At 58.8% G+C, this 56240-nt stretch carries 58 protein-coding genes (1 of these 58 cut by a window edge); 31 read left to right on the top strand and 27 right to left on the bottom strand.

Annotated features, from left to right (window positions below; translation table 11 throughout):
* Positions 1-297, top strand: partial view of a protein-methionine-sulfoxide reductase heme-binding subunit MsrQ gene (locus BM352_RS07210; protein WP_090214373.1) — the 3' end only. Its footprint begins 318 nt before the window's first position; only the last 297 of its 615 coding nucleotides appear in the window; its start codon lies off the left edge, out of view; its stop codon occupies positions 295-297.
* Here BM352_RS07210 and BM352_RS07205 read toward each other — a convergent pair.
* Positions 294-557 carry an accessory factor UbiK family protein gene (locus tag BM352_RS07205; RefSeq protein WP_090214371.1) on the bottom strand — a complete coding sequence of 88 codons (264 nt, stop codon included), beginning with the start codon at positions 555-557 and terminating at the stop codon, positions 294-296. The two genes, BM352_RS07210 and BM352_RS07205, sit on opposite strands and share 4 nt — an antisense overlap.
* A gap of 92 nt (positions 558-649) precedes the next feature.
* Here BM352_RS07205 and lgt point away from each other — a divergent pair, with 92 nt between their 5' ends.
* The 4 genes from lgt to BM352_RS07180 all read left to right on the top strand — a co-directional run bounded on the left by lgt (position 650) and on the right by BM352_RS07180 (position 3881).
* Positions 650-1534: a prolipoprotein diacylglyceryl transferase gene (gene lgt, locus BM352_RS07200; protein ID WP_090219920.1), complete on the top strand. Its 885-nt coding sequence runs from the start codon at positions 650-652 to the stop codon at positions 1532-1534.
* Positions 1531-2595 (top strand): class I SAM-dependent methyltransferase, encoded by a 1065-nt coding sequence (locus tag BM352_RS07195; RefSeq protein ID WP_090214368.1) that lies wholly within the window; start codon positions 1531-1533, stop codon positions 2593-2595. Before lgt ends, BM352_RS07195 begins: the two co-directional genes overlap by 4 nt.
* Positions 2592-3344: a peptidoglycan editing factor PgeF gene (pgeF, locus tag BM352_RS07190; RefSeq protein WP_090214365.1), complete on the top strand. Its 753-nt coding sequence runs from the start codon at positions 2592-2594 to the stop codon at positions 3342-3344. Before BM352_RS07195 ends, pgeF begins: the two co-directional genes overlap by 4 nt.
* Positions 3345-3671: 327 nt before the next feature.
* On the top strand, positions 3672-3881 hold the full coding sequence (locus BM352_RS07180; RefSeq protein WP_090214360.1) for a hypothetical protein: 210 nt from the start codon (positions 3672-3674) through the stop codon (positions 3879-3881).
* A 69-nt stretch (positions 3882-3950) separates the two neighbouring features.
* On the opposite strand, the gene BM352_RS07175 is transcribed toward BM352_RS07180, so the two are convergent.
* Positions 3951-5624, bottom strand: a complete 1674-nt coding sequence (locus BM352_RS07175) for a tetratricopeptide repeat-containing sulfotransferase family protein (protein WP_090214355.1) — start codon at positions 5622-5624, stop codon at positions 3951-3953.
* 52 nt (positions 5625-5676) lie between these two features.
* Positions 5677-6426 (bottom strand): sulfotransferase family protein, encoded by a 750-nt coding sequence (locus BM352_RS07170; RefSeq protein WP_175500642.1) that lies wholly within the window; start codon positions 6424-6426, stop codon positions 5677-5679.
* A gap of 330 nt (positions 6427-6756) precedes the next feature.
* Here BM352_RS07170 and BM352_RS07165 point away from each other — a divergent pair, with 330 nt between their 5' ends.
* Entirely contained in the window at positions 6757-7545 is a 789-nt protein-coding gene (locus BM352_RS07165; RefSeq protein ID WP_090214351.1) for a Hint domain-containing protein, read from the top strand.
* On the opposite strand, the gene BM352_RS07160 is transcribed toward BM352_RS07165, so the two are convergent.
* Entirely contained in the window at positions 7542-8042 is a 501-nt protein-coding gene (locus BM352_RS07160; protein WP_090214349.1) for an Lrp/AsnC family transcriptional regulator, read from the bottom strand. The two genes, BM352_RS07165 and BM352_RS07160, sit on opposite strands and share 4 nt — an antisense overlap.
* A gap of 172 nt (positions 8043-8214) precedes the next feature.
* Between BM352_RS07160 and trxB the strand changes: the two genes are divergently transcribed.
* Positions 8215-9156, top strand: coding sequence for a thioredoxin-disulfide reductase (gene trxB, locus BM352_RS07155; protein ID WP_090214346.1), 942 nt, complete (start codon positions 8215-8217; stop codon positions 9154-9156).
* 187 nt (positions 9157-9343) lie between these two features.
* Positions 9344-11416: a bifunctional sulfate adenylyltransferase/adenylylsulfate kinase gene (locus tag BM352_RS07150; protein WP_090214343.1), complete on the top strand. Its 2073-nt coding sequence runs from the start codon at positions 9344-9346 to the stop codon at positions 11414-11416.
* A gap of 92 nt (positions 11417-11508) precedes the next feature.
* On the opposite strand, the gene BM352_RS07145 is transcribed toward BM352_RS07150, so the two are convergent.
* Positions 11509-11739, bottom strand: coding sequence for a DUF1150 family protein (locus BM352_RS07145; RefSeq protein WP_090214341.1), 231 nt, complete (start codon positions 11737-11739; stop codon positions 11509-11511).
* A 5-nt stretch (positions 11740-11744) separates the two neighbouring features.
* Positions 11745-12155 carry an Hsp20 family protein gene (locus BM352_RS07140; protein ID WP_090214338.1) on the bottom strand — a complete coding sequence of 137 codons (411 nt, stop codon included), beginning with the start codon at positions 12153-12155 and terminating at the stop codon, positions 11745-11747.
* 191 nt (positions 12156-12346) lie between these two features.
* Here BM352_RS07140 and BM352_RS07135 point away from each other — a divergent pair, with 191 nt between their 5' ends.
* Genes BM352_RS07135 through BM352_RS07125 form a run of 3 tightly spaced genes read left to right on the top strand, consistent with a single transcriptional unit; the run spans position 12347 to position 14165 of the window.
* The gene (locus tag BM352_RS07135; protein ID WP_090214336.1) at positions 12347-12547 is read left to right on the top strand and encodes a YdcH family protein; all 201 of its coding nucleotides are present in this window, start codon (positions 12347-12349) and stop codon (positions 12545-12547) included.
* Positions 12548-12604: 57 nt separating this feature from the next.
* Positions 12605-13099 carry a 5-(carboxyamino)imidazole ribonucleotide mutase gene (purE, locus tag BM352_RS07130; protein ID WP_090214333.1) on the top strand — a complete coding sequence of 165 codons (495 nt, stop codon included), beginning with the start codon at positions 12605-12607 and terminating at the stop codon, positions 13097-13099.
* Positions 13092-14165, top strand: a complete 1074-nt coding sequence (locus BM352_RS07125; RefSeq protein WP_090214330.1) for a 5-(carboxyamino)imidazole ribonucleotide synthase — start codon at positions 13092-13094, stop codon at positions 14163-14165. The genes purE and BM352_RS07125 overlap by 8 nt, the downstream gene beginning before the upstream one ends.
* Here BM352_RS07125 and BM352_RS07120 read toward each other — a convergent pair whose 3' ends face one another.
* Positions 14166-15014, bottom strand: coding sequence for an alpha/beta fold hydrolase (locus BM352_RS07120; RefSeq protein ID WP_090214328.1), 849 nt, complete (start codon positions 15012-15014; stop codon positions 14166-14168).
* A gap of 208 nt (positions 15015-15222) precedes the next feature.
* Between BM352_RS07120 and topA the strand changes: the two genes are divergently transcribed.
* Genes topA through BM352_RS07105 form a run of 4 tightly spaced genes read left to right on the top strand, consistent with a single transcriptional unit; the run spans position 15223 to position 19254 of the window.
* The gene (gene topA, locus BM352_RS07115) at positions 15223-17805 is read left to right on the top strand and encodes a type I DNA topoisomerase (protein ID WP_090214326.1); all 2583 of its coding nucleotides are present in this window, start codon (positions 15223-15225) and stop codon (positions 17803-17805) included.
* On the top strand, positions 17802-17957 hold the full coding sequence (locus tag BM352_RS18935) for a hypothetical protein (RefSeq protein WP_175500641.1): 156 nt from the start codon (positions 17802-17804) through the stop codon (positions 17955-17957). Before topA ends, BM352_RS18935 begins: the two co-directional genes overlap by 4 nt.
* Positions 17958-17992: 35 nt before the next feature.
* Positions 17993-18571 (top strand): nitroreductase family protein, encoded by a 579-nt coding sequence (locus BM352_RS07110; RefSeq protein ID WP_090214323.1) that lies wholly within the window; start codon positions 17993-17995, stop codon positions 18569-18571.
* On the top strand, positions 18568-19254 hold the full coding sequence (locus tag BM352_RS07105) for an EI24 domain-containing protein (protein WP_090214320.1): 687 nt from the start codon (positions 18568-18570) through the stop codon (positions 19252-19254). Before BM352_RS07110 ends, BM352_RS07105 begins: the two co-directional genes overlap by 4 nt.
* Positions 19255-19261: 7 nt before the next feature.
* On the opposite strand, the gene BM352_RS07100 is transcribed toward BM352_RS07105, so the two are convergent.
* Entirely contained in the window at positions 19262-19537 is a 276-nt protein-coding gene (locus BM352_RS07100; RefSeq protein ID WP_090214318.1) for a DUF1467 family protein, read from the bottom strand.
* A complete protein-coding gene (gene mce / locus BM352_RS07095; RefSeq protein WP_090214315.1) occupies positions 19537-19941 on the bottom strand; it encodes a methylmalonyl-CoA epimerase in 405 nt (134 codons plus the stop codon). The genes BM352_RS07100 and mce overlap by 1 nt, the downstream gene beginning before the upstream one ends.
* A 165-nt stretch (positions 19942-20106) precedes the next feature.
* Here mce and BM352_RS07090 point away from each other — a divergent pair, with 165 nt between their 5' ends.
* Positions 20107-20829 carry a response regulator gene (locus tag BM352_RS07090; protein WP_090214313.1) on the top strand — a complete coding sequence of 241 codons (723 nt, stop codon included), beginning with the start codon at positions 20107-20109 and terminating at the stop codon, positions 20827-20829.
* On the opposite strand, the gene BM352_RS07085 is transcribed toward BM352_RS07090, so the two are convergent.
* Complete coding sequence (locus BM352_RS07085) at positions 20826-21539, bottom strand: GNAT family N-acetyltransferase (RefSeq protein ID WP_090214310.1); 714 nt, start codon at positions 21537-21539, stop codon at positions 20826-20828. The genes BM352_RS07090 and BM352_RS07085 overlap by 4 nt on opposite strands.
* 213 nt (positions 21540-21752) lie before the next feature.
* Between BM352_RS07085 and BM352_RS07080 the strand changes: the two genes are divergently transcribed.
* The gene (locus BM352_RS07080) at positions 21753-21941 is read left to right on the top strand and encodes a hypothetical protein (protein ID WP_090214306.1); all 189 of its coding nucleotides are present in this window, start codon (positions 21753-21755) and stop codon (positions 21939-21941) included.
* Between the two features lie 9 nt (positions 21942-21950).
* Here the strand turns inward: BM352_RS07080 and BM352_RS07075 are convergent, their stop codons facing one another.
* From BM352_RS07075 to aspS, 3 genes are all read right to left on the bottom strand, one after another.
* Positions 21951-23180 carry a DUF1501 domain-containing protein gene (locus BM352_RS07075; RefSeq protein WP_090214303.1) on the bottom strand — a complete coding sequence of 410 codons (1230 nt, stop codon included), beginning with the start codon at positions 23178-23180 and terminating at the stop codon, positions 21951-21953.
* Between the two features lie 2 nt (positions 23181-23182).
* On the bottom strand, positions 23183-24559 hold the full coding sequence (locus BM352_RS07070) for a DUF1800 domain-containing protein (RefSeq protein ID WP_090214299.1): 1377 nt from the start codon (positions 24557-24559) through the stop codon (positions 23183-23185).
* Positions 24560-24661: 102 nt separating this feature from the next.
* Positions 24662-26437, bottom strand: coding sequence for an aspartate--tRNA ligase (aspS, locus tag BM352_RS07065; protein WP_090214297.1), 1776 nt, complete (start codon positions 26435-26437; stop codon positions 24662-24664).
* A 187-nt stretch (positions 26438-26624) separates the two neighbouring features.
* Here aspS and BM352_RS07060 point away from each other — a divergent pair, with 187 nt between their 5' ends.
* The 3 genes from BM352_RS07060 (at position 26625) to BM352_RS07050 (ending at position 32444) form a co-directional block, all read left to right on the top strand.
* Complete coding sequence (locus BM352_RS07060; protein WP_090214294.1) at positions 26625-27878, top strand: SAM-dependent methyltransferase; 1254 nt, start codon at positions 26625-26627, stop codon at positions 27876-27878.
* Positions 27879-28241: 363 nt separating this feature from the next.
* Positions 28242-31553 carry a carbamoyl-phosphate synthase large subunit gene (carB, locus tag BM352_RS07055; protein ID WP_090214291.1) on the top strand — a complete coding sequence of 1104 codons (3312 nt, stop codon included), beginning with the start codon at positions 28242-28244 and terminating at the stop codon, positions 31551-31553.
* Between the two features lie 39 nt (positions 31554-31592).
* Positions 31593-32444, top strand: coding sequence for a DUF6615 family protein (locus tag BM352_RS07050; protein ID WP_090214288.1), 852 nt, complete (start codon positions 31593-31595; stop codon positions 32442-32444).
* 381 nt (positions 32445-32825) lie between these two features.
* Here the strand turns inward: BM352_RS07050 and BM352_RS07045 are convergent, their stop codons facing one another.
* Positions 32826-33278, bottom strand: coding sequence for a hypothetical protein (locus BM352_RS07045; protein ID WP_090214286.1), 453 nt, complete (start codon positions 33276-33278; stop codon positions 32826-32828).
* 261 nt (positions 33279-33539) lie between these two features.
* Here BM352_RS07045 and BM352_RS07040 point away from each other — a divergent pair, with 261 nt between their 5' ends.
* A complete protein-coding gene (locus BM352_RS07040) occupies positions 33540-34121 on the top strand; it encodes a thymidine kinase (RefSeq protein WP_090214283.1) in 582 nt (193 codons plus the stop codon).
* Here BM352_RS07040 and BM352_RS07035 read toward each other — a convergent pair.
* The 9 genes from BM352_RS07035 to BM352_RS06995 all read right to left on the bottom strand — a co-directional run bounded on the left by BM352_RS07035 (position 34118) and on the right by BM352_RS06995 (position 41371).
* Positions 34118-35062, bottom strand: coding sequence for a 2-hydroxyacid dehydrogenase (locus BM352_RS07035; protein ID WP_090214280.1), 945 nt, complete (start codon positions 35060-35062; stop codon positions 34118-34120). The two genes, BM352_RS07040 and BM352_RS07035, sit on opposite strands and share 4 nt — an antisense overlap.
* The gene (locus tag BM352_RS07030; RefSeq protein ID WP_090214277.1) at positions 35062-35400 is read right to left on the bottom strand and encodes a tRNA-binding protein; all 339 of its coding nucleotides are present in this window, start codon (positions 35398-35400) and stop codon (positions 35062-35064) included. The genes BM352_RS07035 and BM352_RS07030 overlap by 1 nt, the downstream gene beginning before the upstream one ends.
* Before the next feature lies 1 nt (position 35401).
* Complete coding sequence (gene proC / locus BM352_RS07025) at positions 35402-36214, bottom strand: pyrroline-5-carboxylate reductase (RefSeq protein WP_090214275.1); 813 nt, start codon at positions 36212-36214, stop codon at positions 35402-35404.
* A 30-nt stretch (positions 36215-36244) separates the two neighbouring features.
* Positions 36245-36748, bottom strand: coding sequence for a type III secretion system chaperone family protein (locus BM352_RS07020; RefSeq protein WP_090214273.1), 504 nt, complete (start codon positions 36746-36748; stop codon positions 36245-36247).
* 181 nt (positions 36749-36929) lie between these two features.
* Positions 36930-37970 carry a HesA/MoeB/ThiF family protein gene (locus BM352_RS07015; RefSeq protein ID WP_090214270.1) on the bottom strand — a complete coding sequence of 347 codons (1041 nt, stop codon included), beginning with the start codon at positions 37968-37970 and terminating at the stop codon, positions 36930-36932.
* 1 nt (position 37971) lies between these two features.
* Positions 37972-38439, bottom strand: a complete 468-nt coding sequence (gene dut, locus BM352_RS07010; protein ID WP_090214267.1) for a dUTP diphosphatase — start codon at positions 38437-38439, stop codon at positions 37972-37974.
* On the bottom strand, positions 38436-39632 hold the full coding sequence (gene coaBC / locus BM352_RS07005; protein WP_090214264.1) for a bifunctional phosphopantothenoylcysteine decarboxylase/phosphopantothenate--cysteine ligase CoaBC: 1197 nt from the start codon (positions 39630-39632) through the stop codon (positions 38436-38438). Before coaBC ends, dut begins: the two co-directional genes overlap by 4 nt.
* Positions 39633-39687: 55 nt before the next feature.
* Complete coding sequence (locus BM352_RS07000; protein ID WP_245780930.1) at positions 39688-40551, bottom strand: ChaN family lipoprotein; 864 nt, start codon at positions 40549-40551, stop codon at positions 39688-39690.
* On the bottom strand, positions 40487-41371 hold the full coding sequence (locus tag BM352_RS06995) for an RNA polymerase factor sigma-32 (protein ID WP_090214262.1): 885 nt from the start codon (positions 41369-41371) through the stop codon (positions 40487-40489). Before BM352_RS06995 ends, BM352_RS07000 begins: the two co-directional genes overlap by 65 nt.
* Positions 41372-41477: 106 nt before the next feature.
* Between BM352_RS06995 and cobU the strand changes: the two genes are divergently transcribed.
* The 4 genes from cobU to BM352_RS06975 all read left to right on the top strand — a co-directional run bounded on the left by cobU (position 41478) and on the right by BM352_RS06975 (position 44911).
* Entirely contained in the window at positions 41478-42026 is a 549-nt protein-coding gene (gene cobU, locus BM352_RS06990; protein WP_090214259.1) for a bifunctional adenosylcobinamide kinase/adenosylcobinamide-phosphate guanylyltransferase, read from the top strand.
* Positions 42023-42604, top strand: coding sequence for a histidine phosphatase family protein (locus BM352_RS06985; protein WP_245780929.1), 582 nt, complete (start codon positions 42023-42025; stop codon positions 42602-42604). The genes cobU and BM352_RS06985 overlap by 4 nt, the downstream gene beginning before the upstream one ends.
* Before the next feature lie 60 nt (positions 42605-42664).
* Entirely contained in the window at positions 42665-43345 is a 681-nt protein-coding gene (locus tag BM352_RS06980) for a glutathione S-transferase (protein WP_090214257.1), read from the top strand.
* A gap of 63 nt (positions 43346-43408) precedes the next feature.
* The gene (locus tag BM352_RS06975) at positions 43409-44911 is read left to right on the top strand and encodes a YifB family Mg chelatase-like AAA ATPase (protein ID WP_090214254.1); all 1503 of its coding nucleotides are present in this window, start codon (positions 43409-43411) and stop codon (positions 44909-44911) included.
* On the opposite strand, the gene gshB is transcribed toward BM352_RS06975, so the two are convergent.
* From gshB to rsmI, 3 genes are all read right to left on the bottom strand, one after another.
* On the bottom strand, positions 44912-45853 hold the full coding sequence (gene gshB / locus BM352_RS06970) for a glutathione synthase (RefSeq protein ID WP_090214252.1): 942 nt from the start codon (positions 45851-45853) through the stop codon (positions 44912-44914). It abuts the gene before it with no gap.
* A gap of 116 nt (positions 45854-45969) precedes the next feature.
* Positions 45970-46335 (bottom strand): YraN family protein, encoded by a 366-nt coding sequence (locus tag BM352_RS06965; RefSeq protein WP_090214250.1) that lies wholly within the window; start codon positions 46333-46335, stop codon positions 45970-45972.
* Between the two features lie 2 nt (positions 46336-46337).
* Positions 46338-47204, bottom strand: coding sequence for a 16S rRNA (cytidine(1402)-2'-O)-methyltransferase (rsmI, locus tag BM352_RS06960; protein ID WP_090214248.1), 867 nt, complete (start codon positions 47202-47204; stop codon positions 46338-46340).
* A gap of 112 nt (positions 47205-47316) precedes the next feature.
* On the opposite strand from rsmI, the gene BM352_RS06955 reads away from it, so the two are divergent.
* Genes BM352_RS06955 through murJ form a run of 3 tightly spaced genes read left to right on the top strand, consistent with a single transcriptional unit; the run spans position 47317 to position 52812 of the window.
* A complete protein-coding gene (locus BM352_RS06955) occupies positions 47317-48495 on the top strand; it encodes a penicillin-binding protein activator (RefSeq protein ID WP_090214246.1) in 1179 nt (392 codons plus the stop codon).
* A complete protein-coding gene (locus BM352_RS06950) occupies positions 48455-51274 on the top strand; it encodes a [protein-PII] uridylyltransferase (protein ID WP_425434512.1) in 2820 nt (939 codons plus the stop codon). Before BM352_RS06955 ends, BM352_RS06950 begins: the two co-directional genes overlap by 41 nt.
* On the top strand, positions 51271-52812 hold the full coding sequence (murJ, locus tag BM352_RS06945) for a murein biosynthesis integral membrane protein MurJ (protein ID WP_090214244.1): 1542 nt from the start codon (positions 51271-51273) through the stop codon (positions 52810-52812). Before BM352_RS06950 ends, murJ begins: the two co-directional genes overlap by 4 nt.
* Here murJ and BM352_RS06940 read toward each other — a convergent pair.
* Positions 52809-53498: a rhomboid family intramembrane serine protease gene (locus tag BM352_RS06940; protein WP_090214240.1), complete on the bottom strand. Its 690-nt coding sequence runs from the start codon at positions 53496-53498 to the stop codon at positions 52809-52811. The genes murJ and BM352_RS06940 overlap by 4 nt on opposite strands.
* A 78-nt stretch (positions 53499-53576) precedes the next feature.
* Between BM352_RS06940 and trpS the strand changes: the two genes are divergently transcribed.
* From trpS to BM352_RS06925, 3 genes are all read left to right on the top strand, one after another.
* Positions 53577-54596 (top strand): tryptophan--tRNA ligase, encoded by a 1020-nt coding sequence (gene trpS / locus BM352_RS06935; RefSeq protein ID WP_090214238.1) that lies wholly within the window; start codon positions 53577-53579, stop codon positions 54594-54596.
* Positions 54597-54814: 218 nt separating this feature from the next.
* Positions 54815-55306 (top strand): VOC family protein, encoded by a 492-nt coding sequence (locus tag BM352_RS06930; protein ID WP_090214235.1) that lies wholly within the window; start codon positions 54815-54817, stop codon positions 55304-55306.
* Positions 55307-55349: 43 nt separating this feature from the next.
* Complete coding sequence (locus BM352_RS06925) at positions 55350-56210, top strand: branched-chain amino acid aminotransferase (protein ID WP_090214232.1); 861 nt, start codon at positions 55350-55352, stop codon at positions 56208-56210.
* Positions 56211-56240 lie beyond the last annotated feature (30 nt).

Raw genomic sequence — 56240 nt, 5'->3', positions numbered from 1 at the left:
CTTGACGAGGCGCCGCGCCTTTACATCTGGACGGGATGGCTGGCTTTCGCAATCTTCATTCCGCTCGCGGTAACGTCGATGGATTATTTCGTGCGTCGCATGGGGACGGGCTGGAAACGCCTGCAACGCTGGACATATGCCGCCGCTGTGCTGACGTTGGTCCACTGGGCAGCGCTGCACAATTGGGAATCCCCAATGGGTGCGATCGTGCATTTCGCTCCCTTAGCCCTGCTAGAGGCCTACCGTGTCTGGTTCTGGTACGGCCGCCCCCGCAACAAGCAGGCAGCTGCCGTCTAGGCCTTTTTAGAAGCTGGCTTTTTCTTGGCTTCCAGCGCGTCGAGACGGGCCTTCAAGGCTTCGTTCTCTTCGCGCGCCTTTTGGGCCATGAGGCGAACCGCCTCGAATTCGTCACGCGTTACAAAGTCGCGATCCGCCAGCCAACGGTCCATCATGGACTTCATTGCATTGTCGGCCTCTGTCTTGGCCCCTTGCGCCACGCCCATGGCGTTGGTCATCAGCTGCGACATGTCGTCGAAAAACTTGTTGCGGGTCTGCATTGGGTCACTCCTTCGTCATTGGCCCCTATATGGGTTGGCTCGGGGCTGCGCACAAGGTTGACTTCGTCGCAGCCTCAGCGCACCAAGCGCGCATGACAGTCTTTGCCCTTCCTTTCCCCGATATCAGCCCTGAGATTTTCACGCTCGAGTTAGGCAGCTTCGCCTTCTCGCTACGCTGGTACGCGCTCGCCTATATCGTGGGCCTTATCATTGCGTGGCGCATCGTCGTCGGACTTGTAAAACGCCCTGCGCTTTGGGGGGCAGGTGGCCCGCCGATGACCAAAGAGCAACCCGAGGATTTGCTCACCTGGATCATCCTCGGGGTCGTGCTGGGCGGACGTTTGGGCTTCGTATTTTTCTACCAGCCAAGCTACTACATCTCCCACCCTGTCGAAATCCTGAAGGTCTGGGAGGGCGGGATGTCCTTCCATGGCGGTTTCCTTGGCGTGGTCGTCGCTGCCTTGGCCTATTGCTGGAAATACAAGCTCCCCGCCATGCGCGTGGGGGATGCTGTTGCCGTGTCCGCGGCACCGGGTTTGATGCTCGGACGACTTGCCAATTTCATCAACGCAGAGCTATGGGGCCGTCCCACAGATGTGCCATGGGCATTCGCATTCCCCGGTCAGGCCGCTCAGAACTGCCCAAGCGTTGAAGGCATCTGCGCGCGCCACCCTTCGCAATTGTATGAGGCAGGGCTTGAAGGGCTCCTTTTGGGGGCCGCGATGCTCTGGCTCGCCTACCGCCGCGGGTGGCTCATGCGGCCTGGCGCGATGATTGGTGTGTTCCTTGTTGGCTATGGGCTCGCGCGTAGCTTTGTAGAATTCTTCCGGCAGCCAGATGCGCAATTCGTCAGCGACGGCAATCCGTTGGGGCTGGCATGGCACATAGGCGGTTACGGCCTGACGATGGGGCAAATTCTCTCGATCCCCATGATCCTTTTGGGACTGGCCCTGATCGCAAAGGCCAAGCGGCTTTGACTGCGCTGCGCGACCTGTTGGCGCGCCAGATCGCGACCGAAGGCCCGATGAATCTGGCCGACTACATGCAGACCTGCCTTTTGCATCCCGAGCATGGATATTACGCAACCCGCGATCCTTTTGGCACTGCCGGGGACTTCATCACGAGCCCCGAAATCAGCCAGATGTTTGGTGAACTCCTCGGACTTTGCCTTGCCCAAGCTTGGATGGACCAAGGCCGCCCAGCCGCCTATCTGGCAGAACTTGGCCCCGGCCGAGGAACACTAATGAAAGATGTGTTGCGCGTAACGGCCCAAATCGAAGGGTTCCCACGCAAGGTGGTGCTTGTTGAGGCCAGCGCGCATTTGCGTGACGTTCAGGCGAAGACACTGGTGGGTGCAGACGTGACTTGGGTTGACCATGTCACGGACCTTCCTGATGGGCCGGTTCTTTTGGTCGCTAACGAATTTTTCGACGCACTACCCATACGTCAGTTCATGCGCGGCGCGTCGGGCTGGCGGGAAAGACATATAGGGCTGGACCGTGGGGCGCTTGCCTTTGGACTGACGGGGGAGACGCGCATCGACGCGCTGTCCCATCGATTGGCCGACACGGGAGCAGACGACGTGGTGGAAATCTGCCCGTCCGCCGGCCCCATCGTGGAGGACATTGCAGCGCGCGTGGCCAAAGGCGGGGCCGCCCTGATTATCGACTATGGAGACTGGCGCTCGCTTGGTGACACGTTTCAGGCGTTGGAGAACCACGCATCCGTAGACCCCCTCTCCCGACCCGGGCAAGCGGACCTGACCGCACATGTCGACTTTGAGGCCTTGTCCAAAGCTGCAGGCCTCTGCCAAGCAAGCGAAATGACGCCGCAGGGTGTGTTTCTGGAACGCCTTGGCATTACGCCCCGCGCTCAAGCCTTAGCGCGCAACTTGCAAGCGGCGGCCTTGGACGCGCATATCGCCGCGCATCGGCGCTTGACGCACCCCGAAGAAATGGGGAGCCTGTTCAAAGCGATTGCACTTGCGCCGAAGGGCGCGCCGCTCCCACCCGGTTTTGACCCTGCGAGATCGATATGACACTCGAAATTCTGACAGCCGATGACCTCGCCCCCGTGAGGCATGGCTTTTTCACCAGAAAAGGCGGAGCCTCCTCTGGCGTGTTTGAGGGGCTCAACTGCGGACGAGGCTCATCCGATCAAACCGAAGCCGTGCTGACCAACCGCGCCCGCGTCGCCGACGCTATGCAGGTCGCGCCGGATCATTTGATTTCTGTGAACCAATGCCACTCCGCAGATGTGGTTGTCGTCGATGCTCCGCTGTCCGGGTCTCCGAAGGCAGACGGCATGGTATCTGCTACACAAGGCGTGGCCCTTGGGATATTGACCGCCGATTGCCAGCCGGTTTTGTTCGCCGACGCCGAGGCGGGCGTCATTGGTGCTGCACATGCGGGTTGGGGCGGAGCGATAGGCGGTGTGCTGGAGAATACCGTTGATGCAATGGTTGGTTTGGGTGCCACGCGCGAAAGCATCGTCGCCGTCATCGGGCCGTGCATCAGTCAGGCTGCCTATGAAGTGGGCCCCGAGTTTTTCGACCGTTTTTATGACGATGATACAGAGAACGCTCGTTTCTTCGCAAACGGGCAAGGCGACCGGATGCTATTCGATTTGCCCGCCTACGGGTTGCATCGCTTGCGCTCTGCCGGGGTGCAGGCGGAATGGACGCGGCACTGCACTTATGCCGACCCCGCACGCTTTTATTCTTACCGGCGCAGCGTCCACAAAAAAGAGGCTGACTACGGTCGGCTTATCGCAACAATCAAACTTTAGACACGGAATTGTAGCGTAGAACGTGACGATGACGTGACAGAGAGTCGCCTTAATCCGGCCTTAAACTTCCGTTGCTACGAATTGGGATATGCAGATCATATTCTCTTTCACCCTTGAATTATTGGCCTTCGGGTTACTGACAGCCGCCGTTGTTTTGCGCCACAATTACCTCCAAAGAAATTTAAGAAAGTTTGAAGCAGGACATGCTGATGCCCCATTGACGTGGTGGATTAAAGAGGTCCCCAAAAGGGACACGAATTCATCGAATGGGGCCGAAGAGCAGCAGTAAGCAGCGGCGCCCAAACAATCTGAGACGGAGCAATAACAATGGGCAAAAACAGCCGCTGGATGACTTGGGTGCTAGAAGAAAGCGCCACTACCGATGTGACAATGCCATGGGCCCGTGGCACGCGTCCGAACTGGAAAACGCGTTTGGCCGAAGAAGCCCCGGGCTTGGCCAAAATCTTGCATGACGCGATCTCCGATGGCTCAAGCACGTATCGGCGCAACACTCCGACACGTCGCGCCATTCACTAAACGCTCGGCGTTCAAACAGATACCACGGCACCAGTGGCAAGCGCTTAAAGCTGGCCTGACTGTGCCGTGTTACCGACCTTTCCCCAAGTTGTCATAAGCCTTCACAAACGGTGCCATGTCGCGGTCAAACTTTTTCCAAGCCCCCACCGACGATGAATACATTGGCTGTCGAACCTGCGTTGCGGACAGCGTGCGAACTTCCCGCTTGGTCTCGTAGAACGACAAGCAACTATCTTCCCAATCCAGGCCCACGGCTTTTACCAGCGCCCGCGATTGCGCTTCAGGCTCGGCAATCAAATCTTCATACCGAATTTCGTGGAAGACGCCGGGACATTGCTCTCGCCAGAATTCCACCATGTCCTCGAATTGCCTGAGGAAAAACGCGATATGCTCCAGATTGTTGGCGTATCTGTGCAAACCCTCTCGGAACTGGTTCTTGTAGATGGAAAGCGCATTGTCAAATGGATCGCGGCGCACCACCACAAACCGCGCGTTGGGCATAGCTTTGGCCAAAAACCCCATAATAGCGTAGCTAGAGATCGACTTATCCGTCACAACCTGAGCGTGTGGAAACCGGCGTTTAAGCTCTTCTTCAAATTCAGTCGCGGCAGCGGTGAATTTGGTCAATAGGGCCATCCCATCCCCCCCCCATTCGCTGTCAGGGCCGCTGATCAGGTTTGAGAACTTCGGCTGGACTATGCCTAACTCGCCGCCGCCTTCGACTTTCGAATGCGACGCCAGTATCTGCTCGACCAAGGTCGTGCCGGACCGCGGGGCACCCGTCACGAAGATGGGGGAGGCTGCGCAGATCGGGCCGTCCAACTCCTTGATTTGGTCGTACAAGTCACGAATGCGCTCCGCGCTCGCTTTGACCGCAGGCACATCATACGGATATGTCTTTGCCAGCGCTGTGTTGGCAATATTGAGATAATTGAACACCTTGCCGAACTGACCACTGTCTTCCATTGCCTTGGCAAGCGCATAGGCCACAGATGGGATTTCACCGTCGCCGGCCCGCTTCGACTTCAAAGCAGTCTTCATCACTGCAATGTTTGGGTCATCCGCCCCCATTTTGGTCAAAGAGGCGTATAGAGCGTGGTAGGCACCCGCGTTTGGCACCTGTTTGATCGCGCGCTGAACAGCGGTTCGGGCCTCGTCGATACGCCCCATAGATTGCAGCAAGCTGGCTTTCCGGAACAGCAGCACATCGTTTTCTGGCGACGCAGAAAGCCCCTTATCGAACTGTTCCATCGCGAGATCAAACTGTTTCAGCTCTACCAAAGTGGAGCCATATTCCGCGTACACGCGGGCTTGCCGAAAGCCTGATTCAATCGCGGATTTGAAGAATCCCGCCGCCTCCTTCCACTTTTCATCGCGCCGTGACGCGACGCCTTCGAAGAAAGCAAACGCCGCGGTCGCCCCCAGAACGGGCCTCGCGCGTTCGCGCAGCAGGTCAAAGTTCTTAGGATTGGGGTGCTTGGCTGCCAAATTCAGATAGCTCGCCCAGATGGCAGGTTCGTTTGGACGCAGCTTCAAAGCGACTTCAAAACGGTCGGCAGCTTCAGCAAATTTGCCGCGGAGTGCGAAGATTTCCCCAAGATTGAAGTTCACCTCCGGTAAGTTCGGAGCGCTTTTCAAAAGCCGTTTGTAGCCGCGTTCGGCATCGTCAAGCTGGCCTTTTTCTTGAGCGTGACGCGCCTTGGCAAACAGGTCTTTGATCTGCTGATTGCTCAAATTTGCCATAGATGCGACCTTCCCGCTGGATTTTCTGGACTGCTAGCACCCACCGCGCGGCTTATCCAGCCTCCGGCAGCAGCATAGTAGCGGCCGATCCCGAGCTACGGCGCCAGATCGGCAAATCGTTTTTCTGTATACGGCGTCGCGTTCCATCCCCGATTGCGGCCACACGACGCGCGAGCCCCATTGGCATCCGTTGAGCACGAGGCGCTGCAGGCGGCAATGCTCGGAAGTCATGTGTAAACACCACATCTCCCAAGAAAGAGTACATCGCGTTCATCACTCTCTCTGGATCGCTCAACAAGCGGTCATAATCAATCAAGAGCAACCGCTCCGCCGCCTTGGAAGTTAGCGCTGCTTGAATGCACCCAACGGGCTTTCCGATGACCCCATGATCCGACATCAACGCGGCAGGCGTTTGGGCACCACCTGTTTCCTGCGCCATTTCCGCGGCGATGCGTGCGGGGTCGCGCACCAGAAGAATGAACCGTGACAACGGAAACAACTCGGCCAGCGAGGCCATATGGGGCAACCATTCGGGGTTGTTATCGAACACCACGGAGTCCATCGCACGCCCGTGATGAACAGCGTCCATCGATGCCCGCAAAAGCGCCGTGCGCGTAGAGGCATCTACAAAGGACAAAGGTCCATCCTGCTGCGCCCAAGCTTCGGTCAAATGGCAAAACACGCTGTGTGCGGGGCTGTCACTGGACACACAAAACCGAGAATTCTGCGCAAGCAACGACGCAAAATATCTAGCCCCCGACTTCGGCAAGCCAGCAACGAAATGGAAACGGGTCAAAGACATGACCTTGAGTATGTGATCCTTGCTCGTGACCTGCACCGCGCGCCTCATTTTAACGGGTCTCATTGGTGTCAGGTTGATTGTGACAGACCGATTCGCCACTGTCCATTCCCCACGATGCGCGACACAGCTTTCCAATTGTGGCAGGCTTTCTCAAAAGTCAGAAACGATGCCATCTGCAAACACTGCATTGTCCACCTGCAAGCCGCGACTAGGCCCGAAAATTTGACTTTGTGGCGCTCAGCGGGCCATTGTTAGCAGATTATCAACCAGCAGTTCTGCGCGCCGGTGGGGACCGACGCAGTCACGCCAAGACCTGAAAAGGGACGACGCATGACCTATAACCCGAATGTCCCCTCCCACCTCGCACCTTCCCAAGTTGGCATCGGTCACTCCATTGTGTATCGTGCGGCCGCCCAGCCGCGAACGCGCGCAATGTCCCGCCCTTATAACATCGCGTGGCTCACGCCGGACGGAAACGCCCGATATGACACCGTTGTGGCCCCTGCCCTGCCAGCAATCGAAAGCGCATGCGCCAACATGGCGCGGGGCGCGATCGTATCCACGGATAACGGCCCCGTCGCAGTAGAAGACCTGACACCTGGAATGCGCATCTTGTCGTCCGAGTACGGTGCGATCCCGCTACAATGGATCGGGTCGTACGAGATGTCGCTGCGCGAAGCCCAGACCGCAGATCGTGGCGCACTCTTGCGCGTTACCGCAGAGGCGTTTGGGCTGGCAAAGCCTTCGCAGGATCTGCTCTTGGCACCGCGCGCCCATATCTTGCTGAGACATGCAAAATGCCGGTCACTCTTTGGGGTAGACATCGCCTTCGCACCAGTCCGCGCCTTTGAAGACGGTATCAGTGTCTTTTCGGTCCAACCGGCGTCGCCTGTTACCGTGTATAATCTCGGGTTCGATCGTCAGGCGACGATCAAGGTCAACGGCATCGAAATGGAAAGCTTTCATCCCGGACCACACTCCGAAGCGTTGCTGGACGACGAAATGCTATATTCATTGCTGCGCCTGTTTCCTCAGGCAAGAAACCTTGATTTCTTTGGCACGCAATTAATCAACCGCCTGACAACTTTTGAAGTTAAGGCGCTGCGAGGCGGTTCTTAGGCGATCTGGGACAAGCGTTCTTCCACAATCTCGAACGGAACACCGGGGTCGTCTTTGGCAACCCTGATAACGAGCGAGGTTTTAACGCTGGCCACGTTGTCGGCTGACGTCAGCTCCTCGGTCAGGAAACTCTGAAAGCTGCTTAGGTCGGGTGCGACGCATTTCAGGATGAAGTCCACCTCGCCGTTAAGCATGTGGCATTCCCGAACCAGCGGCCAGTTGCGACAGCGGGTCTCGAAAGCCGATAGATCGGCCTCAGCTTGGCTTTGCAGGCCGACCATTGCAAAGACCTTCACTTCGAACCCCAGTGCGCGGCCCTCGACGTCGGCGTGGTATCCGCGAATATAGCCCGATTCCTCAAGCGTGCGGACGCGCCGCAAGCAGGGCGGGGCCGAAATCCCGACACGCTTGGCCAATTCGACATTGGTCATGCGTCCGTCCGCCTGAAGCTCGGCTAGAATCTTGCGATCAATTTCGTCGAGTTTTGACACGGCCACGACAGTCTCCCCTGTTTTGATTTGTCTTACTCCGCGCAAGGTTCACGCGCAATAATATTTCAAGCGCGCGCAACATATTAAATGATCTGCAAATCAGCCGCGCCCCCCTTTCGCTTGCGAGCCCGCGCAATTATATGGGGCCAACTGCAAAAAATTGCCGAAAGGTTTCGCAATGTCCGACTCGCGCCACACCAAAGTTCTGATCATCGGCTCTGGACCCGCAGGCTATACCGCTGGCGTTTACGCGTCGCGCGCTATGCTGGAACCGATCTTGGTCCAAGGCATCGAGCCAGGCGGTCAGTTGACCACCACCACCGAAGTTGAAAACTGGCCCGGCGACACGGAAGTACAAGGCCCTGACCTGATGATCCGTATGCAAGACCACGCAAAGGCGATGGGCTGCGAGATCATCAGCGACATCATCACGACCCTCGACACCTCGTCCCGCCCCTTCAAGGCCACAGGTGACAGCGGGACACTCTATACTGCCGACGCGGTTATCCTCGCCACCGGCGCGCGTGCCAAATGGCTTGGGCTTGAAACCGAGGAAAAGTTCAAAGGTTTCGGCGTTTCGGCTTGCGCCACCTGTGACGGCTTCTTCTATCGCGGTCAGGAAATCGTCGTTGTCGGCGGCGGCAACACTGCCGTCGAGGAAGCCCTCTTCCTGACCAACTTCGCCTCCAAAGTGACGCTGATCCACCGCCGCGACGAGTTGCGCGCCGAGAGAATCCTAATCAACCGTTTGGAAAAGAACCCGAAGATCGAAACCTTGTGGTTCCACGAACTGGTTGAGGTTACCGGCACGGAAGCGCCGCTGAGCGTCGAAGGCGTGAAGGTCAAACACACAAAAACCGGCAAGATTACCGACATCGCGTGCAAAGGCGTGTTCATCGCAATCGGCCACGCGCCATCGAATGAATTGGTGAAAGACGTGCTGGAAACCCATATGGGCGGCTACGTGGTGACAAAACCGGACAGCACCGAAACTTCGATACCGGGAATTTTCGCGGCAGGCGACCTGACCGATCACAAGTATCGCCAAGCTGTAACAAGCGCAGGAATGGGGTGCATGGCTGCTCTTGAGGCCGAGCGGTTCCTGGCTGAAGAGGCCTGAACATCCTGGCGGGCAAGGCCAGAAGTTAAGTAAAAATTGGCAGCCCCAGGTGGGCAGTGAAGGCAGCACAATCGTGTTGCCTTTTTGCTGCGGGATAAAGCGCGATGTTTTCCCCCGAAAAACACCCTTGAATTTATCACGCTTTCTGCGATGCGTTCATCCGTGAACAAACATAAAGCCGCGAACAATGCCCCTGCACACCAAACCCGCACTGGATGACGAAGACCTGCTCTTCAGACTTCTGCGCCAGCTTGATCTGGCGCCGGAAGCATCCCAGCGCGCAACGGCAACTGCCTTGGGGGTGTCGCTTGGACGGCTGAATTCATTGTTGCGGGCGGCCGCTGATGCGGGCCTCGTCAAAGTCGGAGAGCGTGACAGCCCCGACAAGCGCCAACGCTTCGCCTACGCCCTCACACAGCGCGGAGCCTCAAAGAAGAACCAACTGATCAACGCTTTTCTCCAACGAAAGCTCACCGAATACGACGCCCTTCACGCCGAATTAACCGGCACCAAGACAAGCCTTTCTCCCCTAAGTGACAGGACCAGACATATGAATAACGACCTAACTCCAATCCCAGAACTCTTCGTGTCCTATGACAGCGCCCAAAAGATGAAAATGGAAGCTGCGGACCTGACCTCTTGGGACCTGACCCCGCGCCAAATCTGTGACCTGGAATTGCTGATGAATGGCGGCTTCAATCCGCTGAAGGGCTTCTTGTCTGAAAAAGACTACAACAGCGTCGTCGAAACCATGCGCCTCGCCTCGGGCGAGCTTTGGCCAATGCCGATTACACTGGATGTAGGCGACGACTTCGCAAATTCCGTCGAAGTCGGGCAAGACATTGCGTTGCGCGATCAGGAAGGCGTCATCCTCGCGATGATGTCCATCACCGACAAATGGACGCCAAACAAGGCACGCGAAGCCGAAATGGTCTTTGGCGCCGACGACCAAGCCCACCCTGCAGTTAACTACCTGCACAACCAGGCGGGCAAAATATATCTCGGCGGTCCGATCACTGGCATCCAGCAACCGGTTCACTACGATTTCCGCGGGCGCCGTGATACACCCAACGAATTGCGTGCCTATTTCCGCAAGATGGGCTGGCGCAAAGTGGTCGCGTTCCAGACGCGCAACCCGCTGCACCGCGCGCACCAGGAACTGACGTTCCGCGCCGCGAAAGAGGCCCAAGCCAACCTGTTGATCCACCCTGTCGTCGGCATGACCAAGCCGGGCGACATCGACCACTTTACCCGCGTTCGATGCTACGAAGCAGTTCTGGATCAGTATCCGTCCTCGACCACCTCCATGAGCCTTCTGAACCTTGCCATGCGCATGGCTGGACCACGTGAGGCTGTTTGGCATGGCCTGATCCGTAAGAACCACGGCTGCACCCACTTCATCGTTGGTCGCGACCACGCAGGCCCCGGTGCGAACTCGGCGGGCGAAGATTTCTACGGCCCGTATGACGCTCAGGACCTCTTTCGCGAGCATCAGGAAGAAATGGGCATCGAAATGGTCGACTTTAAGCACATGGTTTATGTACAGGACCGCGCCCAGTATGAACCCGCTGACGAGATTGACGACAAAGACAACGTAACGGTCCTCAACATCTCTGGCACCGAATTGCGGCGCCGTCTGTCCGAAGGCCTCGACATTCCAGAATGGTTCTCCTTCCCGCAGGTTGTGGAAGAGCTGCGCAGGTCCCGCCCACCACGTGCGAGCCAAGGCTTCACTGTGTTCTTCACCGGTTTTTCTGGCTCCGGCAAATCCACCATCGCCAACGCGTTGATGGTCAAGCTGATGGAAATGGGTGGCCGTCCGGTCACGCTGCTAGATGGTGACATCGTTCGTAAAAACCTGTCATCCGAGCTGGGTTTCTCGAAGGAGCACCGCGACCTCAACATTCGCCGCATCGGATATGTCGCGTCCGAGATCACCAAGAACGGCGGAATCGCGATCTGTGCGCCGATTGCGCCCTATGCAACCACGCGCCGCGCAGTGCGCGAAGATATCGAAGCGTTCGGCGCCTTTATCGAGGTCCATGTCGCGACCTCGATCGAGGAATGTGAACGCCGTGACCGCAAGGGCCTGTACAAGCTGGCACGCGAGGGCAAGATCAAAGAATTCACAGGTATCTCCGACCCTTACGATGTCCCTGAAAACCCAGAGTTGTCGGTCGAAACCGAGAACGTGGAAGTCGATAACTGCGCCCATCAGGTGATCCTGAAGCTGGAATCGATGGGCTTGATCAAGGCTTAAGCGCAGACCATATCCAAACGAAAAGGGCTCCCAACCGGGAGCCCTTTTTTTGTTGTGCGTCTCAAGCTGCGCGTCGCGGTGTGCCTTGCGGCTTAATGCACCGCTACAGGCATGAAATCATTCTGGCGGGCGAGCATGAAAGCCATCTCGCGGTCTTTCACCAAGGCCAGGCGTTCCCCATCGGGGGAGTGGACAGCATAAAGGTGATCTACATCCGGCATTTCCGACTGCACCTCTTGCGGCAGGTCCGCGAAATCCACGGAGCGCACATAAACGATCCGGTCTGCGTCACCCAGTGCCTTCAGGTCAATTTTTGTGTCCATGACAGTTATCCTTTGTTGATCTTGATCGTCTGCACGATCGTCTCGGGAACGGCGCGCTTCAAATCCACGTGGAGCAACCCGTTCTCGGTATTGGCCCCGGCCACTTCCACGCCATCCGCAAGCACGAAGGCTTTCTGGAACTGGCGCGCAGCGATCCCGCGATGGAGGAAGATGCGATCTTCACCCGGGTCAGCCTGCCTGCCGCGCACAATCAGTTGGCGGTCTTCGACGGTGATCGACAGATCCTCTTCGCTAAACCCAGCCACGGCGAGCGTGATGCGGTAAGCATTGTCTGCGGATTGCTCGATATTGAACGGCGGGTAGCCATTTTCCGATTTGGCAGTGCGTTCCACCAATCGCTCTAGCTGGTCAAATCCCAGCAAAAAAGGGTGCGAGCCCAAGGTCAGTTTTGTCATGGCACAGTCCTAAACGGTTAAGCGACTTTGCGAAGTGAGGCCCCCGTAGGCAGCCACAAACTAAAAATGGGGCTTCACGTGGTATGAATCAAGACCAATCGGCGTGAAACACTGGACAGAAGTGGTTTGCATGCCCAAATTGGGCCTAGCTGCACAACAAGGCCCCTAACCCCGTGAAATCATCCGAAAACATGAGCAAGAATGACGTTCTGCGCGTCAAATTAGAGGTCCTCAAACGCGAGCATCGGGACCTGGATGAGGCTATTGCAGCCCTCCAAGAAAAATCTGCGCCGGATCAGCTCACCTTGCGACGTCTCAAAAAGCAAAAACTGTCCCTTAAGGATCGCATCGCGGCGCTCGACGACGAGCTAACCCCAGATATTATTGCGTGACGCAGTCGAGCCGTTATAAGGACGGCTTCAAATTGGCATCCTGAAGGCAGCCCCATCATGACCGATCCCAAAGTTCCCGTAGGTATAATTATGGGCAGCCAGTCCGATTGGCCGACGATGAAGGAAGCAGCCGACATGTTGGTCGCGCTCGCCATCCCCTACGAGGCCAAGATCGTATCTGCGCACCGTACGCCGGACCGTCTTTGGGACTACGGCAAAACCGCCGCAGATCGCGGCTTGCAAGTCATCATCGCGGGTGCGGGCGGTGCTGCCCATTTGCCCGGTATGATGGCGTCGAAAACGCGCATTCCGGTCATCGGTGTCCCTGTTCAAACCAAAGCATTGTCAGGTGTCGATAGCTTGTATTCAATCCTGCAAATGCCGCGCGGCTTTCCCGTGGCGACTATGGCAATCGGAGCCGCTGGCGCCGCAAACGCCGGCTTGTTGGCCGCTGGAATTCTTGCCCTGAACGATCCTGAGCTTGCGGCGCGGTTGGACAAATGGCGCGCGGAGTTGTCGGCGTCTATCCCGCTGGAGCCAAGCGATGACTAAGCCACTGCCAACCGGCTCGACGATCGGAATTCTGGGCGGCGGCCAACTGGGTCGGATGCTGTCTGTCGCGGCGTCCCGCCTTGGTTTCAAAACCTGCATTTTCGAACCGGGTGGAGATTGCCCTGCGTCCCATGTGGCGAACTACCACCTTCAAGCCAGCTATGACGACCGCGACGCCTTGGCCAAGTTTGGTGAAGCGGTGGATGTCATCACGTATGAGTTCGAGAACATCCCCGCCTCGGCACTCGACCAGTTGGAAGCCTTGTGTGAAGTGCGTCCCAATCGACGCGCCCTAACCGTGAGCCAAGACCGCCTGACAGAAAAGGCCTTCCTTCAGGACATCGGCCTTAAAGTCGCTCCGTTCATGGGGGTCAGCAGCCTTGATGACATGCACAAGGCCGTGGCCCAAATCGGCGCGCCCTCAATCTTGAAGACCCGCACGCTTGGGTATGATGGGAAAGGTCAGGCACGCTTGCGCTCACCGGACGATGCCGCGGACGCCTTCGCTGCCATGAAAGGTGCCGAGGCTGTGCTGGAAGGCTTTGTGGACTTCTCCTGCGAGATTTCTGTCATCGGCGCCAGAGCCGCCGACGGTCAGGTCGCCTGCTTCGATCCCGGTGAAAACGTCCACCGCGACGGCATCCTGCACACCACCACCGTTCCGGCCTCTGTGTCCGCCGCATTACGCACGGATGCCGTCCTGATTGCGGGGCGCGTGCTTAATGCGCTGGACTATGTTGGCGTCCTCGGGGTTGAGCTCTTCGTCACCCCGTCGGGGCTAATCGTGAATGAAATTGCGCCGCGCGTGCATAACTCCGGCCACTGGACCCAGAACGGCTGCCTGATCGACCAGTTCGAGCAACACATTCGTGCCGTAGCTGGCTGGCCGTTGGGCGATGGCGGACGTCATGCGGACGTCGTTATGGAAAACCTGATTGGTGCAGATATGGACCGGATCGGGGATTTGTCGGCGGACCCAAATGTGGGCCTGCATCTTTACGGCAAAGCGGACGCCAAGGCAGGCCGAAAAATGGGGCATATCAACCGCATCAGCCCAAAGGGCTAATCAGTCAGAACTGTCTGCGCCCAACGTTTGCTCTACGGTTTCCGTAACCGCGTTGCCAACTTCGCTGGCAGCTTCTGACACAGCATCCCCGACCTCGCCGGCAACCTCGACAACCGTTTCACCAACCTCTTCCGCAACCTCGGCCACAACGTCGGTGAAAGTCAGCGTATGGTCGAAAGCGCCGTTTTCCAGAAAGCGGATTGTTTGCGCCACGACGACCGGACCGTTCATCATGAATGTGTGGGTCACAGGCAGGATGATATGATCGGCCATGCCATCCACTTTGGTGCTTTCCACAGAAACTTTCCCGTCATCTTCGCCATCAATCAGAATGGAATAGAACGGATTTAGCGTTTGCGTCCCCGCGATGACACCAAGCGGAAAATCTACAGGCCCGAGCGAATTGGGAACAGACGTCGGCCCAGTGTGAAGCTGGGCACCTGCGGGTCCATTGACCCACTCAAACGGCTCCCAGGAACTCAACTGATCCACCAGCTCCGACCCTTTGTTGGGCGGCGCCAACATAACGACGCGCCCCAATGAGGGCAGATCGTTTTCCTTCAGCCATTGCCGCACAAGGATACCGCCCATGGAATGGGTCACGATATGGATCGGTGTGTTGGCGTCGCATTCCGAAATCGCGGCAGGAATGGTCTCGAAGGCCAAATCGCGGATCGTCTCGGTCGTAGATGGGTAGGACGGGTTAACAGTTTGATAGCCATTGGCCTGCAAACTCTGCTCCATCACCGAGAGTGAAAAATTGCTGCGCGCGAGGCCATGCAAAAGAACCACGCAATCGGCAGACGCAAGCGAGGGGACAAACAGGAAAAGAATGGCAAGGCGCTTCATATCGATCACTTAGACATTATTGATGGCGCTTTCACCATCTCTTCGCCTCAACCTTGCGTCATTTGGGCACGCAATGGCAATTTTCCCCGCCAATCAGGCGTGAAACCCGCCTTGGCTGATGTCATTAGACGACAGCGCCTGTTGACAAGGCCAACCTTGCGACCACATGTAACCGCTGATCGAAGTAGCCGTATAAGGAGAGGCAGATATGCCCGTAGTTGTCGTCGAGTCGCCCGCCAAGGCCAAGACAATTAACAAATATCTCGGCCCCGATTACACGGTGCTCGCGTCCTACGGTCACGTTCGCGACCTTCCCCCGAAGGACGGCTCGGTCGATCCGGACAATGATTTTGATATGATGTGGGAGATCGCAAGCGACTCCAAAAAGCACGTCAAAGCCATCGCCGATGCCCTGAAAGACGACAACAACCTGATCCTCGCGACCGACCCCGACCGCGAAGGGGAAGCGATTTCGTGGCACCTTGAAGAAGCGCTGCGTCTGCGCAAAGCGATCAAAAAGGACACCCCGGTCAGCCGCGTCGTGTTCAACGCGATCACCAAAACCGCCGTGACCGAGGCGATGAAGAACCCGCGTCAAGTCGACCAGCCTCTGGTCGACGCATATCTCGCCCGCCGCGCGCTGGACTATCTTGTGGGCTTCAAACTGTCTCCCGTGCTGTGGCGCCGCCTTCCCGGCGCGAAATCCGCAGGGCGCGTGCAATCCGTCTGCTTGCGTCTGATCGTCGACCGCGAGATGGAGATCGAGAAGTTCAACGCGCAGGAATATTGGACCGTCAAAGCCCTGCTTTCGAACTCCCGTGGCCAAGAATACGAAGCGCGCCTGACGACACTGGCAGGCAAACGTCTTGATAAGTTCGACATTGCCAACTCCACCTCTGCGGAAATGGCCGTCGCAGCAATCAGCTCGCGCGATCTGAAAGTCAGCAGCGTCGAAGCCAAACCCGGCACGCGCAACCCCTCGGCCCCCTTCATGACGTCGACCTTGCAGCAGGAAGCCAGTCGGAAGTTCGGTATGGGCGCGCGCCAAACCATGAGCGCCGCACAGCGTCTCTACGAAGCCGGTCACATCACCTATATGAGGACAGACGGTATCGACATGGCGCCCGAGGCGGTTCACGCCGCACGCGACGCGATCAAGGGCAAATTTGGCGACAAATACGTCCCGTCAGAGCCGCGCATGTACAAAAACAAGGCCAAGAATGCGCAAGAGGCCCACGAATGTATCCGTCCGACGGATATGATGATGGATGCCGAAAGCCTGAAGATCATGGATGCCGATCAGCGCAAACTTTACGATCTGATCTACAAGCGCACCATCGCCTCTCAAATGTCCGCCGCCAGACTGGAGCGGACAACAGTCATTATTGCCTCCGGCGACGGACAGGTCGAATTGCGCGCCTCCGGCCAAGTGATGATGTTTGACGGCTTTCTGAAGGTCTATGAAGAAGGCCGCGACGACGCTGTGATCGACGACGACGACAAGTCGCTGCCGCAGATCAGCGAAGGCGAAGCTGCGCCGAAGAAATCCGTCACGCCAGAGCAGCACTTTACCCAGCCGCCGCCCCGCTACACCGAGGCAACCCTGGTTAAGCGCATGGAAGAGTTGGGCATCGGTCGTCCCTCCACCTACGCGTCGATCGTGACCACGATCCAAGACCGCGACTACGTGCGCAAAGAAAAGAACCGCCTCATCCCCGAGGATAAAGGGCGACTGGTGACAGTCTTCCTGTCCAATTTCTTCAGTAAATACGTGGAATACGATTTCACCGCCGCGCTTGAAGAAGAGCTCGACGACGTCTCGGCAGGGGAACGCAACTACAAGAACGTACTCGACCGGTTCTGGCGCGACTTCTCGGTCGCGATCGCCGAAGCATTGGACCTGTCCATCACCGAGGTGCTGGAAAAAATCAACGACGTGCTGGCACCTCATATCTTCCCGCCAAATGAAGACGGCACCGACCCGCGCCTTTGCCCGAACTGCGGCGAAGGCCGCCTGTCGATGCGCACCGCGCGGTCCGGTGGGGCCTTCATCGGCTGCTCGCGCTACCCCGAGTGCAAATACACCCGTCCCTTTGGGCCGCCGAACCCCGAACTCGAAGCCTCCGCCATTCCGCCGGAAGGCAAGCTGCTGGGCGAGGACGACGGCGACAAAATCTGGATCCATAAAGGCCGCTTCGGGCCCTACGCCCAGCGTGGTGAAGTGACGGACGACAACAAAAAGCCGCCACGCCAGTCGATCCCCAAAGAATGGCCGCCGGAAGATCTTGACCTGCCGCAGGCTGTGCGATTGCTGTCACTGCCGCGTTTGATCGGGCCGCATCCGGAAGACGGCGTGAATGTGTGGGCTAATATCGGTCGTTATGGCCCCTATATCAAACACGCGGACACCACGTCCAACCGGGGTGGGACCAATGCCAACCTTGAAAGCCTTGAAGAGGTTTTTGACGTCGGCATGAACCGCGCCGTGCAATTGCTGGCTGAAAAAGTCGCCTCGCGCGGTGGGCGCGGTGGCGTTGCCAAAACCCTGCGGGATATGGGCGAGCACCCTGACGAGGGCGGCGCGATCACCATCATGGAAGGCAAATACGGGCCCTACGTGAAGTGGGAAAAGGTCAATGCCACAGTGCCGAAAGACATTGCGCCGGAAGATCTGACCGTAGATCAAGCCGTTCAGCTGATCGTCGAAAAGCAGTCCAAAGGCGGCAAAAAGCGCAAGGCTCCGGCCAAGAAGAAAGCGCCTGCGAAGAAAAAGTCCGCCGCTAAGAAATGATCAAAGGGCTTCTGGTTCTACTGGCTGTTTTCTGCGTGCTGGTCGCGTTGCTTGTCTGGGCGAAGTCGCGCCCAGCGACTGCACGCGCTACACTTGTAGCGCCAGTGACGCTCGCGCTGCACCCAGAGGCCTTGAATTCAGGCCCCGCCTGACCGACATAGGGTCCAGCAACGAGGGACCAGTTACCATGCCGACACCAAACACCGACGCGCTTGAGTTCCTGCTAACCCGTCGCTCCCGCCCCCACAAAACACTTACCGCGCCCGCCCCCGACCGCGACGCATTGCTTCCGTTGCTTACAGCCGCCGCGCGCACACCTGATCACGGCAAACTGGAGCCCTGGCGCTTCATTGTGCTGGAACACGCGGCAATGCACCGTCTATCCGAACTTGCCCGCCAACGCAGCACGGAGTTGGGCCGGTCTCCGGACGACACCGACAAGATTGCAGCCATGTTCTTGACGGCCCCGCTCTCGGTCGCGGTTGTCGCATCGCCCAAAGCGTCTGAGAAAATCCCGGAGATAGAGCAAACCCTCAGCGCGGGCGCGGTATGTCTTGCCTTGCTCAATTCCGCCCTTGCAGCTGGCTGGGGCGCGAACTGGCTCACCGGCTGGACAGCATTTGACCGTGAATTTTTGATCAAGGGTTTGGATTTGGCGGAGCATGAATATGTCGCGGGTTTCATTCATATCGGCACCGAAACTTCGACGCCGCCGGATCGCCCCCGCCCCGACCTTGACGCTATTACAACGTGGCTAAGCACATGATTTTTTCGGATTTCCTGAAGGCCTTGGGCCAAATCGGTGATGGTCGCTTTCTAAAAGTGCTTCTGACAGGCGTCGGGCTGACACTGGCCCTGCTGTTTGGGTTCACCGTTTTTTTCGCGTGGAGCGTGGGGCTGGTTGTCCCAGAAAGCTTTACCCTGCCTTGGATCGGCGAAATCACGTGGATCGACAACGTCCTGTCATGGGCGGTTGTGCCCGTCATGCTCGGGGCGTCGGTCATCTTGATGGTGCCCGTCGCCTCCGCGTTCACCGGCCTGTTCCTTGATCAGGTCGTCGACGCTGTCGAGGCGGAACACTACCCCGGCCAGCCCCCCGTCGCCGCCCTTCCCTTGGGCGAAGTGCTTGGCGAAACCTTCAAATTTCTTGGCCTGCTGTTGGCCGTGAACCTTGTGGCGTTGATCCTGTATGTGATTTTTCCGCCCTTCGCCCCGTTGATATTCTGGGGCGTGAACGGGCTCATGCTTGGTCGGGAATATGCGACGCTCGTGGCGCAGCGTCGCCTAGGCGCCGTGGGTGCGCGGGAGTTTCGCAAGCGCAACCGGCTTCAGATATGGGTCGCGGGAACGCTTATGGCGATCCCTTTGACCATTCCTTTTGTGAACCTCTTGGTCCCCATTCTGGGTGTCGCAAGCTTCACCCATTTGTTCCACCGTTTGGCCCGCTAAGCGGCGATCAGCTATCTGGGCCGAACCGCTTATACAGGTTCATCGTGTCGGCGTTGATATAGCCATAGATGATCGCCAGACAAAGCGGGATCCAGATCACAACGGTAATGGCCGTTGTGATCAAAAACTTGCGCTTCATCTGTGGATTGGCAGGGGCAGAGCGCGGCGTGCCCGGAGCAACCTCGCCCACCTCGTTCTGGCTAGGCGTATTGTACGGCAAGACGCAAAACAGCACCAAAAACCAGACGACCGCGAACACCACGATGGCAGATGTGATTGCCATCAGGCTTGCTCCAACTCGACCAATGTGCCCGTGAAGTCTTTGGGATGCAGGAACAAAACGGGCTTGCCATGGGCGCCGATCTTCGGCTCCCCGTTGCCAAGCACGCGCGCGCCGCTGTCCTTCAAGCGGTCGCGTGCCTCGATGATGTCGTCCACTTCATAGCAGATATGGTGGATGCCGCCCGACGGGTTCTTATCCAGAAATCCTTGGATCGGGCTGTTCTCGCCCAAAGGAAACAGCAGCTCGATCTTGGTATTCGGCAGTTCGATAAACACCACTGTGACGCCATGATCCGGCTCGTCCTGAGGTGAGCCAACATTGGCCCCCAGCGTGTCTTTGTATTGCGCACAGGCAGCGGCAAGGTCTGGCACTGCAATGGCCACGTGGTTCAATCTGCCAATCATCGGGCTCTCCGTTTGGTCGCATAAGTTTCACAGGTTATGGCGGCGGCCTGCGGGCATCGCAAGCGCACAAGGTGCGTAAAATCCGCGCTATTCACTTTCTGTTAGGTCTCGATGCGCAATCTGGAGCCAGACGACTCACCCTCTCTTGCTGCCGGAGACCCGCAAATGCCCGACGATTCAGGTTACACGCCCCTCACAATTCATGCGACTGCTTTACGCCCTTTGCTGGGCCTCACTGTTCTGGTGGTCGAGGACAGCCGATATGCATCTGAGGCTGTGCGCCTTTTGTGCATCCGTTCAGGCGCCCGCATTCGACGGGCGGACAGCCTGACGGCGGCCCACCGCCACCTGCAAGTCTACCGCCCCTCGGTGGTGATCATCGATTTAGGCCTGCCCGACGGCTCAGGCATCGACCTGATCGCGGAACTGGCGCGCGAGGACGACTCGATACGCCCCGTCCTGATTGCCACCAGCGGTGCGGATGGCGACGGCTCAGGCGAAGCCGCATTGGCCGCAGGCGCCAACGAGTTTCTGCCGAAACCCATCGCATCCGTCTGCGCGTTTCAGCAGACGATCCTCAATCACCTGCCCGAAGACATGCGCCCCACCGGGCCGCGCTTGCTCAGCCACGAAACCGTTTCTCCGGACGTGATCGCATTGAATGAAGACCTGTCCCATATCGACGAGCTTTTGGGCAGCGGGCTCGACGCCTTGCCCTATGTCGCCCCGTTCTTACAGGGATTGGCGCGGCTGGCTAATGATGCTGAGCTCGTTGGTGTCGCGCGGATGCTGTCGCAAGCGCAAACCAACGGCAATGGTCGCAGGCAAGCCATTCAGGCGACGCGCGATCATATCCAAGCCCGCCTCAAGGTGCGCGAACTCGTCTAAAGCAAGGGGTCGCTGGCGACGCGGACAAGCTGCGTCAGCGCCCCCAAAGTCTCAATTTGGGTACCTTTGGCGTCAAAGTTTGCCGGGGCCAGCCATGCTTGGAACGCCTCCTTCAACGCCGGCCATTCCTGATCAATGCAGGCGAACCAAGCGGTGTCGCGGTTGCGTCCTTTCACGACGCCAGCCTGACGGAACACCCCTTCGTAGCTGAAGCCATAGCGCTGCGCCGCCCGCCGCGATCCAAGGTTCGCCGCGTTGCATTTCCATTCGAAACGGCGGTATCCCGCCTCAAATGCCCATTGCATCATCAAGAAAATGGCCTCGGTCGCGGCAACCGTGCGCTGCAACTCCGGCGCGAAGTTAATGTGCCCCACTTCGATAGATCCCGCCTCCGGCGCAATTCTGAGGTAACTTGCTACGCCACTGAAATGCCCGGTGGCGTGTGGCTTAATGGCGTAGAAACACAGATCGTCCTTCTGACTTATGTCTCGCGCCCAGCGGTGATAGGCGGCGGAAGACGCAAAGGGCCCGTAAGGCAAATAATCCCAGATCGCGTCATCCACCGAATTCGCGCGATGCAAGTCCGCCGCATGCTGATCCGCACAAAGCCGCTCCAATTGCACGTAACGCCCCGACAAGACCTCGGCATCCGGCTGTCTGGGCGGCGTCCAATCCAAAAGTGGCCGATCACTCTCACCCGTCTTGATCATACCACCATTCCCAGCACTTGAATCACGACGATCCTATTTCGGATACGCAGGAATCGCAAAGGCAGATGCATGCCTGAATTGACCTCGAATTGACCTCCATCATACCCAGTTCGCGACGTAATGATGCCACGTTTAAACTGCAGAAAAACAGCAGGCCCCGTTGCCCCCGAAGCGTCCTTCGGACGGCGAACTGCGGATTTGAGGAGTGAGACGATGAAAACGATTGTTACTAATTTTCTGCGTACTGAAGACGGTGCAGCTGTGGTCGACATGACGATGCTTATGGCGGCTTTGGTCGGTCTGGCTCTGGCCGTGACCGCATCCGTTTCCAACGGGATGGAAGACCTCAGCGGTGATTTGTCCACCACCATGGTCGACCACGACGTAAACGCTGCGTTCTAAATCCTGAATTCAGGCCAGAAGGCCAGGATCTCGTCCAAGCTGAAGCCCCGGAAACACAACGGTTCCCAGCGTGCCGGTGTCCAGCCCGTACATCCCGTGCATGAGCCACGCGATATAGGATCTGACATCGGAGGTCGGCATCAGGTCACGACGGGCATAAAGCGATGCCTCGGCTAGCCCCGGCCAATCGCCATAAATGCGTCCTCCGCGAATAGCGCCCCCCGCCAAAATCATCGCCCCGCCGGTTCCATGATCCGTGCCCCGTGTCCCGTTCTCGCGCGCTGTCCGCCCGAACTCCGTCACCGCGACGATCGCGGTCTTGTCCCAGCGCGGCCCAAGCTCTTGTTGCAATGTCAAAACAGCGTCCTGTAAATTCCCCAGCGCTCTGGTAATGCCGCGGGTCTGCGCACGGTGCGTGTCCCATCCACCAAGCGAAAACGCCGCAATCCGCGCCTCCTCGTTCAGCCTCCGCGCGGCGAATTGCGCCAGAACGCTGGCATCACCCGCCTGATTGGCCGTTTTGACCGCCGCACGCATGTCCCGGCTCGACAACCCGAAACTGTCCTCACTGGCCAGTCCAAGGCTCTCAGCGATTGCAATCGCGTCCATGCTCGTGTCGTGAAACAGCGGGTCATCGTGATAGATTTCTTCCAGTAGCAACCGCGCCTGCGGCGACATATCCAGCCTCCCGTCCGGCGACCAGCTGGACACCGGTGCACGCCCCGACACCAGCTTCATATCAGAACGCCCAATTGCAAATGCCGTCTCCGACCCAGCGCCAGGCAACACTTGCAGCATACGGTTGAGCCATCCGTCTCGTGCTGTTGCGCCTTCAACGTCTGCCCCAGTGCCTGCCTCCAGCAAATCCTGCCCGTCAAAATGGCTGCGCTTGTCGCGATACGGGGTTGAGACCGCATGAGCGATCGCCAAATCTTCCTGCTGCCACAAAGGCATCAACCCAGACAGCGCGGGGTGAAGGGCAAAGAACCCGTTCAGATCAGTCGCCCCGCTGTCTTGGTCCATGCCCAAACTCGGGCGATACTGGCCGAACAACGGGTCGCCCATCGGCCGCACCGCATCCAAACCGTCCATAGCGCCACGCAGGATGATCACCACCAGCCTGCTGTCACCCGGCGCCTGCGCGAACGTCATTGGCGTCATGAACGGGCTTGCCGCGGCAGAGCACCCCAAAGCCGAAGCCCGCAACAAGAACCCGCGGCGTGATAGGTTATCCGACATCGCTATCTCCTCTGAAACGCGGGGGAAGCGAGGATAAGCCCTACGCCCTCTCGCCGTGTTTCCGCAGCGCGTGCTGCAAAGTTGACTTTCTCATCTGCGATAGAGCCAAGCGCCGCGCCGACAAACTCTCGCGGGTCCGGCAGGCCCCGAAAGAACGCAGAGGGCATTGCCATGGCCCATTGGATCCGCGCTGCCAAGCCCTGCGGGGTGACCCAAGCCTCGGCCTCTTCAGGCCATCCGTCCGGCCCGCTTGGCCGAAGCCATTGCTGCCCCATCCCCGCCATGGGGGACGTGATGTAAGCCATGCGTTTGGCACGGTTAAGATTTTGCAATGACGCAGGCGGCACCTCCAACACCCGTAGGGCAGAGCATACGAAATCCATCGGTTGTTTTATCTTCTGCCCGAAGCTGTCCCAGGCGAAAGGGTGCCGAAGCAGCGCGTCATAGACCGCCATCAACTCCCCCTTGGAAGCGAGGTAGGCATCGGCCATCTGGGAAATCAGCCCCTCGTCGGGGATGTCCGAGGTGAAATGTACTGCCAGTTTACGCGCGAGGTGACGGGCCGTATCGGGGTGGTGCGCCACGTCCTCGAGAAACGCCATCACATCGTCAACAGAGGCTTGCCCCCCGCCATAGCTATGACCAAGAACCGTTTCCGCACCCGGCTCCGCAATTTTCCCGCGAAACAGGAACCCCTGCCCAAGAGCGGTGCTCATCCCGGTCAAAAGCTCGGCCAACTGCCGAACATCCGACTGTTTATAGGCCCCCTCCACCCCAAGCGTGTGCAGTTCCAGCAACTCGCGGGCAAGGTTCTCGTTCAGCCCGCGCCGCCCCTTTGCGCCCGCCGAATTTGGCCCTACGGACCTATTCTGGTCGAGGTATTCCAGCATCATCGGGCTCACCATCACCGCTTTCAGCATGTCGGCAAAGCGCCCTGCCACATGAGGGCGAATGGCCTCCTCGACATAGGTCGGGACAGCATTAACGGTCAGGTTGCTTTTGCCGACCACAGTGAAGTGATCCGCCCAAAACCGCGTTATGCGTTCGCGAAACGGCTGCGACGTCGTGATGGAGCGAGACAGCACGGGCGCCAACATAGCTTCCAAACGCACATTCAGCGCGCGGCGTGCCTGCTTGTAGGTTTTGGTCAGCTCGTCCGCGTCCGGCCCGTTGCGGCCCTTACGCATCGCGCGCTGCAACCCCGTGACCGTTGCGAACTCGCCATGCAGTGACGAGAACAGCGGAATCGGGAACGCCTCGGCGGCGACGTCGGGGCCGCGCAGTTGCTGCAAAATGGCGTCCACGGATGAGGGCGGATCGACGGCAGGCGACAGCCCTTCGCCAAAGCGAATTTGCGCAATATCAGGGGTGAACGCCATGGGGCGGCTCTTTCCTCAACTCGTTTGCCTCAGTCTACTGTATTCCTGAAGCAAATCCGTTGAAAAAACGTTGAGCGCCGCCCCGCGTGGCAGAAAATCGCTTTAGTCTTGCGGAATGACTCGTAGACCCAGCTCCATCAGCTGATCGGCCATTGGCTCGCTTGGCGCAGACATCATCAGGTCTTCGGCGCGCTGGTTCATCGGGAACAGGATCACTTCGCGAATGTTGGCCTCGTCAGCCAGCAGCATCACGATGCGGTCGATACCTGCCGCACAGCCACCGTGGGGCGGTGCGCCGTATTTGAACGCATTGACCATACCGCCGAAGCGCTTGCGCACTTCCTCTTCGCCGTAGCCGGCCAACTCGAACGCCTTGAACATGATCTCCGGCTTGTGGTTCCGGATGGCGCCTGAAATCAGCTCGTAGCCGTTGCAGGCAAGGTCATACTGGTAACCCAGCACATCCAGCGGATCGCCCTGCAGCGCATCCATTCCGCCCTGAGGCATAGAGAAAGGGTTGTGCGAGAAGTCGATCTTGCCGCTCTCCTCGTCCGCCTCATACATCGGGAAGTCCACGATCCACGCAAAGGCAAAGCGGTCCTGATCCGTCAGGCCCAATTCGTTGCCGATTTCCACGCGGGCACGGCCGGCAACACCTTCGAACGAGGACGGCTTACCGCCCAGGAAGAACGCCGCATCGCCGACGCCAAGACCAAGCTGCTTGCGGATCGCTTCGGTGCGTTCTGGACCGATGTTTTTCGCCAGCGGGCCAGCGGCTTCCATGCCTTCGCCTTGGTCACGCCAGAAGATATACCCCATGCCGGGCAATCCTTCCTTCTGCGCAAATGCATTCATCCGATCGCAGAACTTGCGCGATCCACCTTTGGGCGCGGGAATGGCGCGGATTTCAGTTCCGTCCTGCTCCAAAATCTTGGCGAAGATCGCAAAGCCGGAGCCTTTGAAATGCTCCGACACAACTTGCATCTTGATCGGGTTGCGCAGGTCGGGCTTGTCTGTGCCGTACCAGAGTGCTGCGTCCTTGTAGGAAATCTGTTCCCACTCGCTATCCACCTTGCGACCGCCGCCGAATTCTTCGAACACGCCTTGGATCACCGGCTGGATCGTGTCGAACACGTCCTGCTGCTCGACAAAGCTCATCTCTAGGTCAAGCTGGTAGAAGTCGGTGGGCGAGCGGTCCGCACGCGGGTCTTCGTCACGAAAACACGGAGCAATCTGGAAATACTTGTCGAAGCCCGACACCATCAACAGCTGCTTGAACTGCTGCGGGGCTTGCGGCAACGCGTAGAACTTGCCCGGATGCAGGCGGGACGGCACAAGGAAGTCGCGTGCGCCTTCGGGGCTGGACGCGGTGATAATCGGCGTCTGGAATTCCTTGAACTTCATGTCCCACATGCGCTTGCGCATAGAGGATACAACGTCAGAGCGCAGGATCATGTTGCGCTGCAGCTTCTCGCGGCGCAGGTCGAGGAAGCGGTATTTCAGGCGGGTCTCTTCAGGGTATTCCTGATCTCCGAATACCATCAAGGGCAGCTCGTCAGACGCGCCCAGAACTTCGATGTCGCGAATGAAAACCTCAACCTCGCCCGTTGGCAGCTTCGGGTTCACCAGCTCGGGCGCACGGGCCATCACATTGCCGTCGATCCGGATACACCATTCGGAGCGCACCTTTTCCACGTCCTTGAACACAGGGCTGTCAGGGTCGGCCAGCACTTGGGTGATGCCGTAATGGTCACGAAGGTCGATAAAGAGGATGCCGCCGTGGTCGCGCACACGATGAACCCAGCCGGACAAGCGAACATTTTCACCCACGTTGGATGCGTTCAGGTCGGCACAGGAATGGCTGCGATAAGCGTGCATGAGAATTGGCCCTCTTTGGCGAAAATCAGTATCGGCCCGATACACATGTCTGCGCCTCCAAAGTCAAGCAAAGCAGACGCAAATAACCTGTGCAGGCGTATTTATTGACAAGCGGGCAGGAATCCGGCCCTTTGCCCGCTAAATTATCGGCTTCATTCGGTAAACGAAACAAACGGGAAAGCACTATATGTGGGACAGGCTACTTCGCACTCTGCTCAAACAACTTATCAAAGAGGGAACTCTTACCGTCCACCTCAACTCTGGTGAAATGATAAATGCAGGCAATGGAGCAGAGCCTCATGTGACTTTACACCTTCGCGATGACAGCCTTCCAAGCCAGCTGATACGCAACCCCGAGCTTGCCATGGGTGACGCCTATATGGACGGAACCCTGACGATCGAAAACGATGACGTCCGAGGATTTCTAACCCTTGTTGTGCGCAACTTCCAAAGTGGAAATCTGCCATGGACCCAAACACTTGCCCGCAACCTGCGCATAGCCAAACGCAAATGGGACCAATGGATTCCACATGCCAAGGCCCAGCAGAACGCCGAGCATCACTATGACATTTCGAACGATTTTTATAACCTCTTTCTAGACGAGGACATGCAATACACCTGCGCCTATTTCAAAGATCCGAGCATGACTTTGGAAGACGCTCAGATCGCTAAAAAGGCGCATATCGCGGGCAAATTGCTGATCAAGCCGGGGATGAAAATCCTCGATATCGGCTCCGGCTGGGGTGGGTTGGCGATAACTTTGGCAAAAGACTACGGCGCGCAGGTTGTGGGCGTGACGCTCTCCGACGAACAACGCAAAGCTGCCATTGCCCGCGCCGAAACGGCAGGTGTTTCACATTTGGTAGAGTTCCGGCTTCAGGATTACCGCGACGTGACCGAGCAATTTGACCGCATTGTATCTGTCGGCATGCTCGAACATGTGGGCGAGCCCCAATACCCGACCTATTTCCGTCAGATCGAAAAGAACCTCAAAGAAGATGGCGTAGCTCTCATCCATTTCATCGGGCGCACTGGCCCTCCGGGTAACCTGTCCCCTTGGTTCCAGAAGCACATATTCCCCAGCGGCTACACGCCCTCATTGTCCGAAGTGGTAAGCGTGGTTGAAAAGTCCAAGCTGGAGGCCGCCGATATCGAGGTCTGGCGGACCCATTACGACCGCACCCTTTACGAATGGTTGATCCGCTTCGAAGACCGTTTGGACGAGGTCCGCGCCATGGGATACGACGAACGCTTCATCCGCATGTGGCGCTACTATCTGATCGCGTCAGAGCTCAGCCTGTCGGACATGCCCCACGTCTTGTATCACGTGCAGCTTCACAAGCACCAAACCACGGTGCCGATCACCCGCGATTACCTCTATGTGGATGGCGCGCCCGAGCCGCATTCGGCCTTTCCGGACGGGTTCGTTCCAAAGAAATGACTAGGCGAACATTCATATACAAAGAGAGGTCGCGCATGTATTCGCGGGACCGGAACATTGTAGCACTTACTGTGCTTCTCGGCCTCGTGCTTTGGATTGCCGCTCCTAGTCTAGTGGATAGCAGCCGCTACGGAACACTTTTTTTGCTGTACATTCCTTTTGGTACTTGTTGGGTTTTGTATCATGAAATTAAATTTCGGTTCATGTCATAGTTCACAATACTGCAATCAGCAGCATCTAAACAATTTGCCTTCCCCAATGCGTTGGGCAAAAGAATCTCAAATCCCTTCCCTACATGCCCTTGCGCCCACTTGGTGGACTCCTTAAACCCACGATAATTTGCGCAAACCTGGGGTCCGTGACATGCCGAAAAGAACCGATATCAAATCCATCATGATCATCGGCGCAGGCCCCATCGTCATCGGACAGGCCTGCGAGTTTGACTACTCCGGCGCTCAGGCTTGCAAAGCCCTGCGCGAAGAAGGCTACCGCGTCATCTTGGTGAACTCCAACCCCGCCACGATCATGACCGACCCCGACATGGCCGACGCGACCTATATCGAGCCGATCACGCCAGAGGTTGTCGCCAAGATCATCGAGAAAGAGCGCCCCGACGCGCTTCTGCCTACCATGGGCGGGCAAACCGGCCTCAACACATCTCTTGCGCTTGAAGAAATGGGCGTGCTGAAAAAGTACAACGTCGAGATGATCGGCGCAAAACGCGAAGCCATTGAAATGGCCGAGGACCGCAAGCTGTTCCGCGAAGCCATGGACCGCCTTGGCCTTGAGAACCCCAAAGCCACCATCGCCAACACCATGCAGGAATGCATGGACGCCATCGAATATGTCGGCCTGCCTGCCATCATCCGCCCCGCCTTCACCTTGGGCGGCACTGGCGGCGGCGTGGCGTATAACCGCGATGACTATGAGCATTTCTGCAAAACCGGCCTCGACGCGTCGCCTGTGAACCAGATCTTGATCGACGAATCCCTGCTCGGTTGGAAAGAATACGAGATGGAGGTCGTGCGCGACCATGCCGACAACGCCATCATCGTCTGCGCCATCGAAAACGTGGACCCGATGGGCGTGCACACCGGCGACAGCATAACCGTGGCCCCTGCCCTGACGCTGACCGACAAAGAATACCAAGCCATGCGCAACGCCTCGATTGCGGTTCTGCGTGAAATCGGCGTCGAAACTGGCGGCTCCAATGTGCAATGGGCGGTGAACCCCGCAGACGGGCGCATGGTCGTGATCGAGATGAACCCCCGCGTGTCGCGCTCTTCGGCCTTGGCATCTAAGGCCACGGGCTTCCCGATCGCCAAAATCGCCGCCAAACTGGCCGTCGGCTTCACGCTGGACGAGCTGGACAATGACATCACCAAGGTCACGCCAGCCAGCTTCGAGCCGACGATTGACTACGTGGTCACCAAAATCCCGCGTTTCGCCTTCGAAAAATTCCCCGGCTCCGAGCCTTATCTGACCACCGCGATGAAATCCGTGGGCGAGGTTATGGCCATCGGTCGCACCATCCACGAAAGCCTGCAAAAAGCGCTCGCCTCCATGGAAACAGGCCTGACCGGCTTTGATGAACCTAAGGTGCCCGGTATGCCTGCTCCTGATGCACAGGTGTATAAAGAGCAGAACGGCACCCGCATTCTGGTCGGCAAAGATGCCGCTGCGCAGGAAGCTATCGACAAAGCCCTGACCCGCGAACTGGCCAAGCAAACTCCGGACCGTATTCGCGTCATCGCCCACGCCATGCGCTACGGATTCTCGAATGACGAGATCAACCAGATCACCGCCTATGACCCATGGTTCCTAGCCCGGATTCGCGAGATCATCGAAGCCGAGGCGATCATCCGCAAAGACGGCCTGCCGATGAAAGAAGACGGGCTGCGCGATCTCAAGATGCTTGGCTTCTCCGACGCCCGCCTCGCAAAGCTGACCGGCCGGACCGAGAAAGACGTGCGCAAGGCCCGCCAGAACCTTGGCGTCAACGCGGTCTTCAAACGCATCGACACCTGCGCTGCCGAGTTCGAGGCGCAAACGCCTTACATGTATTCAACCTACGAACATCCGATGATGGGTGACGTCGAATGCGAAGCGCGGCCTTCCAACGCCAAGAAGGTCGTTATCCTCGGGGGCGGCCCGAACCGCATCGGCCAAGGGATCGAGTTCGACTATTGCTGCGTCCACGCCTGCTATGCGCTGACCAAGCAGGGCTACGAAACGATCATGATCAACTGCAACCCAGAGACCGTGTCGACCGACTACGACACCTCGGACCGGTTGTATTTCGAGCCGCTGACCTTCGAGCACGTGATGGAAATCCTCCGCGTGGAACTTGAAAACGGCACCCTTCACGGCGTCATCGTGCAGTTCGGCGGGCAAACGCCGTTGAAGATCGCGCAGGCCTTGGCGGACGAAGGCATCCCGATCCTCGGCACCTCGCCTGATGCGATCGACCTGGCCGAAGACCGCGAGCGGTTCCAGCAACTCGTCCAGAAACTCGGCCTCAAGCAGCCCCATAACGGCCTCGCCCATTCCGACGAGGAAGCCTTTGAGAAGGCGAAGGAAATCGGCTTCCCGCTGGTGATCCGCCCGTCTTACGTGCTCGGGGGACGGGCCATGGAAATCGTGCGCGATCAAGCGCAGTTGGAACGCTATATTTCGGAGGCCGTGGTCGTCTCCGGCGACAGCCCCGTGCTGCTCGACAGCTATCTGTCCGGTGCCGTCGAGGTCGATGTCGACGCGCTGTGCGACGGCACCTCCGTCCACGTCGCGGGCATCATGCAGCATATCGAAGAGGCCGGCGTGCATTCCGGCGACAGCGCCTGTTCCCTGCCGCCTTATTCCTTGTCGAAAGAGATCATCGCGGAGTTGCGCGTGCAGACCGAGGCCTTGGCTTTGGCGCTGAATGTGGTCGGGCTGATGAACGTTCAGTTCGCCATCAAGGACAACACGATCTATCTGATCGAAGTCAACCCGCGCGCCTCGCGCACCGTGCCGTTTGTGGCCAAGGCCATCGGCTCCCCCATCGCGTCCATCGCGGCGCAGGTTATGGCGGGGGCTAAGCTGGGCGAGTTCGACCTGATCGACCCGATCATCGACACCTATGCGGTGAAAGAGGCCGTCCTCCCCTTCGCCCGCTTCCCCGGCGTGGACACGATCCTTGGGCCGGAAATGCGTTCTACGGGCGAGGTTATGGGTTCCGACAAGAACTTCCACATGGCCTTCCTCAAGGCGCAAATGGGCGCAGGGACCGAGCTGCCGCTGGACGGCAAGGGCAAGGTCTTCATCTCCATCCGCAACGAGGACAAGACCGCTGACATGCTGGAGGCGGGCCGTGTGTTGGCCGGTCTGGGTCACGCGCTGGTCGCCACCCGCGGCACCGCGGCTTGGCTGAACGAGCAAGGCATCGCGTGCGAGACGGTCAACAAGGTCTATGAGGGCCGCCCGAACATCGTCGACCAAATGAAAGACGGGATGATCTCGCTGGTGCTGAACACCACCGAGGGGTCACAAGCCGTCGAGGACAGCCGAGACATCCGCTCCATCGCGCTCTACGACAAGATCCCCTACTTCACCACCGCCGCCGCCGCCCACGCCTGTGCGCTGGCGATGAAAGCACGGGTTGAGGGGGAAATCGGGGTGCAGGCGTTGCAGGGTTGAAGGCAAAGTGGAGCAGGTCAAATTCATTCTTTATTAGAAGTGCTACTCAAACTTGGCGATCGGACATCTAAAAATCTCGGCTTTGCTTACGAGCAAGTCTCCGGTGTCAGTTATGGTGAAGAAACTATCACCGAATCCAATTTATTAGATTTGAAACGACTGAATCCAACCCAAATACGAATCGAAACGTTTTCAAAATCGGTCGAAAGTAAAAAAACTGGTGCAGATTGGGAATGGCATATCGCTGGAAAAACGAACACTCTCAAAATGAGAGTTCAGGCTAAAAGAATAACTCGAGACGGAAAAATAAAAGGGTTGAAGCAACAAGGTAAAAACGCTCTGCTTCCCCAAATTTGCCTCCTGCTAAAAAGTGCCAAGTTAACTGGTAGAATGCCGCTTTACTGCTTTTACAGCGCCGAAAAACATCGCACCGTTTGGAATGCGTCAGCTAGCAGCGCTCCGTCCTTCAAAGGTTTCGAAACGGGCTGCTTGTTAGTCGATGCCCACACTGTAAAATCGAAGATGCCAAAGAATTTGTCGGAAATTGAAGCTGATACATGGCCTTGGCATTTCTTATGGTCCAATAACCTTTTTGAGCGATCAATAAACATATTTGAAAAACGATTTGCACAAACACACCCTGAATTTGAATTGCATGAAAACTTTAAAACGCTTCCCCCGGTAGGTGTTGTAAAAGATTTTCCATTTCCCACTATCGATCAGCTAAACGGTCGTACAGCAATAACATCTAGCTTTGCTGGTTTAGTTGCAACAAGCGGCTACTCGATTGATCACGAGATCCAAGTTGCTCGGGAAGAACAGAGAGACATAAGCCGCATTCTGTATATGGATGTAAAAGAACCTGACCTAATGCACTGGCGATTTAGATAAGCTAGCTGCCGACGGCACCTAGACCAAAAGGTGTCTGCGTAGGGTGAGTGGGTCCGCGCCTCCGGCGCGTGGTTCATCCACCGCCACCTCTGCACAACCCCAATTCCTTGTTAAACTCCACCCAAACACCCACCACAGGAGTTCCACCATGCTCCCCATCACCCTAGCCGCCACGGCCCTCGCCCTCTCCGCCTGCGCGCCTGAGCCGGTCACTGGCACCACGCTGTCTTTCTTAAGTTAGGGCAAATTATAGCGCCCCGAACCGCCCGCAGCTCCAAGCACAAAAAAATGGGCGGCAACGCCACCCATTCATAATTCATCAATTCTTTTCCTCAGCAAAAACAGGGTTCCCCATGGGGAACCCCTGCTCGCGGGACAAAATCAGATGGTTTCGTCTTCCAGATGCAGCTTCATTTCGACCAGAACTTTTTGCAGCTCCAAGGTTTCGGACAGCATCCGCTTGGCCTCGGTGACCGTGATGATCCCGTCGGCGATGGACTGGTTGTACTCGGACATCAGCATGGCAAAGCGCTGCGCCAAGGCGACGACGTTGCTGTTCACCGATTCCGCGTTGCCCTTGCGGCCTGTGTTGACCTCCAGCGAGTTGCCGTTGATCTCGGCCAGCGCCTGCGTGACATGGGGGAAACTTGCGGCGGCCTCAAGGGCTGCGACCGCGTCGAGGGGCATATACCGATCGGCATGTTCATCGGACTCGGAGTAATACCGGCCCAGCGTCGCTTTGGAGCGGCCGGTCAACTTGCATGCTGCCTCTACGCCGACATCCTTAACAAGTGCCTCAGTGTGCTTCTTCAGGTACCTATTCATCACAGTCATTTTCGTTTTCCCTGGCGTCTTATAGCCTCTTCGGGGAATAGCCCAAAGCCTTTCCCCTGCGCAATTGTTTTCCCCCACGTTATGTGAGTTTAGTCCCTAGGGTATGGGGGCTACGGGGGGGCGTGTTGTGCTGAACGCGGTCCTCTAGGTGAGGGGCGCCGATGCACGCGCTGCCGGGTAATCAGCTCGTGCGGAGAACGCTTTCCCTAGCACGTCCCTCACCGACCTTGCTCCTGACAATCGGCTTTGCTACGGGACGCTATGGCTAAACTCTACTTCCACTATTCCACCATGAACGCCGGAAAGTCGACGCTGCTGTTACAAGCGGCGCACAACTATCAGGAAATGGGTATGGCAACATACCTGTTAACGGCCGACTTTGACAACCGCGCAGGAACCGGAAAGATCGGCTCGCGGATCGGACTGGCGCGCGAAGCTGATATTTACGGCAAAGAGGACGATTTGTTTGCCATGATCGACCGACGCCTGACAGAGGGCCCCGTCGCCTGCGTGATGGTGGACGAGGCGCAATGGCTCTCCAAAGAGCAGGTGTGGCAACTGGCCCGCGCGGTGGACGACCTGAAGGTGCCGGTGATGTGCTATGGCTTGCGGGTTGATTTCCGCGGCGAGCTGTTCCCCGGCTCCGCAACACTGCTGGCCTTGGCGGATGAGATGCGGGAAGTCCGCACGATCTGCCACTGCGGCAAGAAGGCGACGATGGTGATCCGCAAGGGCGCGGACGGAACGGCCGTGGTGGATGGCGATCAGGTGCAGGTTGGCGGCAACGAGACCTACGTATCCCTCTGCCGCAAGCATTTCCGCGAGGCGATTGGCGACAACTAAACGGGGTTCGGCAAATCCTTGCCCGCCGCGAAGGCGATCAGGTTGTCGAGTGCCATCATCCCCATGCTTGTGCGCACCTCGAGCGTGTTGGTGCCCAGATGCGGCAGCAGGGTGACGTTTTCCATCGCTTTCAGCGCCTCTGGCACCTTGGGCTCATGCTCGTAGACGTCCAATCCCGCCCCACCGAATGCTCCGGATTGCAGCGCCGAGACCAGCGCGGCCTCATCCACCACATCCCCGCGCGAGATGTTGACGAAAATCGCGTGCCGCTGCATCGCGTCGAACACTGATTTGCCGATCAGATGCCGTGTTTCCGGCCCGCCGGGGGTGGCGGCCACGACGACATCTGCCTTGCGCGCCAAATCCTCGATGGAGTCGCATTGCGTCGCGCCCTCGATTTCCTTGCGTGACCTGTTGGCGAAGATGATCTTGCAGCCAAAACCATGACGGCAGCGGTTGGCAATGGCTTGCCCGATGCGCCCCATCCCGATGATCCCCACCGTCTTGCCCGTCAGGTGAAGCCCAAGCATCTGGGTCGGCTGCCAGCCGGTCCATTGCCCCGCCCGCACCAATCGCTCTCCCTCGCCCGCCCGCCGTGCGGTCATCAGCATCAGGGTCATGGCGATGTCAGCGGTCGCGTCAGTCACTGCACCGGGGGTGTTGGTCACGGCGATGCCCTGCGCGCGGGCCGCATCGACGTCGATATGGTTATATCCGACGCCAAAATTCGCCAGAAGCTTTGCCCGTGGCGTGGAGCTGGAAATGGCGACCGCCGTAAATCTGTCACCCAGTGTTGGCAAGATCACGTCATAGGCCCCGATGGCCTCGGTCACCTCGGCCTCGGACATCGGATCGGAGGTGTCACGCAGGGTGACATCAAACTCGGCGCGGGCCTTGTCCATCACGGCGTCAGGCAACATGCGGGAAATTAAGAGTTTCATCAGTAAAGCCTTCCGCCAATCGGCACATCTTTGTCTGGGGTCAGAAGCACGACTTCGTCGTCTTCGTCGGGCACGCCAAGCACCAGTATCTCGGACATAAACTTGCCGATCTGGCGCGGCGGGAAGTTGACCACGGCCATGACCTTTTTGCCCGGCAAATCCTCCGGCGTGTAGTGTTTGGTGATCTGGGCGGAGCTTTTCCGTTCCCCAAGTTCAGGCCCAAAATCCACCCACAGCTTGAAAGCGGGTTTGCGAGCTTCGGGATAGGGCTCGGCCTTGACGATGACCCCGACGCGAATGTCGACCTTCAGGAAGTCGTCGAACGAAATCTCGGCCATGCTATTTCCCCAGCTCGCGACCACGGTCTGTGGCGGCTTTCACGGCACGACCCACTAGCTCTGGGAAGCCGTGATCTTCGTCCATCAGCACCTTGAGCGCCGCCGCCGTGGTGCCGCCCGGGCTGGTGACATTGATCCGAAGCTGTGCGGGGTCTTCTTCGGCCTGCTCTGCCAACGCGCCTGCACCGGCGACCGTGGCTTTGGCGAGTTGCATCGCCATCTCGGGCGGAAGACCCTGCGCGACGCCCGCGGCGGCCATGGTTTCGATCAGGTGGAACACATAGGCAGGACCAGAGCCGGACACGCCGGTGACGGCATCAATCTGCCCCTCATCCTCCAGACGCACGACTTGCCCGACGGCCCGCAGCAATCCTTCCGCCATGTCCAGATGCTGCGCTGTTGCCCGTGAGTTTCCGACAATCGCAGTAATCCCTTTGCCCACCGCTGCGGGGGTGTTCGGCATGGAGCGCACGATCGGGGTCTCGTCGCCCAAGGCCTGTTCGAAATGAGCGATGGACGTACCGGCGGCAATTGACAGGAATAGGGTTGTGCCGTTGCCCAGCGCGGCCATGCGCGGCAGCGCGTCACCCATCATCTGAGGTTTTACGGCGAGCAGCGCTATTGCGGGATTTTCTGGCAAATTATCATTGATATGGACGCCTTGCGCTTTCACCCAGTCGGACGGGTTGGGGTCCAGAACATAGACGGCAGAAGCGTCGATACCGCCCTTGAGCCAGCCTTCAAGAAGGGCGGAGCCCATCTTTCCGCAGCCCAGCAATACCAGTCCGCGTGTGTTAATCTCGGAAAAATCCATGAAGCCCCCGTCTGTCGTCAGGGGCTTAGGTTAGGCGCGCCCGTAGGCTTCCGCAATGGCAACATTCATCGCGTCTTTCGGGGTCCGGTCGCCCCAGCACACCAGTTGGAAGGCGGGGTAGAACCGCTCCGACGCCATAACGGCGGCCGACAGCATTTTGTCAATCTGATCCGCGCCCGCATCGCGCCCGCCCGACAGGATCAACCCGTAGCGATACACCATCAGACGCTGCGCTTGCCAATAGGTGAAGGCCCCTGTCCAGCAGGTATCGTTGGCGCGGTTCAACATGTCGTAGAGTGCGGGAAGCTTGTCTTCCGGCGGCTCCATCTCGAAGGTCGAGACCAGCCGAAGGGTCTCGTCATGGTGTGACCATGCGAGGGTGATGGAATAGGTCCGCCATTGGCCTTCAATCGCCATGGCGATTTGGTCTTCTGCGATACGGTCGAATTCCCAATCGTGGTGGGCGGCCAAGGTCTCCACCAGATCAATCGGGTGTAGATCCTCGGTTTCAAGGTAGTGCTCTAAACTTGACATGCTCGGTCCCCTGTCCAGATCGCGCATTGGGAGATGCCTGTGCCCCAATAGGCTGGGTTCCATACTACAGGTCGCTTGTGATCCACGACCCTTGTCTAGATGTTGGGATTTATCCGAGTCTCTGTAAAGACATTATTTAGTGTTACCCACAACCCATTGTGGTTTCTGTGGGTTAATCCCACTATTTAGGCAGTTGTCCACATACCGCACATTCTGGATCTTGTTTGAGGTTGATCAGCCGCGTTTCAGCGTAAAGCGCATCATAGATCAGCATCTGCCCGCGCAGGGTCGCACCCGCGCCGGTTATGTGCTTGATCGCCTCCACGGCCATCATGGAGCCGACCACACCGGGCAGTGCACCGACAACGCCCGCCTCCGCACAGGACGGCGCCAAGCCCGCGGCGGCGGCATTGGGGAATACGCATGCGTAACACGGACCACCCTGCGCAGGATCGAACAGGCTCAGCTGTCCTTCCCACTGCGTAATGGCCCCAGAGATCAGGGGCTTACCCAGATCGACCGAGACGCGGTTGACCAGATAGCGGGTCTGCGCATTGTCGGAGCCGTCGAGGATTAGATCGTAATCTTCGAACAATTCGGCGGCCATGTCGGCCGTCAGCCGTCGGTTATACGCGCGGATGGTGATAAGCGGATTTTGCGCCTGCAACGCCTCTTGCGCCGAAAACACCTTGGGCATCCCGATCCGCGCGTCGGTGTGAATGACTTGGCGTTGGAGGTTGGAGCTGTCGACCTCGTCGTCATCAATGATGCCAATGGTGCCAATCCCGGCCGCCGCCAAGTATTGCAGCGCCGGCGCGCCCAAGCCGCCTGCCCCGACCACCAGCACCCGAGCCTTTTTCATCTTCTTTTGCCCGGGACCGCCAATTTCGCGCAAAACGATGTGACGGGCATAGCGGTTCAGCTCGGCATTCGTGAACTTGTCAGGGTCCAAAGCCACGGGCTCTTCAGCGTCAGCCTTGTGGCGCAAACGGGACAGCAAAGCCCGATAGCCGAAAACCAGCGCCACGACTCCCGCAAGGATCGCCCAACTCGACAATGTGCCGGTCGCTTCCTTTACGGGATTGCCAACGGGCAAAGTCACCTGGAAGAAAATTACCAGTGCGAACAAGACCACCAGCGCCATAATCTGCACGCGTTTGCTGAAGTTTAGCAGGCGCCCCGCCAGCAGGATTGCTGCGGCGATTAAGAGGACCAGCGCCATATCAGCCGCGACCGGTGGACCCGAAGCCCCCCGTCCCGCGCGATGTATCGGACAGCCCTTGCGCCAGCTCGAAGCATGCCTGCACCACAGGGGCGACAACCATCTGCGCGATCCTGTCGCCATGTGCGATGGTGAAAGGCTCCGCCCCCAGATTGATCAAAATTACACCCAGAGGGCCGCGATAGTCACTGTCAATTGTTCCCGGGGTGTTGGGCAGGCTGATGCCGTGTTTCAGGGCAAGGCCAGACCTTGGGCGGATTTGAACCTCGAAGCCTTCTGGAATCTCGACACGCAACCCTGTGGGCACCAAGGCCCGCGCCAGAGGGGCAAGCATCAGGCCTGCTTCGCGGTCGGCCTCGGAGAGATTGGCGCGCAGATCGGCACCTGCAGCGCCGTCTGTTTCGTAAGCGGGCAACCCCAAGCTGGGATCGGCGTCCTGCGTCCATGTGAATTTCAGCACTGGGGTCACGAGAGTGCCTCGGCAATCTTGGCGGCGATTTTTGCGGCGACCTGATCCTTGGTCAGCCGCGGCCAGCTTTCCGCGCCCTCGTCAGAAATGATGGTGACCGCGTTTTCGCTGCCGCCCATGATCCCCGTTTCGGGGCTGACATCATTGGCCACGATCCAGTCACAGCCCTTGCGGGCACGTTTAGCGGTTGCATTGGCTTCCACGTCATCTGTCTCGGCGGCAAAGCCGACCACCAGTTTCGGGCGGCCTTTCTTCATCTGCGAGACTGCCGCTAGAATGTCGGGGTTTTCTGCGAATTCCAGCGCAGGCGCCTTGCCAGAGCCGTCCTTCTTCATTTTCGATCCGGACGCATTCGCCACGCGCCAATCAGCGACCGCAGCCGCGAACACGGCGGCATCGGCGGGCAAAGCGGCATCGACCGCCTCTTTCATCTCACGGGCGGTTTGTATCTTGACCACCTTCACACCTGCGGGCGGTGCGACATCGGCCGGGCCGGTCACAAAGGTGACATCCGCCCCGAGTGCGGCCAGACTGCGGGCAATTGCTGTGCCCTGCGCCCCAGAGGACCGGTTCGCGATGTAGCGGACGGGGTCAATCGGCTCGTGGGTCGGGCCGGACGTGACCAAGACATGCTTTCCCTTTAGGGGGCCATCCGCCAGTGCAGCTTCCACCGCGTCGACGATGGCCAAAGGTTCTGACATGCGGCCTGGGCCATGCTCCCCACAAGCCATATCGCCCACGTCGGGACCGACAACGAGAATGCCGTCGCCTTGCAGGGTTGCCAAATTACGCTGTGTTGCGGGGTGTTCCCACATGCGCACGTTCATGGCAGGGGCGATCAGCACGCGCTTGTCGGTGGCCATCAACAGGGTCGAGGCCAAGTCATTCGCAAGCCCTGCCGCCATTTTGCCCATCAAATCCGCAGTTGCGGGGGCGACTACGACCAGATCAGCGGCACGAGACAGCTCGATATGGCCCATCTCGGCCTCGTCGGTCAGGTCGAACAGATCGCGATATACCTTCTGCCCCGCAAGGGCAGAGGTGCTGAGCGGGGTCACAAACTCTTCCGCTGCATTGGTCAGAACAGGCACCACGGTCGCGCCGCGCTCGCGCAGCCGTCGGATCAGGTCCAGCGACTTGAATGCGGCGATGCCGCCGCCGACGATCAGAAGTATCCGTTTTCCTGCAAGCATGTTGCACCCCGCTTTCTTCGTCACAAGTGTTAGGACAGCACGGCGCAGGGGGCAATCAGTTGCTTGAAAACGCAGCGCAAGGGTCGCCCTTTCCGGCGTTGAAAGCTCCGGTCATGATCCAGCGATCATAGGGCGGTGCGATCTCGGACTCGACCAGTTGACCCACTGCGATCACCTGCGCTTCTGGCGCAACGCGGCGCAGGTAGGCGGGCATCCCCCAATCGGTGCGCGCGTGGCCGTTGCCGGTAATGACCAGAACCGGCCCACCTGTTTCCTCCAGCGCCTGAAGGGTGACGCGGGCGAAACTTGCATCGCGAAGGCGCTGCGCCTCGACCATGCCGGGCAATATGTCTGAGGGCAGCGCATCGCAATGTGCCGTGGCTTGCAGTGCCTCGCGGTCGGCTTGCTCTGCCTCGGGCAGCGCGGTTTTCAAGCCATAGGATGCAGGCCCATCAAACTGTGAGGCCGCTCCGTCTTCGACCGCAGAGCGCACGGCGTGGCGCGACAGCGCAGCACCATATATCTGCGCCTGTGGGGCGGCGGCGAAAATCGGGAAATACATCTGGAAAGACGGCCAACCACCCTTGCTGGACCACCCCAGCGCCTTGTCCAGTTCCGCCAGAACGCTGCGGTCAGCGGATTGCCCAGCTTTCGCCTGCTGCGCATCGAGCATCTCGAAAACCAGCGCCGAAGGGTAAATTGCGCGGGCAATCTCCGCTTGGTTGGCGTGGTGTATGGGGTTGTCGTGCAACTCTCCGACGATGACAACATCAGCGCCACCCAGAACCTCAAACGCCGAGGTCGTCAGGACCTCGGCGTTTGCCTGAAAACTGAACGCGAAAACTGCAGCAGCTCTAGTGAGCCAGGAAATGCCGGACTTCCTTGCTTTGCGTTTCGAGAGATTTTCGCATCTTGGCAAAGGCTGCGGCCTCCAGTTGGCGAACCCTCTCTTTTGAAAGGCCTAATTCGTTGCCAAGGCTTTCGAGGGTTCGTGGTTGATCCAGAAGCTTGCGTTCTCGGACGATAAATTGCTCTCGTTCATTCAACGCTGTCATAGCGTCCACGAGCCACCCGCGCAACGTGTCGGTGTCGTGGGAATGCTCAACCGTTTCAGCCGCTTGCGGACCGTCATCTTCGAGCGCGTCGATCCATTCGCGGCCCTCATCTTCGGTGGATTGCGTTGCATTCAGCGAAAAGTCGGAGCCTGACAAGCGCCCTTCCATCATCTCCACATCGTGGAGCGGCACGCCTACCTCGGTGGAAATCATCTGGCGCAGTTGGTGCTTGTCGATCGGCTCGCCGCGCGCGGCGGCCTCGCGCTCCAGACGGGCCTGCACCCGACGCATGTTGAAGAAAAGGGATTTCTGGGAGGAGGTTGAGCCGGTCCGAACCATCGACCAGTTGCGCATTACATAGTCTTGGATAGAGGCTTTGATCCACCACACCGCGTAGGTCGAGAAGCGCACGCCGCGATCGGGATCGAACTTGTCGGCGGCTTTCATAAGCCCGAGGCCGGCCTCTTGGATCAGGTCATTCATCGGCGCGCCGTAGCGGCGGAATTTGGAAGCCATCGAAATCGCGAGGCGCATGTAAGCTGTGATCAGCCTGTGCAGAGCTGCTTCGTCACGTTCGTCCCGCCACGCATAGGCGAGTCGCAGTTCTGTTTCGGCGTCCAGCAATTCTGCCTTCATCGCGGTTCGCGAAAGGGTATTGTCCGAAGGTCTTGCGTCTAGTGCCATAAGTCTTTCCCCCATCAATCGGTTTTGGCTTGGCTCTTGTGCCGCCTTTTGTGATGAATACGCGCAGAGAACGAAAACGGATCAAAACAAGCCGGAGGAAAATTGGATGACAGGACTTCCCTCCATGACCATGGTGCTTGGTGGCGCGGCATCTGGGAAATCAACTTTTGCTGAACAGGCGATACTCCGCACGGCCAAAGAAGCGCAGAAAACCTACATTGCGACAGCCCAGGCCTTCGATTCCGAGATGCGCGACAAGATCGACCTGCACCAAAAATCCCGGGCTGCGGACGGCTGGATCACAATCGAAGAGCCGCTGGCCCTTGGACCGATCCTGCAACAAGCGACCGTCGATCATGTCATCTTGCTGGATTGCGCCACGCTCTGGCTGACCAACCAGCTTCTGGCGGAAGCCGACCTGACCGAAGCCAGTGACGATCTCGTTTTCGCACTCGCCCGTTGCGCGGCTTCCGTCGTTGTTGTCACAAACGAAGTGGGCCAAGGCATTGTGCCCGAACACGCCATGTCGCGCCGTTTTCGCGAGGCGCAAGGCAAGTTGAACCAACAAATGGCGCGCGACGCTGATCTTGTCGTGCAGGTTATCGCGGGCCTTCCACTTGTGCTAAAAGGCCAGTTGCCCGAGGGGCTGTCGTGAAATCCACGCGCCTTTGGTGGGTGCGCCATGGGCCAACCCATGAGAAAGCCTTCACCGGCTGGCGGGATGTTCCTGCTGATCTGTCTGACACAGGCAAACTGGCGCGTTTGCACGACTACCTGCCTTCGGGTGCGGCGCTTGTCTCGTCTGACCTTCAACGCGCACGTCACACTGCGGACGTGATCGAGACAGGGCGGATACGCCTGCCCCACGATCCCGACTTCAGGGAGTTGGATTTCGGGGTGTGGGACGGGCTGCATTTTTCAGCCGTCGACGAAATGCATCCGGACCTGTCGCGCGCCTATTGGGAAACGCCCGGCGACGTGAAGCCGCCCGAGGGAGAAAGCTGGAACGAGCTTCACGCCCGTTTGACCCCTAAAGTCGATGCGCTGCACCGGAGCCGTCACGATGATGTTGTGATTGTCGCCCATATGGGCGTGATCATGTCGCAGCTTCAACGCGCACTTGGTGTGACTGCCTATCAGGCCATGTCGCATCAGATTGAACCGCTCTCTGTCACCCGCATCGACATCAGCCAAGACGGTTGGCGGGTCGAGGTGATAAATCATCAACCTTGATGGGTCAGACCCACAATTCCTTATTTCAGATCAACGGCATCTCGCGATAACGTAGTCTTCATGACGTATGATCTTCTTATCGGCGACCGCTCTTATTCCAGTTGGTCGCTCCGTGGTTGGCTTTTGTTCGCGAAGTTCGGCCTCGACGTGACCGTGCATGACACGCGGTTTTATATTCCCCAGTTTCAGGAAGACCTGAAACCGTTCGCCCCCGCGCGGACGGTGCCGGTGATGCGATTGCCGGAAGGTGCAATTGTCATGGACAGCCTCGCTATGGCCGAAACGCTGGCCGAGCGGCATCCCGAAAAGGGCTATTGGCCTGCCGATACTTCGGCGCGGGCTCTGGCGCGCGGCATGGTCGCGGAGATGCACAGCGGCTACGGCGCCTTGCGCTCTGCGTGCCCGATGAACCTGCGCCAGAGCTTTGTCGATTTTCCGGTCTCTGACGAGGTTGCGGCAGATGTTGCCAGAATCGACATGCTTTGGGCGGCGGCGCGTGATCTTGCCACCGAAGGCCCTTGGCTGTTCGGGGCATACTCGATTGCCGACGCGTTTTTCGCACCAGTCGCCGCGCGGATGGCCGGTTACGGGCTTCCTGTCAGCGAAGCGTCAAAACCCTATATCGTTGCGACGATCTCGGATCCGACCTTCCTCGACTGGCGCCGTCGCGGACTTCAGGACGCACCGCAATCCACCTACGACCTGCCTTACGCGGCAGGCAAATGGCCCGGCCCTGACTGAGTAAACCTCGCATTAACCAAAGCTGCGCAAGGGTGGCCCTAAGGGTCAGTCACGAGGGCAGTTTTGGTCACGCGCACATATACGGTCGCCTTTGAAGGGATCGAGGCCCGGCTGGTCGAGGTGCAATGCGCTGTGACCGCCGGGCTGCCGTCCTTTTCCATCGTGGGGTTGGCGGACAAAGCGGTCAGCGAGGCCCGCGATAGGGTGCGCGCGGCATTGACGGCTATGTCCATCGCGATGCCGTCCAAACGCGTCACCGTCAATCTATCGCCCGCGGACATGCCCAAAGAAGGGTCGCATTTCGACTTGCCCATCGCGATAGCCCTGCTCGCCGCGCTTGATATCTTACCCACTGAAGACGTGCAAAACACCGTCGCTTTGGGGGAGTTGTCTTTGGATGGCTCATTGGTGCCAGTGATCGGCGCGCTTCCTGCGGCCCTGACTGCGGCGGAACAAGATTGCAGCCTGCTTTGTCCTGAGCAGTGCGGGGCGGAGGCTGCTTGGGTCGATGCTGCGCGTGTCTTTGGTGCGGCGTCCTTGTTGGATGTCGTCCAGCATTACACTGGCCAGAAACCCCTTCCCGTCGCCAGCCCAGGCGAGGTGCGCCGCCCCGACCATGCCAAAGACTTGCGCGATGTGAAGGGTCAGGAACGCGCCAAACGGGCGTTGGAAATTGCGGCGGCGGGGCGTCACCACCTTTTATTGGTCGGAACGCCCGGGTCAGGCAAATCTATGCTAGCCGCCCGATTGCCGGGAATTTTGCCCCCGCTATCACCGGAAGAGGCGTTGGAAACCTCGATGATCCACTCCCTCGCGGGGCTATTGGAAGACGGCGGCATTTCTCGTGAACGCCCGTTCAGAACTCCTCATCACACGGCGTCCATGGCGGCGATTGTTGGCGGCGGGCGCGGGGCGAAACCTGGGGAAATCTCGCTGGCGCATAACGGCGTTCTGTTCATGGACGAGTTCCCCGAATATCCCCGCGCCGTGCTGGAAACCCTGCGCCAACCAATCGAGACCGGTGATGTGGTCGTCGCGCGCGCCAATGCGCACGTGCGATACCCCTGCAAGTTCATGCTGGTTGCCGCCGCAAATCCCTGCAAATGCGGCTATATGACGGATGCAGCGCAAGCCTGTTCCCGTGCGCCAAATTGCGGGGAAGACTATATGGGGCGCATCTCCGGCCCCCTGATGGACCGGTTCGATCTGCGTTTGGACGTCCCACCGGTGGCCTTTACCGATCTGGATCTGCCTGCCACGGGCGACAGCTCCGCCCAAGTGTCCGCGCGGGTTGATGCTGCACGGGAGGTGCAGCGTGCGCGTTTTGCGGATCATGCTGGTGTGCGGGTCAATGCGGATGCGGAGGGCGAACTTCTCAAGGAGATCGCCACGCCCGACCACGAGGGCGCGGCCCTTTTGACACGCGCGGCGGAGCATTACCGTCTGTCGGCCCGCAGCTACCACCGCGTGTTGCGCGTGGCCCGTACGATCGCCGATCTGGAGGGAAGCCACGACGTCCGTGCCCCCCATGTGGCTGAGGCCGTCAGCTACCGTGTGGCCTATTGATCAGACGCGTTTGGCTTCGATCACTTCCCAGATCTTCGCGGTGATGTTCACGCCGTCAAAGCGCTCCAGTTCCTGAATACCTGTGGGAGAAGTGACGTTAATCTCGGTCAACCAACCGCCGATGACATCAATGCCAACAAAAACCTGCCCGTGGTTTTTAAGATCCGCCCCAATGCGCTCGCAAATTTCGCGGTCGCGGTCTGTCAGGCCGATCTTTTCAGGTCGTCCCCCCACATGCATGTTCGAGCGGGTCTCGCCCTTGGCAGGAACGCGATTGATGGCGCCGACAGGCTCCCCGTCGATGAGGATGATCCGTTTGTCGCCTTTGGCCACATCGGGCAGAAATTTCTGCATGATCAACGGCTCGCGGTTGATGCCCGAGAACAGCTCGTGCAACGAATTCAGGTTGCGGTCTTCAGGCGTCAAGCGAAACACGCCCGCGCCGCCGTTGCCGTAGAGCGGCTTCAGGATTACGTCCCCGTGGCGCTCCTTGAACGCCTTCAGCGTCTCTAGATTCCGTGCAATGGCAGTCGGCGGGGTCAGATCGGGGTAATCCAGAACCTTCAGCTTTTCGGGCCAGTTGCGCACCCAAGTCGGGTCGTTGACCACCAAAGTGTCGGGGTGGATGCGGTCGAGAATATGCGTGGTGGTGATATAGCCCATGTCAAACGGGGGGTCCTGACGCAGCCAGACGACGTCCCAGTCGGCCAGATTGATTCTCTGGCGTTCGCCCAACTCGAAGTGGTCGCCCTTGACTCGTCGAACGGTCAACGGCCAGCCGATGGCATAAACCTCACCCTCCTCGAAGGACAAGGCGTCGGGGGTGTAGAAAAACAGCTCGTGCCCGCGGGCTTGGGCTTCTTCGGCAATCCGAAAGCTCGAATCCGCATCAATGTTGATGCTGTCGATCGGGTCCATTTGAATGGCGACCTTCAGGCCCATGCGCTGTCCTTCCATGGTTTTGGGCCAATTATCGGCCCCGCATGTGCTAAATGCGGCAGGTGCGTCTGGCTTTCAATCCATTATCTGCGAACAGGCGCGCTCAACTGCTGCACCAATCAAGGGTCCAGTGCGTTTTCAATCACCCTGACCCGACCCACGCCATCCACCAAAGCCACGTCGAACCGCATGTCGGTATCCTGTCCATGCGGCTCATTTGCGACGAACTCGCGCGCGGTTTCAATCAGCCGGGCCATTTGGTGCGGCCCCAAGCGTTCCGCCGCCCGCGCATGAGAGCGGCTTTGCTTGACCTCCACAAAGACCACCTGACTGCCAGAGCGTAGAACAAGGTCAATCTCCCCGCCGCATCCCCGAAATCGATGTGCCGCAAAAGTGTAGCCGCGCCGCAGGTAGTCCCGCGCGACACTGCGCTCCGCCTCGATCCCTGCGTGATACCCTGTTCGGCCACGCTCGGTTCGTGACATGGCTACTTTCCTTCTTTCTCCAGCCGCAAAGCGGCCTGATAGACCAGCCTGCGCGGCTGACCGGTTGTGGCAACAACCTGCGCCACTGCATCCTTCAACGACCCCGCCGACATCGCCTCTTTCAGTAAGATGTCGGTGTCCTTTTCATCAAAGGCACTTGTTTCGCCACGGGCGACCAGAACGACGACTTCGCCTTTCAGGGTTACCCCGTCTAGCTCCGAGACAAGGCCCGCCAAGGTGCCGCGCCGGACCTCTTCGAACTTCTTGGTCAGCTCGCGGGCAACCACCGCCTCGCGGGCCTCGCCGTAAACTTCGACCAGATCCGCTAACATTTTATGAACGCGTTTCGGGCTTTCGTAGAACACCAAGGTGCCCGGCACATCCGCCAAAGAGCGCAGAAAGCTTTGTCGCTGACCTTTGGAAGTGGGTGCGAAGCCGGCGAAGAAGAACGCATCCGTCGCAAGGCCACTCACCGAAAGTGCCGCCAACACGGCAGACGGGCCGGGGGCCGCGGTGACCATGTAGCCTGCTTCAGTCACGGCCCGCCCCAGCTGATAGCCCGGATCAGCCACCAAGGGCGTTCCAGCCTCCGACGCATAGGCAACCGACTTGCCTTCGGACAGTGCTTTTAGCAGCTTTGGTCTGGCCGAGGCCCCATTGTGATCGTGATACGCAACCATGGGGCGGCCATCCAAAGCGATTCCATGAATGTCCATCAATCTGCGCAATGTGCGGGTGTCTTCGGCTGCCAAAACATCCGCCGAGGCCAGAATATCCAGCGCGCGCAACGTGATGTCACGGGCCGTCCCAATGGGTGTGGCTATGAAATAAAGGCCTGACGCCAGATTTACGCGATTTGCAGCCGTCATATGCCCTGCCCTTCGTCTTCACGTTTACTTGACACTCCATACCTCGTATTCAGTTTGCCACAAGTGTGGCTGTGCCGGCGGCCATTTGGTGGGGACTTATGGAGTGATTAACATGTTCAACCTTTTGGGAAGCGCCCGCAAGGGCGTGCGCGCCGTTCTGGCGATTGCGGCTGCCGCTGCGCTTTCGGCCTGTGATGTCGACCTGAGCCAAGTTGGTGGCGGCGCAAGTGGCGCAAAATCCGACGGAGGCGCTGTAAATGTTGCCCTTCTGGTTCCGTATGGCTCTGCCTCGCCGGGCGATGACGGTCTTGCTCGTGCGCTTGAAAACGCGGCCCGTCTGGCCATCGCCGATCTGGGTGCCGGTAAGGTTAATCTGACCGTCTATAGAACTGCCGGTCAGGCAGGAACTGCCGCGTCCATGGCCACTCAAGCTGTGGCTGCGGGGGCCGACATTATCTTGGGGCCATTGCGCTCTGACGCGGCAAACGCTGCTGCTGTCGCAGTTTCCGGATCGAAAGTGAACCTTCTGTCCTTCTCCAACAACACGTCCATCGCGGGTGGCAATCTGTTCGTGATCGGCAACACCTATGACAATATCGCGTCCCGCCTGATGAGTTATGCCAGCGCCCAAGGCCGCAGCCGTGTCGTCGTGGTCTACCCGCGCACACCCGTCGGTCAAATCGCGCGCTCTGCAATCGTCAAAGCAACCTCTGGCACGAATGTGAAGATCGTTGGCGACGGGTCGTTTGAGTTTAGCGAGCAGGGGATCGTCGCTGCGGTTCCGGGCATCGCGCAGACCATCAAAGATTCCGGCGCGACTGCGGTCATGCTGACATCCGACAGCACCGGTGCCCTGCCGCTTCTGGCGCAGTTGTTGCCCGAGAAAGGCGTCAGCCCAGCGGTCACCAAGTATATCGGTCTGACGCGTTGGGACGTCCCAGCGCAAACCCTGTCCCTGCCGGGTGTGCAGGGTGGCTGGTTCGCATTGCCCGACCCCGGTCCGGTGGCGCAGTTCAACAGCCGCTACCGCAGCACCTATGGAGACGCGCCGCACCCGTTGGCAGGTCTTGCCTATGACGGGATCGCGGCGATCGGCGCCTTGGCATCCAAGAAGCTGGCTATGACCAAAGGCAACCTCACGCAATCCTCTGGCTTCAAGGGCGTGAACGGGGTATTCCGGTTCAAACCCGATGGCTCGAACCAACGTGCTATGGCGGTTGCCCAAGTGACGAACAATCAGGTCCAGATTATTGATCCCGCACCAAAATCCTTCGGCTTCGGCGGCTTCTGAGCCGTCCCAATCCGAAATTACACCGACTGCGCGGGGCGATCTGATTTGCCCCGCGCATGACCTTCTGGACAGCGAAGCCCTACTGGCGGAGCTTGACGCATGCGCGGCCTCCTGCAGCGACGCGAAAGACCTGCGCAAGGCAACAGTCGGCGCGTTGGCCAAAGCTCAAACTGCGGGGCGTGCAAAGATTGCCGTTGCCTTTGAGAAGGAGCCACTGGCGGCGCGACGCCTGTGCCGATCTTACACCTATTTGACGGATGGGCTGGTGCGCGCTGCGTTCTATATCGCGCAAAAACACCTGCATCCGATTTCCAACCCCACCGAGTCCGAGCGGCTGTCGGTGCTGGCTGTGGGCGGCTATGGGCGTGGGGAAATGGCCCCATTTTCCGATGTCGATCTGCTGTTTCTGACGCCATACAAAATCACACCTTGGGCCGAGAGCGTGATCGAATCCATGCTCTACATCCTTTGGGATTTGAAGCTGAAGGTGGGCCATGCCTCGCGCACAGTGAAGGACTGTTTGCGGCTTGCGCGTGAGGATTTTACCATCCGCACCGCCCTTCTGGAACACCGTTTGGTGGACGGCCACGCGCCTTTGGCCGAAGAGCTAGACGCCCAGTTGTGGCAAAAGCTGTTCAAGAAAACAGGCGCCGAGTTTGTCGAGGCCAAACTTGAAGAACGCGCCGAGCGGCTGAAAAAGCATGGCGGCCAGCGCTATATCGTTGAGCCCAATGTCAAAGAGGGCAAGGGCGGCCTACGCGACCTGCAATCGCTTTACTGGATCGCCAAATACGTGAAACGGGTCAAAACCGTCGACGCGCTGGTTGAACTCAAAGTGTTCACACAGGACGAGTTGGACAATTTTCGCCTCGCCGACCGCTTCTTGTGGGCCACCCGCGCGCATATGCACCTGATTGCCAACCGCGCGACGGAGCAACTGACCTTCGACCTACAGGTCGAGGTGGCGGACCGCATGGGCTACGAGGACAAGGGGGGGCGTCGCGCGGTCGAGCATTTCATGCAGGATTACTTCCGTCACGCCACCCGTGTGGGCGAATTGACCCGCATCCTGCTGACCGATCTGGAAGCCCGCCACGTCAAGCAAGAGCCTGCAATCATCGGCTTCCTGCGCAACGCGCGCCGCAAACGTCTCAAGCCGGGCTACAAGCTGCGCCAGAACCGCATCGACGTTGCCAACAAGCGCAGCTTTCTCAAAGACCCGCTGAACCTATTGCAAGTGTTCGAGGAGGCACTGCGCACCGGTTACCTCATCCACCCAGACATGATGCGGCTGATTGCGGCCAATCTGGATGCGATCCGTGGGCTGGAGGGCAACAAGGACGCCGCACGCATTTTCCTTGGGACGCTGTTGAAACACGGCAACCCAGAACGTGCTTTGCGCCGCATGAACGAGTTGGGCGCACTCGGGGCTTTCATCCCCGATTTTCAGACCATCGTCGCGATGATGCAGTTCAATATGTATCACTCCTATACGGTCGACGAGCACACGATTCAGACGATCTCCCACCTTGCGCAGATCGAGCGTGAAGAGTTGATCGAAGAGTTGCCTGTCGCTTCCGGAATTCTAAAGCGCGGTGTGAACCGCAAGGTGCTTTATGTGGCTCTGCTGTTGCATGACATCGGCAAAGGACGCGACGAGGATCACGCGATTCTTGGCGCAAAAATGGCGCGCTATATCGCGCCGCGCCTTGGGTTGAACAAAGATGAATGCGAAACCGTCGAATGGCTGGTGCGCTATCATCTTTTAATGTCCGACATGGCGCAAAAGCGCGACATCGCTGACCCGCGCACTGTTCGGGACTTTGCTAAAGCCGTCAAAACCGTGAAGCGGTTGGACCTGCTTTGCGTGCTTACCGTGTGTGACATCCGCGGTGTTGGGCCGGACGTCTGGAACAACTGGAAGGCGTCGCTGATCCGCGCGCTCTACCGGCAGACCAAACGTGGCCTTCAGGAAGGTATGGAGGCGCTCAACCGCGAGGAACGCGGCTCCGAAGCCAAAAAGAACCTGCGCACCGCTTTGCCGGATTGGGATAAAAAGGACCTCAACCGTGAGATCGCGCGCCATTACCCGCCTTACTGGCAGGGGCTGCACGTCACCGCCCATGTGGATTTTGCCAAGCTGCTGCTCGACATCCCGACCGATGAAATTCGGATCGAACTGACCCCTGACGAAGATCGCGACGCCACCCGCGCGTGCTTTGCCATGGCCGACCACCCGGGCATCTTTGCGCGCATGTGCGGGGCCTTGGCATTGGTCGGGGCCAATGTCGTGGACGCACGGACCTATACCAGCAAAGACGGTTTTGCGACGGCCGCATTTTGGATTCAGGACGGGGACGGACACCCCTATGACATAGGCCGCCTGCCGCGCCTTAAGACAATGATCCACAAAACCCTGATGGGTGAAGTTTTGGCCCGCGAAGCTCTGGCCCCGCGCGACAAGATCAAAAAGCGCGAGCGGCCCTTCGTTGTGCCGACATCGGTGACGTTCGACAACGAGGGCTCCGAAATCTACACGATCATCGAGGTCGACACCCGCGACCGCCCGGGGCTGCTGTATGACCTCAGCCGCACCCTGTCGGAGGCCAATATCCAGATCGCCTCGGCGGTGATTGCGACCTATGGCGCGCAGGTCGTGGATACCTTCTATGTGAAAGACATGTTCGGGCTGAAATTCCATTCGGCGTCCAAACAATACTCGATCGAGCGCAAACTGCGCGACGCCATCACCCGTGGCACCGAGCGGTCACGCGCATGAGCCAGCCCAACCGACTTTTGCGCGGCTTTGCGACTGTCGGGCTATGGACCCTGTTGTCGCGCATCTTGGGCTTTGTGCGCGATGTGCTGATCGCGGGCTTCCTTGGGGCCGGCCCCGTGGCCGAAGCGTTTTTGATCGCTTTCTCACTTCCCAACATGTTCCGCCGTTTCTTTGCTGAGGGCGCGTTCAACATGGCGTTTGTGCCGATGTTCTCCAAAAAGGTGGAATCGGGCGACGAGCCGCTCACCTTTGCGCGTGACGCCTTCACCGGCTTGGGAACGCTGCTGATTATCTTTACGGTGATCGCGCAAATCTTCATGCCGGGCCTGGTTTTGCTGATGGCATCAGGCTTCATCGCGGATGAACGGTTCGAATTGGCAACCTTGTTTGGCCGCATCGCGTTCCCCTACATCTTGTTCATTTCGCTCGCAGCGCTGCTTTCGGGTGTCTTGAATGCCACGGGCCGGTTTGTCGCCGCCGCAGCCGCACCGGTCTTGCTCAACGTCTTGTTCATTGTGGCGCTCAGCGTTGCGTGGCTGTCGGGTGCCGACATTGGCTTGACCCTCGCGTGGACCGTCCCTGTTGCGGGCATCGCACAGCTTGCGCTGGTGTGGTGGGCTGCCGCTCGCGCTGGCTACCGCCTTGTTCCGCGCCGCCCACGTCTTACGCCAGAGCTTAAACGCCTCGCTATCATCGCCGCCCCTGCCGCTTTGGCGGGTGGTGTGGTGCAAGTGAACCTGCTGGTAGGCCGCAACGTGGCAAGCTGGACCGAAGGCGCGATAGCCTGGGTGAATTACGCTGACCGCCTGTATCAGCTGCCCTTGGGAGTGGTTGCGATCGCCATTGGGGTCGTATTGCTGCCAGAGCTTTCGCGTCGCCTGCAAGCCGACGACGTTGCTGGGGGGCAAGACGCGCTCAGCCGCGCGGGCGAGGTGGCGCTTGCCTTGACGGTGCCATGTGCCGTGGCCCTGATGGTCATCCCCTCGCCGATGATCTCGGTGCTGTTCGAACGCGGCCGCTTCACGGCGGAGGACACAGCAGCCACTGCGCTGGCTGTTGCGATCTACGGAATGGGGCTGCCCGCCTTCGTTTTGCAAAAGATATTCCAGCCGCTCTATTTCGCGCGCGAAGACACAAAACGACCGTTTTATTTCGCCATCGCAGCCATGGTAATCAACGCGGTAGTAGCAGTGGGGCTTTGGGCTTGGCTCGACTATCTCGCCGCCGCCTTGGCGACCTCGTTGGCTGGCTGGGCAATGGCGTGGCTGTTGTGGCGCTACTCGCGGGACTTCGGTCAGGCCGCGACCTTTGATGCACGCTTCCGCACCCGCGCGCCGCGCATCATCGCTGCGGCCGTGCTGATGGGCGCGTTCCTTTACGGCGCACATATGCTCCTGACACCGGTATTCGAGATGGGGGCATGGCGCTATCTGGCGCTGACGATCTTGCTCGTGTCAGGCGGCGCTTTCTATGGCGTCATCGGCAAAGCACTTGGCGCGTTCCGCCCAGCCGATCTAAAACGCAGCCTGAAACGCTAGCGCTTGCGCAGCTTCGCCAGCACGTGGCCCCACCCGCCGGGGCTCAGCACAAAGGACAGCAAGAAGCCCGCCACGAAGCCCGCCACATCGGCCACCCAGTCATAGCCGCCGCCGAACAGCAGCCCGAAAACCAACTGGAACAGCATCAGGAAGCCGATCAATGTGAAGGCCCGCATGGAGTTCGCGCCCACGGCAGCCAGATTGACCCAAAGCAGGAACGTAAACGCCCCGATCAACCCGTATGCGCCGGGATAGGCCCCGAACAACGGCTGCTGTGTCTCGGTCACCAACGCGTAGATCAGCGCGCCGAAGATCGAGCTGAGCATGAACACCGCGAGGAACGCCAGCGCCGAGAATATCTCGCCCACGGCCTTGCCGATGGCCAGCACGATCACAACGGCAAAGGCCGCGTGGGTAAAGCTGCCATGCACAAAAGGATAGGTCACAAAGCGCTGCATATGCTCCATCGGGAAGTAGCGCTTTTCGACCATCGCGTCCCAGATCGGACCAAAGAAGGCGTAATCCTCCAGCGATGTCAGCCGCCAGCCGACGGCTTGCGCCCCGCCGACAAGGCCGCTTTCGCCTGCTTGGAAGATGAGTTCGACCCCCGCGAGGATGACCGCCAATGCGATGACCGCAGGCGGCAATGCGTTAAACGGGGAGGCGTCTGCGTTTTTGTCGTACATGGGACCTGCTCTGGTTGACCTCTTGTTGGCCCATGGGTAAGCGACAGGGACCCATAAATCCAGACGGAGATACAGACCATGGCCGACACCGCCTTCCAACCGCGAGTGTTCTCAGGCATCCAGCCATCCGGCGGCCTGACCCTTGGCAACTACCTCGGTGCGCTGAAACGCTTTGCGGATATGCAAGACGAGGGCAATTTCGAGACGATCTACTGCATGGTGGATCTTCACGCGATTACTGTCTGGCAAGACCCCGAAACGCTGAAGCGCAATACCCGCGAATTGTGCGCGGGCTTCATTGCCTCTGGCGTGGATCCTGAAAAATCGATCCTGTTCAACCAATCTCAGGTGCCGGAACACGCGCAACTGGCGTGGGTTTTCAACACCGTTGCCCGCATGGGGTGGTTGAACCGCATGACCCAGTTCAAGGACAAGGCAGGCAAAAACCGCGAAAACTCCTCGGTCGGGCTGTTCGCCTACCCTGCACTGATGGCCGCGGATATTTTGATCTATCACGCAACCCATGTTCCGGTTGGAGAAGACCAGAAGCAGCATGTGGAGCTGACCCGCGACATCGCGGCCAAGTTCAACCATGACTATGGCGTGGATTTCTTCCCGATCACAGAACCCGTAATCGAGGGGGCGGCCACCCGCGTGATGTCCTTGCGCGATGGCTCCAAGAAGATGTCCAAGTCGGACCCGTCCGACATGAGCCGGATCAACCTGACAGACGACGCGGACGCCATCGCATCCAAGTTGCGCAAGGCCCGCACCGATCCTGACGCCCTGCCCTCCGAAATCGAAGGTCTGTCGGAGCGGCCCGAGGCCCGCAACCTTATCAACATCTATGCGGCCTTTGCCGATATGACGCCTGAGCAGGTGCTAGAAGAGGTCGGCGGCAAGCAATTTTCGGAGTTCAAGCCGATGCTGGCGGATCTGGCCGTCTCCAAACTGTCCCCCATCTCGTCCGAGATGTCGCGGCTGATGCAGGATCAGAGCGAGATCGACAAGATCTTGCGCCGCGGGGCGGAGCGCGCACGCGAGATTACCGCGCCAATCCTCGCCAAGACCTACGATATTGTGGGGCTGGTCGCCTAAGGCAGTGTCACAAAGTCGATTCAGAATCGGCCCATACAGCCTGCATAGGCCGCGCTGCCCCCATATCCTGTCCCGATAGAAACGCGCGGTTTTGTCTATATGCCCCCGTCCCCTCCCCGTGGACGGGGGCATTGCTTTTTGGCGCACAGAAACCGCGCGTGGATGCGCCTATCATTGCAGGCCCGCATGGCTATCTTTGTGGATGAAAGGAGATCCCTATGTCTCACACATCCACTCCGTCGCTTGGGCATGTGCACCTTCAGGTCTCTGATCTGGAGCGGTCGATCGCGTTCTACCGCGATGTTGTCGGCCTTGAGATCCAGCAACGCGATGCGCAGTCCGCATTTATGTCTTTTGGCGGGTATCACCACCATCTGGGGCTGAACACTTGGCGTTCCAAAGGCGCGGGCCCAGCGCCGCGCTGCCATCCGGGTCTGTTTCACAGCGCCTTTGTCTACCCCGACCGCGCAGCACTTGGGCAGGCTATCATTCGCGTTTTGGATGCGGGCCTCACTTTGGAAGGCGCTGCGGATCACGGCGTCAGCGAGGCGGTCTATCTGTCAGACCCTGACGGCAACGGGGTCGAACTTTACCGCGACCGTGCGCAGGCCGACTGGCCGCGCGAGGCCCAAGGCACATTGCGCATGTTCAGCGACCCGCTCGATGTGCAGGCCTTGATCGCAGAGGGCGAGAAAGGTCTGGACGCCTGACCTAACGCGGCCTAGCGTGGTGCTGATCTGAGGGAGGACGACTATGGCAACCGGCATCAACATCCGCACCTATTTCAACGGCACTTGGCATGCGGGCGACGTGCCAGTGATGCGCGCCGCGGACCATGCTATGTGGCTTGGGACCTCCGTTTTCGACGGCGCGCGCTATTTCGAGGGCGTCTCCCCCGATCTGCACGCCCATTGCGAACGGGTGAACCGCTCGGCCGCGGCACTGATGATCACGCCAACCCATACGGCAGATCAAATGGTCGAGCTTGTTCATGAGGGACTTGCCGCCTATCCCAAGACCGCCGCCGTCTATATTCGCCCGATGTATTGGGCTATTGCAGGCGACGAGCTGGGTATCGTGCCAAAACCCGACCAGACGGGCTTTGCCATCTGTCTTGAGGAAATTCCAATGGCGCCTGTTGGCGCGGCGACAACCCTCACGACCACCCAGTTCTGTCGCCCGACCTTGGCGTCGAGTGTGGTGAACGCTAAGGCGGGTTGCCTCTATCCGAACAACGCCCGAATGCTAAGTGAGGCGCGTTCGAAAGGCTTTGGCAACGCGCTGGTCGCGGACGCTTTGGGCAACGTGGCCGAGACCGCAACCGCCAACGTCTTCATGGTGCGCGACGGCGAGATATTTACGCCAATCGCCAATGGCACTTTCCTTGCAGGCATCACCCGCGCCCGTCACATTGCAAACTTGGCCAAGGACGGCACAAAGGTGCATGAAACCGTGCTGAGTTTTCAGGACTTCCGCGAGGCGGATGAGGTGTTCTTGTCGGGCAACATGATGAAAGTGACTCCGGTCAAAGAGTTTGACGGAACACACTATCAATCCGGCCCTGTCACCAAGCGGGTCCGCGATATGTACTGGGACTGGGCGCTGTCTGAATGACCTCACGTCGACACCCCGCGCGGCCAAACC

Origin of the sequence: Litoreibacter janthinus (assembly GCF_900111945.1) — a bacterium.
Lineage (GTDB): Bacteria > Pseudomonadota > Alphaproteobacteria > Rhodobacterales > Rhodobacteraceae > Litoreibacter > Litoreibacter janthinus.
Note: the sequence above shows the minus strand (reverse complement) of the source record. Positions and strands in the feature narration are given on the sequence as shown.

Bases quoted from the DNA above. Each gene is read 5' to 3' on its own strand.
- BM352_RS06995 (WP_090214262.1), bottom strand. From the start codon at position 41,371: ATGGCACTAGACGCAAGACCTTCGGACAATACCCTTTCGCGAACCGCG.
- BM352_RS07145 (WP_090214341.1), bottom strand. From the start codon at position 11,739: ATGGACACAAAAATTGACCTGAAGGCACTGGGTGACGCAGACCGGATC.
- coaBC (WP_090214264.1), bottom strand. From the start codon at position 39,632: ATGCTTGCAGGAAAACGGATACTTCTGATCGTCGGCGGCGGCATCGCC.
- purE (WP_090214333.1), top strand. From the start codon at position 12,605: ATGACCGATCCCAAAGTTCCCGTAGGTATAATTATGGGCAGCCAGTCC.
- BM352_RS07165 (WP_090214351.1), top strand. From the start codon at position 6,757: ATGACCTATAACCCGAATGTCCCCTCCCACCTCGCACCTTCCCAAGTT.
- cobU (WP_090214259.1), top strand. From the start codon at position 41,478: ATGACAGGACTTCCCTCCATGACCATGGTGCTTGGTGGCGCGGCATCT.
- BM352_RS07205 (WP_090214371.1), bottom strand. From the start codon at position 557: ATGCAGACCCGCAACAAGTTTTTCGACGACATGTCGCAGCTGATGACC.
- BM352_RS07175 (WP_090214355.1), bottom strand. From the start codon at position 5,624: ATGGCAAATTTGAGCAATCAGCAGATCAAAGACCTGTTTGCCAAGGCG.
- aspS (WP_090214297.1), bottom strand. From the start codon at position 26,437: ATGCACGCTTATCGCAGCCATTCCTGTGCCGACCTGAACGCATCCAAC.
- BM352_RS06965 (WP_090214250.1), bottom strand. From the start codon at position 46,335: ATGTCACGAACCGAGCGTGGCCGAACAGGGTATCACGCAGGGATCGAG.
- BM352_RS07015 (WP_090214270.1), bottom strand. From the start codon at position 37,970: ATGGCGCTGGTCCTCTTAATCGCCGCAGCAATCCTGCTGGCGGGGCGC.
- BM352_RS07080 (WP_090214306.1), top strand. From the start codon at position 21,753: ATGAAAACGATTGTTACTAATTTTCTGCGTACTGAAGACGGTGCAGCT.
- BM352_RS07105 (WP_090214320.1), top strand. From the start codon at position 18,568: ATGATTTTTTCGGATTTCCTGAAGGCCTTGGGCCAAATCGGTGATGGT.
- BM352_RS07120 (WP_090214328.1), bottom strand. From the start codon at position 15,014: ATGAAGCGCCTTGCCATTCTTTTCCTGTTTGTCCCCTCGCTTGCGTCT.
- BM352_RS18935 (WP_175500641.1), top strand. From the start codon at position 17,802: ATGATCAAAGGGCTTCTGGTTCTACTGGCTGTTTTCTGCGTGCTGGTC.
- carB (WP_090214291.1), top strand. From the start codon at position 28,242: ATGCCGAAAAGAACCGATATCAAATCCATCATGATCATCGGCGCAGGC.
- BM352_RS07060 (WP_090214294.1), top strand. From the start codon at position 26,625: ATGTGGGACAGGCTACTTCGCACTCTGCTCAAACAACTTATCAAAGAG.
- murJ (WP_090214244.1), top strand. From the start codon at position 51,271: ATGAGCCAGCCCAACCGACTTTTGCGCGGCTTTGCGACTGTCGGGCTA.
- lgt (WP_090219920.1), top strand. From the start codon at position 650: ATGACAGTCTTTGCCCTTCCTTTCCCCGATATCAGCCCTGAGATTTTC.
- pgeF (WP_090214365.1), top strand. From the start codon at position 2,592: ATGACACTCGAAATTCTGACAGCCGATGACCTCGCCCCCGTGAGGCAT.
- BM352_RS07070 (WP_090214299.1), bottom strand. From the start codon at position 24,559: ATGGCGTTCACCCCTGATATTGCGCAAATTCGCTTTGGCGAAGGGCTG.
- BM352_RS06930 (WP_090214235.1), top strand. From the start codon at position 54,815: ATGTCTCACACATCCACTCCGTCGCTTGGGCATGTGCACCTTCAGGTC.
- BM352_RS06980 (WP_090214257.1), top strand. From the start codon at position 42,665: ATGACGTATGATCTTCTTATCGGCGACCGCTCTTATTCCAGTTGGTCG.
- BM352_RS07100 (WP_090214318.1), bottom strand. From the start codon at position 19,537: ATGGCAATCACATCTGCCATCGTGGTGTTCGCGGTCGTCTGGTTTTTG.
- BM352_RS07180 (WP_090214360.1), top strand. From the start codon at position 3,672: ATGGGCAAAAACAGCCGCTGGATGACTTGGGTGCTAGAAGAAAGCGCC.
- BM352_RS06940 (WP_090214240.1), bottom strand. From the start codon at position 53,498: ATGTACGACAAAAACGCAGACGCCTCCCCGTTTAACGCATTGCCGCCT.
- gshB (WP_090214252.1), bottom strand. From the start codon at position 45,853: ATGGGCCTGAAGGTCGCCATTCAAATGGACCCGATCGACAGCATCAAC.
- BM352_RS07030 (WP_090214277.1), bottom strand. From the start codon at position 35,400: ATGGCCGAGATTTCGTTCGACGACTTCCTGAAGGTCGACATTCGCGTC.
- BM352_RS07150 (WP_090214343.1), top strand. From the start codon at position 9,344: ATGCCCCTGCACACCAAACCCGCACTGGATGACGAAGACCTGCTCTTC.
- BM352_RS07035 (WP_090214280.1), bottom strand. From the start codon at position 35,062: ATGAAACTCTTAATTTCCCGCATGTTGCCTGACGCCGTGATGGACAAG.
- BM352_RS07075 (WP_090214303.1), bottom strand. From the start codon at position 23,180: ATGTCGGATAACCTATCACGCCGCGGGTTCTTGTTGCGGGCTTCGGCT.
- rsmI (WP_090214248.1), bottom strand. From the start codon at position 47,204: ATGACGGCTGCAAATCGCGTAAATCTGGCGTCAGGCCTTTATTTCATA.
- BM352_RS07090 (WP_090214313.1), top strand. From the start codon at position 20,107: ATGCCCGACGATTCAGGTTACACGCCCCTCACAATTCATGCGACTGCT.
- trpS (WP_090214238.1), top strand. From the start codon at position 53,577: ATGGCCGACACCGCCTTCCAACCGCGAGTGTTCTCAGGCATCCAGCCA.
- proC (WP_090214275.1), bottom strand. From the start codon at position 36,214: ATGGATTTTTCCGAGATTAACACACGCGGACTGGTATTGCTGGGCTGC.
- BM352_RS07125 (WP_090214330.1), top strand. From the start codon at position 13,092: ATGACTAAGCCACTGCCAACCGGCTCGACGATCGGAATTCTGGGCGGC.
- trxB (WP_090214346.1), top strand. From the start codon at position 8,215: ATGTCCGACTCGCGCCACACCAAAGTTCTGATCATCGGCTCTGGACCC.
- mce (WP_090214315.1), bottom strand. From the start codon at position 19,941: ATGATTGGCAGATTGAACCACGTGGCCATTGCAGTGCCAGACCTTGCC.
- BM352_RS07020 (WP_090214273.1), bottom strand. From the start codon at position 36,748: ATGTCAAGTTTAGAGCACTACCTTGAAACCGAGGATCTACACCCGATT.
- BM352_RS07135 (WP_090214336.1), top strand. From the start codon at position 12,347: ATGAGCAAGAATGACGTTCTGCGCGTCAAATTAGAGGTCCTCAAACGC.
- BM352_RS07170 (WP_175500642.1), bottom strand. From the start codon at position 6,426: ATGTCTTTGACCCGTTTCCATTTCGTTGCTGGCTTGCCGAAGTCGGGG.
- BM352_RS07040 (WP_090214283.1), top strand. From the start codon at position 33,540: ATGGCTAAACTCTACTTCCACTATTCCACCATGAACGCCGGAAAGTCG.
- BM352_RS07140 (WP_090214338.1), bottom strand. From the start codon at position 12,155: ATGACAAAACTGACCTTGGGCTCGCACCCTTTTTTGCTGGGATTTGAC.
- BM352_RS06955 (WP_090214246.1), top strand. From the start codon at position 47,317: ATGTTCAACCTTTTGGGAAGCGCCCGCAAGGGCGTGCGCGCCGTTCTG.
- BM352_RS07085 (WP_090214310.1), bottom strand. From the start codon at position 21,539: ATGATCAAGACGGGTGAGAGTGATCGGCCACTTTTGGATTGGACGCCG.
- BM352_RS07045 (WP_090214286.1), bottom strand. From the start codon at position 33,278: ATGACTGTGATGAATAGGTACCTGAAGAAGCACACTGAGGCACTTGTT.
- BM352_RS07110 (WP_090214323.1), top strand. From the start codon at position 17,993: ATGCCGACACCAAACACCGACGCGCTTGAGTTCCTGCTAACCCGTCGC.
- topA (WP_090214326.1), top strand. From the start codon at position 15,223: ATGCCCGTAGTTGTCGTCGAGTCGCCCGCCAAGGCCAAGACAATTAAC.
- BM352_RS06925 (WP_090214232.1), top strand. From the start codon at position 55,350: ATGGCAACCGGCATCAACATCCGCACCTATTTCAACGGCACTTGGCAT.